The 56684-nt window shown below is 66.1% G+C and carries 53 protein-coding genes and 2 tRNA genes (1 of these 55 only partly in view); 4 read left to right on the top strand and 51 right to left on the bottom strand.

Annotation, left to right across the window (positions count from 1 at the left end; translation table 11 throughout):
* Positions 1-366: 366 nt before the first annotated feature.
* From RBB46_RS10355 to RBB46_RS10340, 4 genes are all read right to left on the bottom strand, one after another.
* The gene (locus tag RBB46_RS10355) at positions 367-1083 is read right to left on the bottom strand and encodes an ABC transporter ATP-binding protein (RefSeq protein WP_306028899.1); all 717 of its coding nucleotides are present in this window, start codon (positions 1081-1083) and stop codon (positions 367-369) included.
* Entirely contained in the window at positions 1080-2378 is a 1299-nt protein-coding gene (locus RBB46_RS10350; RefSeq protein WP_306028898.1) for a lipoprotein-releasing ABC transporter permease subunit, read from the bottom strand. The genes RBB46_RS10355 and RBB46_RS10350 overlap by 4 nt, the downstream gene beginning before the upstream one ends.
* A gap of 242 nt (positions 2379-2620) precedes the next feature.
* Positions 2621-3949, bottom strand: coding sequence for a proline--tRNA ligase (gene proS, locus RBB46_RS10345; protein ID WP_306028897.1), 1329 nt, complete (start codon positions 3947-3949; stop codon positions 2621-2623).
* 570 nt (positions 3950-4519) lie between these two features.
* Positions 4520-5179: a hypothetical protein gene (locus RBB46_RS10340; protein ID WP_306028896.1), complete on the bottom strand. Its 660-nt coding sequence runs from the start codon at positions 5177-5179 to the stop codon at positions 4520-4522.
* A gap of 136 nt (positions 5180-5315) precedes the next feature.
* On the opposite strand from RBB46_RS10340, the gene trmFO reads away from it, so the two are divergent.
* The gene (trmFO, locus tag RBB46_RS10335) at positions 5316-6728 is read left to right on the top strand and encodes a methylenetetrahydrofolate--tRNA-(uracil(54)-C(5))-methyltransferase (FADH(2)-oxidizing) TrmFO (RefSeq protein ID WP_306028895.1); all 1413 of its coding nucleotides are present in this window, start codon (positions 5316-5318) and stop codon (positions 6726-6728) included.
* Positions 6729-6749: 21 nt separating this feature from the next.
* Here the strand turns inward: trmFO and RBB46_RS10330 are convergent, their stop codons facing one another.
* The 5 genes from RBB46_RS10330 to yajC form a co-directional block, all read right to left on the bottom strand.
* Positions 6750-7628 (bottom strand): phytoene/squalene synthase family protein, encoded by an 879-nt coding sequence (locus RBB46_RS10330; protein ID WP_306028894.1) that lies wholly within the window; start codon positions 7626-7628, stop codon positions 6750-6752.
* Between the two features lie 60 nt (positions 7629-7688).
* The gene (locus RBB46_RS10325; RefSeq protein WP_306028893.1) at positions 7689-8087 is read right to left on the bottom strand and encodes an Mth938-like domain-containing protein; all 399 of its coding nucleotides are present in this window, start codon (positions 8085-8087) and stop codon (positions 7689-7691) included.
* A 13-nt stretch (positions 8088-8100) separates the two neighbouring features.
* A complete protein-coding gene (secF, locus tag RBB46_RS10320; protein WP_306028892.1) occupies positions 8101-9069 on the bottom strand; it encodes a protein translocase subunit SecF in 969 nt (322 codons plus the stop codon).
* 19 nt (positions 9070-9088) lie between these two features.
* Positions 9089-10699 (bottom strand): protein translocase subunit SecD, encoded by a 1611-nt coding sequence (gene secD / locus RBB46_RS10315; RefSeq protein ID WP_306028891.1) that lies wholly within the window; start codon positions 10697-10699, stop codon positions 9089-9091.
* A 75-nt stretch (positions 10700-10774) separates the two neighbouring features.
* Positions 10775-11107 (bottom strand): preprotein translocase subunit YajC, encoded by a 333-nt coding sequence (gene yajC, locus RBB46_RS10310; protein WP_306028890.1) that lies wholly within the window; start codon positions 11105-11107, stop codon positions 10775-10777.
* A 287-nt stretch (positions 11108-11394) separates the two neighbouring features.
* Here yajC and RBB46_RS10305 point away from each other — a divergent pair, with 287 nt between their 5' ends.
* Entirely contained in the window at positions 11395-12264 is an 870-nt protein-coding gene (locus RBB46_RS10305; protein ID WP_336623155.1) for an ATP-binding protein, read from the top strand.
* Positions 12265-12354: 90 nt separating this feature from the next.
* On the top strand, positions 12355-13413 hold the full coding sequence (locus RBB46_RS10300) for a S9 family peptidase (RefSeq protein ID WP_306028888.1): 1059 nt from the start codon (positions 12355-12357) through the stop codon (positions 13411-13413).
* Positions 13414-13431: 18 nt separating this feature from the next.
* Here the strand turns inward: RBB46_RS10300 and RBB46_RS10295 are convergent, their stop codons facing one another.
* From RBB46_RS10295 to RBB46_RS10275, 5 genes are all read right to left on the bottom strand, one after another.
* The gene (locus RBB46_RS10295; RefSeq protein ID WP_306028887.1) at positions 13432-13995 is read right to left on the bottom strand and encodes a DUF2155 domain-containing protein; all 564 of its coding nucleotides are present in this window, start codon (positions 13993-13995) and stop codon (positions 13432-13434) included.
* A 28-nt stretch (positions 13996-14023) separates the two neighbouring features.
* Complete coding sequence (locus RBB46_RS10290; protein WP_306028886.1) at positions 14024-16870, bottom strand: valine--tRNA ligase; 2847 nt, start codon at positions 16868-16870, stop codon at positions 14024-14026.
* Positions 16871-17007: 137 nt separating this feature from the next.
* Positions 17008-17625, bottom strand: coding sequence for a PopZ family protein (locus RBB46_RS10285; RefSeq protein WP_306028885.1), 618 nt, complete (start codon positions 17623-17625; stop codon positions 17008-17010).
* A gap of 305 nt (positions 17626-17930) precedes the next feature.
* A complete protein-coding gene (locus tag RBB46_RS10280) occupies positions 17931-19313 on the bottom strand; it encodes a TolC family outer membrane protein (RefSeq protein WP_306028884.1) in 1383 nt (460 codons plus the stop codon).
* A gap of 470 nt (positions 19314-19783) precedes the next feature.
* Positions 19784-20446, bottom strand: coding sequence for a protein-L-isoaspartate O-methyltransferase (locus tag RBB46_RS10275; protein ID WP_306028883.1), 663 nt, complete (start codon positions 20444-20446; stop codon positions 19784-19786).
* Between the two features lie 376 nt (positions 20447-20822).
* Between RBB46_RS10275 and RBB46_RS10270 the strand changes: the two genes are divergently transcribed.
* Complete coding sequence (locus tag RBB46_RS10270) at positions 20823-21086, top strand: hypothetical protein (protein ID WP_306028882.1); 264 nt, start codon at positions 20823-20825, stop codon at positions 21084-21086.
* A 75-nt stretch (positions 21087-21161) separates the two neighbouring features.
* Here the strand turns inward: RBB46_RS10270 and RBB46_RS10265 are convergent, their stop codons facing one another.
* From RBB46_RS10265 to argS, 37 genes are all read right to left on the bottom strand, one after another.
* Positions 21162-21431, bottom strand: coding sequence for a DUF1467 family protein (locus RBB46_RS10265; protein ID WP_306028881.1), 270 nt, complete (start codon positions 21429-21431; stop codon positions 21162-21164).
* 34 nt (positions 21432-21465) lie between these two features.
* Positions 21466-21870 (bottom strand): methylmalonyl-CoA epimerase, encoded by a 405-nt coding sequence (mce, locus tag RBB46_RS10260; protein ID WP_306028880.1) that lies wholly within the window; start codon positions 21868-21870, stop codon positions 21466-21468.
* 123 nt (positions 21871-21993) lie between these two features.
* On the bottom strand, positions 21994-23661 hold the full coding sequence (locus RBB46_RS10255; protein WP_306028879.1) for a ribonuclease J: 1668 nt from the start codon (positions 23659-23661) through the stop codon (positions 21994-21996).
* Between the two features lie 174 nt (positions 23662-23835).
* Entirely contained in the window at positions 23836-24591 is a 756-nt protein-coding gene (locus RBB46_RS10250; protein WP_306028878.1) for a biotin--[acetyl-CoA-carboxylase] ligase, read from the bottom strand.
* A 62-nt stretch (positions 24592-24653) separates the two neighbouring features.
* Positions 24654-26114 (bottom strand): NADH-quinone oxidoreductase subunit NuoN, encoded by a 1461-nt coding sequence (gene nuoN / locus RBB46_RS10245; RefSeq protein WP_306028877.1) that lies wholly within the window; start codon positions 26112-26114, stop codon positions 24654-24656.
* Between the two features lie 21 nt (positions 26115-26135).
* Positions 26136-27650, bottom strand: coding sequence for an NADH-quinone oxidoreductase subunit M (locus tag RBB46_RS10240; RefSeq protein ID WP_306028876.1), 1515 nt, complete (start codon positions 27648-27650; stop codon positions 26136-26138).
* Entirely contained in the window at positions 27650-29611 is a 1962-nt protein-coding gene (gene nuoL, locus RBB46_RS10235; RefSeq protein WP_306028875.1) for an NADH-quinone oxidoreductase subunit L, read from the bottom strand. The genes RBB46_RS10240 and nuoL overlap by 1 nt, the downstream gene beginning before the upstream one ends.
* Before the next feature lie 7 nt (positions 29612-29618).
* On the bottom strand, positions 29619-29927 hold the full coding sequence (gene nuoK / locus RBB46_RS10230) for an NADH-quinone oxidoreductase subunit NuoK (RefSeq protein ID WP_029057158.1): 309 nt from the start codon (positions 29925-29927) through the stop codon (positions 29619-29621).
* Positions 29928-30008: 81 nt separating this feature from the next.
* Positions 30009-30623, bottom strand: coding sequence for an NADH-quinone oxidoreductase subunit J (locus RBB46_RS10225; RefSeq protein ID WP_306028874.1), 615 nt, complete (start codon positions 30621-30623; stop codon positions 30009-30011).
* Between the two features lie 129 nt (positions 30624-30752).
* The gene (nuoI, locus tag RBB46_RS10220; RefSeq protein WP_306028873.1) at positions 30753-31241 is read right to left on the bottom strand and encodes an NADH-quinone oxidoreductase subunit NuoI; all 489 of its coding nucleotides are present in this window, start codon (positions 31239-31241) and stop codon (positions 30753-30755) included.
* 161 nt (positions 31242-31402) lie between these two features.
* Positions 31403-31639 carry a hypothetical protein gene (locus RBB46_RS10215; protein WP_306028872.1) on the bottom strand — a complete coding sequence of 79 codons (237 nt, stop codon included), beginning with the start codon at positions 31637-31639 and terminating at the stop codon, positions 31403-31405.
* A 24-nt stretch (positions 31640-31663) separates the two neighbouring features.
* Positions 31664-32722, bottom strand: a complete 1059-nt coding sequence (gene nuoH / locus RBB46_RS10210; RefSeq protein ID WP_306028871.1) for an NADH-quinone oxidoreductase subunit NuoH — start codon at positions 32720-32722, stop codon at positions 31664-31666.
* Between the two features lie 12 nt (positions 32723-32734).
* A complete protein-coding gene (gene nuoG / locus RBB46_RS10205) occupies positions 32735-34834 on the bottom strand; it encodes an NADH-quinone oxidoreductase subunit NuoG (protein ID WP_306028870.1) in 2100 nt (699 codons plus the stop codon).
* A complete protein-coding gene (locus RBB46_RS10200; RefSeq protein ID WP_336623154.1) occupies positions 34831-35184 on the bottom strand; it encodes a pentapeptide repeat-containing protein in 354 nt (117 codons plus the stop codon). Before RBB46_RS10200 ends, nuoG begins: the two co-directional genes overlap by 4 nt.
* A gap of 7 nt (positions 35185-35191) precedes the next feature.
* Positions 35192-36496 carry an NADH-quinone oxidoreductase subunit NuoF gene (gene nuoF, locus RBB46_RS10195; protein WP_306028869.1) on the bottom strand — a complete coding sequence of 435 codons (1305 nt, stop codon included), beginning with the start codon at positions 36494-36496 and terminating at the stop codon, positions 35192-35194.
* A 15-nt stretch (positions 36497-36511) separates the two neighbouring features.
* The gene (locus RBB46_RS10190; protein WP_306028868.1) at positions 36512-37744 is read right to left on the bottom strand and encodes an NADH-quinone oxidoreductase subunit E; all 1233 of its coding nucleotides are present in this window, start codon (positions 37742-37744) and stop codon (positions 36512-36514) included.
* Positions 37744-38928, bottom strand: coding sequence for an NADH-quinone oxidoreductase subunit D (locus tag RBB46_RS10185; protein WP_306028867.1), 1185 nt, complete (start codon positions 38926-38928; stop codon positions 37744-37746). The genes RBB46_RS10190 and RBB46_RS10185 overlap by 1 nt, the downstream gene beginning before the upstream one ends.
* The gene (locus RBB46_RS10180) at positions 38921-39355 is read right to left on the bottom strand and encodes a GFA family protein (protein ID WP_306028866.1); all 435 of its coding nucleotides are present in this window, start codon (positions 39353-39355) and stop codon (positions 38921-38923) included. The genes RBB46_RS10185 and RBB46_RS10180 overlap by 8 nt, the downstream gene beginning before the upstream one ends.
* Positions 39356-39366: 11 nt before the next feature.
* Positions 39367-39969: an NADH-quinone oxidoreductase subunit C gene (locus tag RBB46_RS10175; RefSeq protein ID WP_306028936.1), complete on the bottom strand. Its 603-nt coding sequence runs from the start codon at positions 39967-39969 to the stop codon at positions 39367-39369.
* 61 nt (positions 39970-40030) lie between these two features.
* Positions 40031-40609, bottom strand: coding sequence for an NADH-quinone oxidoreductase subunit B family protein (locus RBB46_RS10170; RefSeq protein ID WP_306028865.1), 579 nt, complete (start codon positions 40607-40609; stop codon positions 40031-40033).
* On the bottom strand, positions 40600-40965 hold the full coding sequence (locus tag RBB46_RS10165) for an NADH-quinone oxidoreductase subunit A (RefSeq protein WP_306028864.1): 366 nt from the start codon (positions 40963-40965) through the stop codon (positions 40600-40602). Before RBB46_RS10165 ends, RBB46_RS10170 begins: the two co-directional genes overlap by 10 nt.
* 245 nt (positions 40966-41210) lie before the next feature.
* Positions 41211-42029 carry a class D beta-lactamase gene (gene blaOXA / locus RBB46_RS10160; protein ID WP_306028863.1) on the bottom strand — a complete coding sequence of 273 codons (819 nt, stop codon included), beginning with the start codon at positions 42027-42029 and terminating at the stop codon, positions 41211-41213.
* 152 nt (positions 42030-42181) lie between these two features.
* Positions 42182-42258, bottom strand: a tRNA-Asp gene (locus RBB46_RS10155).
* Between the two features lie 41 nt (positions 42259-42299).
* A tRNA-Asp gene (locus tag RBB46_RS10150) sits at positions 42300-42376 on the bottom strand.
* Between the two features lie 218 nt (positions 42377-42594).
* Positions 42595-43959 carry a murein hydrolase activator EnvC gene (locus tag RBB46_RS10145; protein WP_306028862.1) on the bottom strand — a complete coding sequence of 455 codons (1365 nt, stop codon included), beginning with the start codon at positions 43957-43959 and terminating at the stop codon, positions 42595-42597.
* A 114-nt stretch (positions 43960-44073) separates the two neighbouring features.
* Positions 44074-44772: a protein-L-isoaspartate(D-aspartate) O-methyltransferase gene (locus RBB46_RS10140; protein WP_306028861.1), complete on the bottom strand. Its 699-nt coding sequence runs from the start codon at positions 44770-44772 to the stop codon at positions 44074-44076.
* Positions 44773-44801: 29 nt separating this feature from the next.
* On the bottom strand, positions 44802-45560 hold the full coding sequence (surE, locus tag RBB46_RS10135; protein ID WP_306028860.1) for a 5'/3'-nucleotidase SurE: 759 nt from the start codon (positions 45558-45560) through the stop codon (positions 44802-44804).
* Positions 45560-46840 (bottom strand): serine--tRNA ligase, encoded by a 1281-nt coding sequence (gene serS / locus RBB46_RS10130; RefSeq protein ID WP_306028859.1) that lies wholly within the window; start codon positions 46838-46840, stop codon positions 45560-45562. Before serS ends, surE begins: the two co-directional genes overlap by 1 nt.
* A 68-nt stretch (positions 46841-46908) precedes the next feature.
* A complete protein-coding gene (gene tatC / locus RBB46_RS10125) occupies positions 46909-47691 on the bottom strand; it encodes a twin-arginine translocase subunit TatC (RefSeq protein ID WP_306028858.1) in 783 nt (260 codons plus the stop codon).
* Positions 47688-48197, bottom strand: coding sequence for a Sec-independent protein translocase protein TatB (tatB, locus tag RBB46_RS10120; RefSeq protein ID WP_306028857.1), 510 nt, complete (start codon positions 48195-48197; stop codon positions 47688-47690). The genes tatC and tatB overlap by 4 nt, the downstream gene beginning before the upstream one ends.
* Positions 48198-48325: 128 nt before the next feature.
* Positions 48326-48559, bottom strand: coding sequence for a twin-arginine translocase TatA/TatE family subunit (locus RBB46_RS10115; protein WP_306028856.1), 234 nt, complete (start codon positions 48557-48559; stop codon positions 48326-48328).
* Positions 48560-48656: 97 nt separating this feature from the next.
* Positions 48657-49781 (bottom strand): ABC transporter ATP-binding protein, encoded by a 1125-nt coding sequence (locus RBB46_RS10110; protein ID WP_306028855.1) that lies wholly within the window; start codon positions 49779-49781, stop codon positions 48657-48659.
* Positions 49765-50400: an SMC-Scp complex subunit ScpB gene (scpB, locus tag RBB46_RS10105; protein ID WP_306028935.1), complete on the bottom strand. Its 636-nt coding sequence runs from the start codon at positions 50398-50400 to the stop codon at positions 49765-49767. Before scpB ends, RBB46_RS10110 begins: the two co-directional genes overlap by 17 nt.
* Positions 50401-50536: 136 nt before the next feature.
* Positions 50537-51379, bottom strand: a complete 843-nt coding sequence (locus RBB46_RS10100; RefSeq protein WP_306028854.1) for a ScpA family protein — start codon at positions 51377-51379, stop codon at positions 50537-50539.
* 30 nt (positions 51380-51409) lie between these two features.
* Positions 51410-52432 (bottom strand): beta-N-acetylhexosaminidase, encoded by a 1023-nt coding sequence (gene nagZ / locus RBB46_RS10095; RefSeq protein ID WP_336623153.1) that lies wholly within the window; start codon positions 52430-52432, stop codon positions 51410-51412.
* Positions 52433-52569: 137 nt separating this feature from the next.
* Positions 52570-55041, bottom strand: a complete 2472-nt coding sequence (locus RBB46_RS10090; RefSeq protein ID WP_306028853.1) for an SPOR domain-containing protein — start codon at positions 55039-55041, stop codon at positions 52570-52572.
* A 59-nt stretch (positions 55042-55100) separates the two neighbouring features.
* Positions 55101-56684, bottom strand: the 3' portion of a protein-coding gene (gene argS, locus RBB46_RS10085; RefSeq protein ID WP_306028852.1) for an arginine--tRNA ligase. The gene runs 183 nt beyond the window's last position; only the last 1584 of its 1767 coding nucleotides appear in the window; its start codon lies off the right edge, out of view; its stop codon occupies positions 55101-55103.

Here is a 56684-nt window from a genome sequence, read left to right as displayed (position 1 = left end):
GATCGGTCGCAGCACGCTCGGAAGCCGCGCAAGCGGGCGCAGGCAGACGCCGGACACGCAGCCGCCATGCCCGCGACCAGTGCCGGAGCGCATGTCGATGATCGCAGAGGAAGAAGGATGCGCGGGACGCACGCAAGCCGCACCCTGCGCCACAGGCCTTGCCCGGGTGGCATGATCGGGTCCGCTGGTCAGGCCCGCTCATCAGGCCCGTCTGGTCAGGCCCCTATGATCAGGCCGGTTCCCCCGCACCCGACCACACGCGCCCGGCGCATGTGGTGGCCGGAACAAGGGCGCGGTCCGGGGCTGATTGTGCAAGCACCGCAAGCACGAAGACCGGAGCGGGCGCGGGGTTGGCGCGCGCCCTCGTCAGAGTTCGACGATCTGCTGGTCCTTGAGCGTGATCCGCCGGTCCATCTTGCCCGCCAGCTCCATGTTGTGCGTGGCGATCAGCGCCGCCAGTCCCGAGGCCCGAACCAGCGCGACGAGCGCATCGAACACATAGGCGGAGGTCACGGGGTCGAGATTGCCGGTCGGCTCGTCGGCGAGCAGAACGCGCGGCGCATTGGCCACGGCCCGGGCGATGGCGACGCGCTGCTGCTCGCCGCCGGACAGTTCCGAGGGCCGGTGATCCGCGCGCTGGCCGAGCCGCATGTAGTCGAGCAGCTGGCTTGCCCGTTCGCGCGCCTCGCGCTTGTCGAGCCCGCGGATCAGCTGCGGCATCATCAGATTCTCCAGCGCCGTGAATTCCGGCAGGAGATGATGGAACTGGTAGACGAAACCGACCTCGTTGCGGCGAATGCGGGTGCGGTCGGCATCTTCCATGGTGCCGCAGGCGCGCCCGCCGATATAGATCTCGCCGCTGTCCGGCCGCTCCAGCAGCCCGGCAATGTGAAGAAGCGTCGACTTGCCCGCGCCCGACGGCGCCACCAGCGCCACCAGCTCGCCCGGATGGAGGGCCAGATTGGCGTCGCGCAGGATGTCGAGCCTGCCCTCGCCTTCGCGGAAGCCCCGGTTGATCCCGGCAAGCACCAGCGGCAGTCCGCCCGCGCCCTCGATGTCGTCCTGGTCCATCGTCATCGTCATTCGTACCTGAGCGCCTCGACGGGATCGAGCCGTGCCGCGCGCCAGGCCGGATAGAGCGTCGCCAGCAGCGACAGCACCATTGCCATGACGACGACCGTGATGGTTTCGCCCGTGTCCATGTCCGCCGGCAGCCGGCTGAGGAAATACAGTTCGGGCGAGAACAGCTCGGTGCTGGTCATCCAGGAAATGCCCTGGCGAATGCTTTCCACATTGAGGCAGACGACGAGACCGAGCGCGAAACCCGCCAGCGTGCCGACAATGCCGATGCTGGCGCCGGTGATGACGAAGATGCGCATCACCGCGCCGCGCGTCGCACCCATCGTGCGCAGGATGGCGATGTCCCGCCCCTTGTCCTTCACCAGCATGGTCATGCCGGAAATGATGTTGAGCGCCGCCACCAGCACGATCAGCGTCAGGATCAGGAACATCACGTTGCGCTCCACTTCCAGCGCGGAGAAGAACGTCATGTTGCGCGAGCGCCAGTCGCTGACGAAGGCCGGACGCCCGGCCCCCTCCTCGACGAGTTCGCGCATGCGCCCGACGCTGTCCGGATCGTCGGTGAACACCTCGATGCCGGTGACGATGCCTTCCTGGTTGAAATAAAGCTGCGCCTCGGAAAGCGGCATGAAGGCGATGGTGCCGTCATATTCCGACATTCCGATCTCGAAGATCGCCTTGATCGGGTAGCCCTTGACGCGGGGCGTCACGCCGAGCGCCGTGACATTGCCGCGCGGGCTGACCAGCGTGATGGTGTCGCCAACGGAAACGCCGAGCTGGCGGGCCATGCGCGTGCCGATGGCAAGCCCCGTGCTGCTGTCGAAATTCTCGAACGTGCCGGAAGTGACGGTGTCGGAGACAAGCGGCAGTCGCCGCAGGTCGGTCTCGCGCACGCCGCGCACCAGCGCGCCGAAGGCGCCGGAAGGCCCGGAGACCAATGCCTGCCCCTCGACGAACGGCAGGGTGAAGGTGACACCCTCGAGATTCTCGATCCGCGCCGCAACGGCGTCATAATCGTCCAGCTCGCTGCCGATCGGCTGGATCAGCAGATGGCCGTTGATGCCCAGGATCTTGGAAAGCAGCTCGCCGCGAAACCCGTTCATGACGGCCATTACGATGATCAGCGTCGCGACGCCGAGCATGATGCCGACAAACGAAAAGCCGGCGATGACCGAGATGAACGCCTCCCGGCGGCGAGACCTCAGATAACGTCCGGCCAGCATCCACTCGAAGCCGGCAAACATCGGTGTCTCGCCCGATTTCGCCGATTTGGCCGTCGCCTTTGCGGCTGCCTTCATTCCCGTTCCCCGTTCCCGGTGCCCCGTGCCACCTGCCTCGCATCTCCGGTCTCGGGCCCTGCCGGCCCCGATGGAGCGAATTCAACCCGCGGACACCTCGTTCGGCCCCGCATCCTCAAACGTCGAATTCAGCCGCTCCCCGAAAACAGGGATCTGATGGTGCCTCTCGGCTTCCGGCATCTGCCCGGGCGCGATCCGCACGATCCGGCAAGCGCCGAAACCGGGCCGACAACGCTCCGGGATCAGCCGACGAGTTCGTCGACCAGTCGATTGACCGCCTCTTGCGGCGAAATGGTGACCCGCTCGCCGCTGGCGCGATTCTTCAGTTCCACCACGCCGTCCTTCAGACCGCGCGGACCGACGATAAGCTGCCACGGCAGGCCGATGAGGTCCATGGTGGCGAACTTCGCACCGGCCCGGGTGTCGACGTCATCCACAAGCACCTCGATCCCGGCCGCCGACAGTTGCCGCTCCAGGTCGTCGCAAGCCGCGTCCGCCGCCTCGTCGCCCGGTTTCAGATTGACCAGCCCGACATGGAACGGCGCGACCGATGCCGGCCAGATAATGCCGTCATCGTCGTGATGCGCCTCGATGATCGCACCGAGCAGGCGCGACACGCCGACCCCGTAGGAGCCCATGTGCACCGGCACATCGACGCCGTCGGGACCGGTGACCTTCGCACCCATCGGCTCGGAATACTTGGTGCCGAAATAGAAGATGTGACCGACCTCGATGCCGCGCGCCGACATGCGGTCATCCTCGGCAACCGCGGCATAGGCGGCCTCGTCATGCATTTCATCGGTCGCGGCGTAGGGCGTGGTCCAGGCTTCGATGACCGGCGTCAGGTCGGAGCTGAAATCCGTCTCCTGGCCCGGGATCGGCAGTTCCAGGATCGCCTTGTCGCAGAACACCTCGCTCTCGCCCGTGGAGGCGAGAATGATGAACTCGTGGCTCATGTCGCCGCCGATCGGTCCGGTGTCGGCGCGCATCGGGATGGCCTGCAGCCCCATCCTGTCGAAGGTCCGCAGATAGGCGACGAACATGCGGTTGTAGGCATGGCGCGCGCCTTCCTTGTCCAGGTCGAAGGAATAGGCGTCCTTCATCAGGAACTCGCGGCCACGCATGATGCCGAATCGGGGACGTACCTCGTCACGGAACTTCCACTGGATGTGGTACATGTTCAGCGGCAGATCGCGGTAGCTCCTGACCGAGGCGCGGAAGATGTCGGTGATCATCTCCTCGTTGGTCGGGCCGAACAGCATGTCGCGCTCGTGGCGGTCCTGGATGCGCAGCATCTCCTTGCCGTAGGCGTCGTAGCGTCCGCTCTCGCGCCACAGGTCGGCCGGCTGGATGGTCGGCATCAGCAACTCGTGCGCACCTGCCCGGTTCTGCTCCTCGCGCACGATCTGCTCGATCTTGCGCAGCACCCGCAGACCCATCGGCAGCCAGGCATAGATGCCGGCGGCCTCCTGGCGGATCAGTCCGGCCCGCAGCATCAGGCGATGCGAGACGATCTCCGCCTCCTTGGGCGTTTCCTTTAGGATCGGAAGAAAGTAACGGGAAAGGCGCATCGACGGGATCTCGGGCTCTGGTATGCGGGGGAACGGCGCCGGAAGCGACGCCTGAAGTTTCGGCAGTGAAACCGCATGCGCCGCAAAAACACAAGCCCCGCCTTGCCGATACGCGCCCCCGCGGGGCGAAAACAGTCTCACCGTCCGGCAGCCGGAGACTTCAAGACCCGCCCAGCAAAAAAAATGGGCTTCTCCTGCACAAAATGGTGACAAGACGATAACGATGCGCTATTGTCCGTCCTCATAACAAGGCAAGAAGTCGCAAGGCTTACGAAGCCGAATAAACAGACATCGCGGTCTGAGTCTTGGGAGGAAGAGCCTTCTGGCGCGTCTTGATAGACCGCTGCCCGCCGAACAGATTTATATTTGCCTTTGGCGCATGAAGGTGCGATACGCGAAACCTAAAAAGCAAGGCCTTGTGCCTTGCTTTTTCTTTTTCCGGCCTTCGCTTTATTTGAACGATTACCTCTGACAGGCATTCAAGTACGTGTCTTCGGTTCCGAAAAACCGAAAGCGCGTTCCGCAGAGTTCCTCCCCGGCCCCCGGGCTTTCATTCCGGAAGCCGGCGGCCTAGCCGCGCTCCTCGAACCAGCGGTCCAGCGTCTGCACGAGCGGCGGCTTGCCATTGTCGTCCGGCCAGGAATCGACTGCATAGGATGTTCCGTTCGCCGTATCGCGGATGACGGCGGTGGCGTGCGGATACCGTCCGTCCAGGAAGAAGCCGCGTGCAACCGGCCCGGACACACGGTGATGCTGCAGATAACCCTTGTCCGCCATGACCAGCAGCAGGCTCGTCGTGTTGGTGGCCTCGTCGATACAGTCCATCTGGCCCGGTACGCCGGAATTGTGCAGGTCGTAGCCGCCGACATCGCCCTGCGAGCCGACAATCGGACCGATGGCGCGTTCGTGCCAGGCAACCGCGTCCGCGATCGCGCGCCGCTCGGCCTCGGGCGAGGCCCGGCCCTTGGCGAGGATCGACTTCAACCGTGCAAGATGGCGCCCCGACAGGTCGACGGCCGTCTTCCGGGCGCATCCGAATGCGTGGCAGACATAGATCCGCGTGCCCTTCGGCGCGACGCCGTCATGCGCGCCGTACCAGGCCCTTGCAGGACCCGCCGACTGCCCGGCGCAGCCCGCCAGCAGAGCCGCGCATGCGAACATGCCGGCCAGCCTGACCGCCTGCCTGGCCCCGAGCCTGGCAGCAAGCCCGGCGACCTCGTATCGAATCATGAATGTTCCCCCCGCATGTCCGCTCTTCTTATCGCCCCTCCGATTGCCTGATGGAAGGGGACGCGCTAAGTCACCGCGCAGGTATATCGGCTCCGGCTCGCCTTGCCGGACGCCACGAATGCGAAGGACAACGTTCATGCAGCCAGTTCATGTTGTCGGTGGCGGGTTGGCCGGATCCGAAGCAGCCTGGCAACTCGCCCGGCGCGGCGTCCCCGTGATCCTGCACGAAATGCGCCCGACCCGCGCAACCGATGCGCACAAGACCCAGGACCTTGCCGAGCTGGTCTGCTCGAACTCCTTCCGCTCGGACGATGCGGACCAAAATGCCGTCGGCCTGCTGCATGCGGAGTTGCGCGCGGCCGGTTCGCTGATCATGGCCAGCGCCGATGCGCATCAGGTGCCCGCCGGCGGCGCGCTTGCCGTTGATCGCGACGGTTTCGCCGCCGCCGTGACCCGGGCACTGGAGGCCCACCCCCTCGTCACGATCGAGCGCGGCGAACTGACCGCCTTGCCGCCGGAGGACTGGGACAGCGTCATCGTGGCGACCGGTCCGCTGACCTCCCCCGCCCTGTCGCAGGCGATCCTGGACGCCACCGGCGAGGACGCTCTGGCCTTCTTCGACGCGATCGCGCCGATCCTGCATTTCGACAGCGTCGATCTCGACATCTGCTGGTTCCAGTCGCGCTACGACAAGGTCGGTCCCGGCGGTACCGGCAAGGACTATATCAACTGTCCGATGGACCGGGCCCAGTACGACGCCTTCATCGACGCGCTGATCGCCGCGCCCAAGGCCGAGTTCAAGGAATGGGAGGAGAACACCCCCTATTTCGACGGTTGCCTGCCGATCGAGGTGATGGCCGAGCGCGGCCGCGAGACCCTGCGCCACGGCCCGATGAAGCCGATGGGCCTGACCAACGCGCACAAGCCGACGGAGAAGCCCTATGCGGTGGTCCAGCTGCGCCAGGACAACGCGCTTGGCACGCTCTACAACATGGTCGGTTTCCAGACCAAGCTGAAGCATGGCGGCCAGCTTGAGGTGTTCCGGATGATCCCGGGACTGGAGGACGCCGTCTTCGCCCGCCTTGGCGGGCTGCACCGCAACACCTTCCTCAATTCGCCGAAGCTGCTCGACGGCACGCTGCGCCTGAAGGCGCGCCCGGGGCTGCGCTTCGCCGGCCAGATCACCGGTTGCGAGGGCTATGTGGAATCGGCGAGCGTCGGCTGCATGGCCGGCCTCTTCGCCGCGGCCGAGCGCCTGGGGACGCAGTGCCCGCCGCCGCCGCCAACGACCGCCATGGGCGCATTGCTCGGCCACATCACGGGCGGCCACATCCTGCGGGACGAACCTGGCCCGCGCTCGTTCCAGCCGATGAACGTGAATTTCGGACTGTTCCCACCAGTCGAGGCGCCGAAGGTCGACGACGAGGGCAAGCGGCTCAAGGGCAAGGACAAGACCAGGGCGAAGAAGCTCGCGATGACCGGCCGGGCGCGGGCCGATTTCGCCGAGTGGATTGCAGCCTCCGCGCCCCTGCCGCTGGCGGCGGAATAGCCCCCAAGCGGAGGCCGGGCTTCAGCCGGCCCCTGGAGGGACCCTGCGCCCTGCCTTCCGCGACGCCCGCCAAAGCATCCAGTTGCGCCGCAGTGCCGACAGTTCCGCCCGATCGCTCAAGGGATCGAAACCCGGCCGCTCGATCCGGGCAAGCAGCGGCTCGACCAGGCACACGGGCAGGAAGGCGGGCACGATCTCGCGGGAGACGCAGCCGATCCCGGCGCGCGTGCGCGCCAGATGCTCACGCGCGATGCCGGCAAGCGTCGCGACAGCCTCCTTGAGCTCGGGAGTACACTTTGCCGCGAACATGTCTTCCGGATCGACCCCGTGCGCGTCGAGCAGGTCGGCGGGCAGATAGAGCTGCCGCCGCCGCGCATGCCACGGCAGGGCCCGCAACAGGCCGGTGATCGCATAGGCTACGCCGGCATGACCGGCGACCTCCGCGGTTCCCGGATCCTTGCCGCCGGCCAGGATGATCGCCGCGAGCTGGATCAGCGCCGACGAGGTCTCCCCGGCATAGCCTTCCAGATCCCGAACGCTCGGCATCGGGTCGTCGTAAAGATCGAAGACCCGGGCGTCTATCAGGTCGTGAAAGGCGGAGAGCGGCAAGGCATAGGCCGCGATCACGGCCCTGATCCGGCCCGCGACCGGATGCTGGTCGACATCGGAACCGGGCGGGGCGTCCAGCGCATCGCGCCACCACTGGAAGCGGATCTCCCCGGGCATGGGATCGGAGACGATCTCCCGGGCGCGCGCGATCTCCATGTTGAACGCATAAAGCGCGGCAAGGGCCGAGCGCGCCGGCTCCCCCGCATAGAGCAGGGAGAGATAGCGGTCGAAATCGTGCTGGCGGACGAGCGCGAGGCAGTGATCGCCCCCCGCCGTGTCATCGGCTGTCATGAAACGACACCTAGCGCGGCGGCGGAAAAAGTGGAGAGCGGTCTTGTCCCGTGATCCGCATCATCCGACCGCCAGCAAAACGGCCGCGACGGCCCGGTCCTCGGAAAGAAGCACGTTGTAGGTGCGCACCGCCGCGCCGGTCGACATCGGGTCGGCCATGATGGCGGCGGCGCGGACGGCCTCGCGAAGCTCCCGCTTCAGCGGCACGAGGCCCTCGCCGGTTCCCACCAGGAGCACCTCGATATCGGCTGCTTCCTCGAACACCTTCTCAAGCGCTGCGGTATCCAGCTCCGATGCAGATGTCGCCTGGAACCCGTAGATGCCGCTCGGCACGCACAGGATCGAGCCGCGATGCGACATTCCCGCGAACCGGAAGCCGCCATCGCCATACGCCTCGATCGGCGCGCGCCCGGGAAAATGTGCATCCCGGATGACGATGCCTTGTCCGCGCCCGGCCATCACCCGCTCCCGCTCAGGCGGAAGCGGCGGAGCCGGAAGACCCCTCGTCCGCCTTGTCGGCATCCGCGCCCCCGTCACCACCGGTGACGCTGGAGGGACGCAGCTTGAGAAGGATCAGGAACGGAGCGGCAAGGAAGATCGAGGAATAGGTGCCGATCACCACGCCGAAAATCATCGCCAGGGTGAAGGAGCGGATCACCTCGCCGCCGAAGGAGTAAAGGGCGATCAGCGCCAGCAGGGTCGTGACCGACGTCATCACGGTGCGCGACAGCATCTCGTTGATCGAGCGGTCAAGCAGTTCCGGCAGCGCCATCTTCTTGTAGCGCCGCAGGTTCTCGCGGATGCGGTCGTAGACGACAACGGTGTCGTTCAGCGAATAACCGATGATTGTCAGGATGGCGGCGATGCTCGACAGCGAGAACTCCAGTTGCAGCACGACGAAAAGGCCGACGGTGACGACGATGTCGTTGATCGTCGTCAGGATCGCGCCGACGGCGAAGTGCCATTCGAACCGGAACCAGATGTAGAACAGGATCACCACCAGCGAGGCGATAACGGCGATCATGCCGGCTTGGGCAAGTTCACCGGAAACGCGCGGGCCGACCACCTCGACACGGCGGAACTCGACGCTCTCGCCGAAGATCTCGCGCACCTGCGAGACCACCGCCTGCTGAGCAAGCTCGCCGCCTTCGGGCTGCTGCACGCGCACCAGCACCTCGTCTTCGGCGCCGAACTGCTGCACCTGCACATCGCCCAGATTGAGCGTGCCCAGCTGCGTGCGGATCGCGGAAATGTCGGCCGGCGATTCCATCGTCTTCATCTCGAAGACCGTGCCGCCCTTGAAGTCGATGCCGAAATTCAGCCCGACGGAAAAGAACAGCGCGATCGACGCGAGAAACATCACGGCCGAGAGCGGGAAGGAAACGCTGCGCAGCCACATGAAGCGGATGCGCGTGTTGTCCGGGATCATTCTCAATAGCATGGCTTGGGTCCCCGGATGGTCAGATCGGCAGGTGGCTCGGGCGCTTCCAGCGTACCCAGAGAGCCACCAGAAGGCGCGAAACGGTGAAGGCCGAGAACACCGTGGTGAAGATGCCGATCGCCAGCGTTACGGCGAAGCCCCGGATCGGACCGGAGCCCAGCTGGAACAGGATCAGCGCGGCGATCAGCGTCGTGATGTTGGCATCGAGGATGGTGCCGAGCGCGCGCGAGTAACCGGCATCGATGGCGCTGATGGCGGAGCGCCCCGCCCTCGCCTCCTCGCGAATGCGTTCGAAGATCAGCACGTTGGCGTCGACCGCCATGCCGATGGTCAGCACGATGCCGGCAATGCCCGGCAAGGTGAGCGTCGCCTGCAGGAAGGTCAGCGCGCCGAAGATGAGGATGATGTTGGTGGCAAGCGCCAGATCGGCGATCACGCCGAAGCGCCCGTAGGCCAGCACCATGAAGCCGATCACCAGCGCGGCGCCGATGATCGATGCGATGCGGCCGGCATCGACCGAATCCTGTCCCAGGCCCGGACCGATGGAACGCTCCTCCACGACCGTCAGCTTGGCCGGCAGCGCGCCGGCACGCAGCAGCACCGCAAGATCGTTGGCGCTCTCGACGGTGAAGCTGCCGGAAATCTGCCCCGAACCGCCGGTGATCGGCTCGCGGATGACCGGCGCCGAGATCACTTCCTGGTCGAGGACGATGGCAAAGGGACGCCCGACATTGCGCTGGGTGACGACCGAGAAGGTGCGTGCGCCGGAGGTGTTGAAGCGGAAATTGACCACCGGCTCGTTGGACTGCTGGTCGAAGGCGACCTGCGCGTCGATCAGGTCCTCGCCCGACAGGAGCGGGGCTTCCTCGAGCAGATAGGGGAACGGCGGGTCCTCGGCCGAGTACATCACGACCGTCCCGACCGGCGGGCGGGACTGCATCGCCTGTTCCGCCGACATGGACTGGTCGACCATGTGGAAGGTGAGCTGCGCGGTCTGGCCGACAAGCTCCTTCAGCCGCTGCGGGTCGCCCTCGCCCGGCGCCTCGACAAGGATGCGGTCCTCGCCCTGTCGCTGGATGCTGGGCTCGGTGGTGCCGAACTCGTCGAGACGCAGTCGAATCACCTCGATCGACTGCTGCACGATGGAGCTGATGCGCTGCGACAGTCCCTGCTCGGTATAGGAGAACCGCACGAGGCCGTCATCGGCCACGGTCATCTCGAACTCGTCGACGGCCTGACCGCCGAACACGTTGGTGACGAGCGGGTTGGTAAGCGCGGACAGGCGCGTGCGCGCTTCGTCGAGACGCGTCAGGTCGCGAATGCGCACCTGCGTGCCGTTGCCCTGCACGCCAAGGCCCGTGTAACCGATGCGCGGTTCGTCGCGCAGGGTCTGGCGAATGTCGCCTTCCAGCGTCTTCAGCCGCTTCTGGATGTAGTCGGCCCGGTCGACTTCATAAAGCAGATAGGCACCGCCCTGCAGGTCGAGACCCAGCACGATCCGGCTCTTGGGGAGCCAGTCGGGCATGGCCCTCAAGGTCGCGGGAGACAGGAAGTTCGGCAGGGTCGTGATCGCCCCGACGAGAATGACGAGGACGATCAGGGTGATCTTCCAGCGCGCGAAATAAAGCATGGCGTTGCCGTTTCTGCTGTGCCGTCGGCGCGACCCGTCAGGCCGCGCCGGGAAAAAATGGCATCAAGGCCGGTGTCAGCCGTTGTCCTTGACCGGTTCGGACTTGGACCGCACTTCCGTGATCATGCTGCGCACGGCGCGAACCTTGAGACCCTCGGCGAGCTCAAGCTGGACTTCGCTTTCGTCGACGACCTTCGAGACCTTGCCGATGAGGCCTCCGGCGGTCACCACCGTATCGCCACGACGCAGGTTCGCGACCAGTTCCTGGTGCTGCTTCATACGCTGACGCTGCGGGCGGATGATGAGGAAGTACATGATCACGAAGATCAGGACGAACGGAAGGATCGACATCAAAAGGTCGGGGGTCGAGCCCCCGGCACCCTGTGCGTAGGCGGGCGAAATCAGCATTAGCGTCTCCCTGGCCGGCCCTGCCCCTGCGTCCTAGCGCAAGCACGGCAAGTCACCGGCAACTGAACCAAAAGTCGCGCGGACTATACAAGTCGCGCCCGGCTTTGCAAGGCGAACCGGTGGATGGGCGGAAAGCTCCACGCGGCCTTTCCCGGTCTTGGGACACGGGCGCCGGCATGCTAGGTAACCGGCATCCTCCCTGCGGTCCTCCCCCCGGCCGCCAACAGACAACCAGAACAAAGACCCACGGCACAGATATGGATCCCCAGCAACACGACAAGTCCGAAATGACCGCCATCGCATCGCGGCTGGACACACTCATCGGTCTCATCGCACGCGCGGTGCCGCCGGAGCACGCCGCGCCGGACTTTTCGGCAGCCGACGCCTTTGTCTGGCACGCGGGCGAAGCCACGCTCGAACCGGTCGAGCGTGTCAACAGGATCGACATCTCGCTGCTCCAGGGCGTCGACCGGGCCCGCGACCAGCTGGTCGACAACACGATGCGTTTCGCCAGCGGCTTTGCCGCCAACAACGTGCTGCTGTGGGGCGCGCGCGGCATGGGCAAGTCCTCGCTGGTCAAGGCGACCCACGCCCATGTCAACGCCCTGCTCGCACGGGACGGCAAGGATGACCGCCTGAAGCTGATCGAGATCCACCGCGAGGACATCGAGAGCCTGCCGGCCCTGATGAAACTGGTGAAGGCCGGCGGCCACCGCACCATCGTCTATTGCGACGATCTCAGCTTCGACAGCGGCGATGCCTCCTACAAGTCCCTGAAGGCCGCGCTCGACGGCGGCATCGAAGGACGGCCGGAGACGGTGCTGTTCTACGCCACCTCCAACCGCCGCCACCTGCTGCCCCGCGACATGATCGAAAACGAGCGCTCCACCGCGATCAATCCCGGCGAAGCGGTCGAGGAAAAGGTCTCGCTCTCCGACCGATTCGGCCTCTGGCTCGGCTTTCACAAGTGCAGCCAGGACGAGTTCCTGGCGATGATCGAGGCCTATGTGGCCCATTACGGCCTTGACCAAGACGCAGAGACGCTGCGGGCCGAGGCGCTGGAATGGGCGACGACCCGCGGCAGCCGTTCGGGCCGCGTCGCCTTCCAGTTCATCCAGGACCTGGCCGGACGCATGGGCAGGAGTCTGCAGGGCTGATCCGGGCAAGCACGGAACCGCAGGTTGAACAGGCCGCCCGCCGTCCCCACCTGACCTGAAACGGCGGCGGGCAGTCAGCAAGGAGACGGGATGCGCAAGCAGGGACGCACGATCCGCTGGCTGATTGCGGGCGCTGTCCTGGCGCTCGCGATCGTGGGGCTTGCGCTGCCCGGACTGTCGGACTTCGACCTTGCCGGGCGCACGCAGCGCGAACTCACCTTCGACAGCGGCGGGGCCGGCTTGTCGGGGACGCTGCTTCTGCCCGGGAACGCCGGCGAACGGCCGCGGGCGGTGGTGCTGCTCGTCCATGGCGACGGTCCCCAGGACCGCTTTTCCGCCGGCGGCTACCTTCCCCTCGTCAACGCCCTGCTCGACGACGGAATCGCGGTCTTCACCTGGGACAAGCCCGGCATCGGCGCAAGCACCGGCGACTGGCTCTCCCAGTCGATGCAGGACCGTGCCGACGAGGCGCGGGCGGCCCTGTCGGCCGTTGCAGACAGCCTGCCGCAGGCCGGTGGCAGGATCGGCTTCCTCGGCTTCTCCCAAGCCGGCTGGGTGTTGCCGCGCCTTGCCGCTACGGAAACGGACGCGGGTTTTTTCGTGCTTGTCGGGGGCGCCGTGAACTGGCAGCGCCAGGGCGACTATTTCACCGCGCGGCGGCTTGAGGCGGAAGGCTGGACGCCGGAGCGGATAGCCGGGCACCTGATCGATGCGGATCGCCGGGAGACGGAACTGTTCTCGGGTCTTGCCACGGGCACCCTCGCGCCCGGCGAAGCAGCCCGGCGGATCGACGTGACGCCGGAACGCCTCGCCTTCATCGCCCGCAACCGGCATGAGGATGCAAGCACCGACATCGCGCGGATCGACAGGCCGTTCATGGCGATCTGGGGCGAGCGGGACCTTAACGTCAATCCGCGGGCAAACGCCGCCGACTACCGGCGCCTGCATCTTCCTGCAAGGCCAAGCATCGTGACAATGCTGCCGGGGGCGACGCACGGCCTGCTGCGGGCGAGCCTGTTCAACTATCAGCTGCCCGACCAGATGCCCTGGCATGCCAGGGCCGCCTTCGTGGTGCTCGGCCGCAACGCCTATGCGCCAGGCGCGATTGCGTCCATGAGCGAGTGGATCCGCAAGGTCACGGAAGAATGATGCCGTGCCGGCGGCGCCTTACTGCGGCGGCTTGATGCGCGGAACGACCTGTTCCGGCCCGAGCTTGGGCGCGGTTCCTGCCAGCGGATCGTTGCCGGCCGCGGCCTGTTCGGAGATCGGCGGGCCGCTGTAGTTCGCCGGCGGGGCGACGCTCGAGGACTGCTTGCAGTCGGTCAGCCACACGTCGTAGACGGCATGCTCCACCGCGTGCAGGCCGGGACTGGCGGCAAACATCCAGCCGGTGAAGATCCGCCGCACCTCGTTGTTCAGCGTGATCTCGTCGACCTCGACGAAGGCGGTCGTCTGCGGAGCTTCCGTCTGCGGCCGGGTGTTGCACTCGCGCGGGGTCACCTGCAGCGCCCCGAACTGCACCGTCTCGCCGACATAGACGTCGAACGCGATGATGCGGCCGGTGATCTTGTCGAGCCCGGAGAAGACGGCGACAGGATTGACGATCTTCTCGGCCAGGGCCGGCGAGGCAAGGCCCGCCGACGCACCAAGTGCGATCAGGCCGGCGGCAAGCACGCCCCGCCCCCGCGCGACACCGGCGCGCCCATTCCGCAATCCCGCAAAACGCATCATCCGCTACTTCCCCGTACAGATCGCCCGGTCACGCATGCGACAGGTCGGCAAGCCGCTTGCGCGCCTCGACAACCCGGTCGCGTCGCTCGACCAGCTCGACCCGCTTCTCCTGCTCGGCCGCCACGATCTCTTCCGGCGCCTTGGCGACGAAAGCGGCATTTCCAAGCTTCTTGTCGATGCGTGCGATCTCGTCGTCGAGCTTGCCTTCTTCCTTGGCAAGGCGCGCCGCTTCCGCACCAAGATCGATGAAGTCGGCAAGAGGAAGGCAGACCACCGCTTCTCCACTGACAATCTGCACGGAGCCGCGCGGCGGCGCGTCGCCATGCGAGATCGCCTCGGCCCTGGCAAGACGCAGGATCGCCGCCTCATGCGCCTTGAGACGCTGGCGTGTCACCTCGTTGGCGCCGGTCACCACCAGGGGCACCTTCGCTCCGGCGGGAACGTTCATCTCGGCGCGCACGGAGCGGATCGAGGAAATCAGGTCGACCACCCAGTTGATCTCGGCCGCCGCGCCCTGGTCGCCGCCGGCCGAACCTGGCCAGCGGGTGTGGACGAGCAGGTTGTCCCGGCTCGCCGCCGCATCCTCCTCGACCGCGCGGGCCCACAGCTCCTCGGTCATGAACGGCATGAACGGGTGCAGCATCTTGAGTATCTCGTCGAGAACCCAGGCCGCGGTCGCGCGGGTTTCCGCCTGCGCCTCTTCCGTGCCTTCGTTGAAGATCGGCTTGGCGAACTCCAGGTACCAGTCGCAATAGGTGTTCCACACGAAGCGGTAGGCCGCGCCCGCCGCCTCGTTGAAGCGGAAGCCTTCCAGCGCTTCGGTGACCTCGGTGACGCAGCGCCCCGTCTCCGTGACAATCCAGCGATTGACGGTCTCCCGGACGGCCGCCGGATCGAACCCTTGCGGCCGGGCGCCGCCGTTCATCTCGACGAAGCGGGCCGCGTTCCACAGCTTGGTGACGAAGTTGCGATAGCCCGCGACCCGGCTGGTCGCCAGCTTGATATCGCGTCCCTGCGCGGCCATCGCCGCCAGCGTGAAGCGAAGCGCGTCGGCGCCGTACTCCTCGATCAGGGCCAGCGGATCGATGACGTTGCCCTTCGACTTCGACATCTTCTGGCCCTTCTCGTCGCGGACCAGGGCATGGATGTAGACCGTGTGGAAGGGCTCGGTCTTCATGTAGTGATCGCCGAACATCATCATCCGGGCAACCCAGAAGAAGATGATGTCGAAGCCGGTGATCAGCACGCTTGTCGGGTAGTAGTTGGCAAGCTCGGGTGTCTTGTCCGGCCAGCCGAGCGTCGAGAACGGCCACAGCGCCGAGGAAAACCACGTGTCGAGCACGTCCTCGTCGCGGTAGAGCGCGATGCCGGCACCGTCCTCGCCGCTCTCCCAGCGGGCAAGAGCGGCCTCCATGTCGATGACCTCGACGGGCTTGCCGTAATGCTCCGCCGCAGCCGCGCAGGCCTCCTCCTCGCCGCGTTCGACGAAGATCCGGCCGTCCGGGCCGTACCAGGCCGGGATCCGGTGTCCCCACCACAGCTGCCGCGAGATGCACCAGGGCTGGATGTTCTCCATCCACTCGTAATAGGTCTTGTCCCAGTTGCGCGGCACGAAGTTCGTCCGCCCCTCGCGCACGCTGGCGATCGCCGGCTGGGCCAGCGTCTTGGCGTCGACATACCACTGGTCGGTCAACAGCGGCTCGATCGGCACGCCGCCACGGTCGCCATGCGGCACCATGTGGGTGTGCGGCTCGATCCGGTCGAGAAGACCGAGTTCCTCCATCCGCTCGACCAGCCGCTTGCGCACGTCGAAACGGTCGCAACCCTCATAGGCCGAGATCGTTTCGGACAGCTCCGCGCTCTCGGCAACGCCCTCTAGGAATTCCGGGTTCTCGGCAAGGCGGACCTTCGCCTCGCGGTCGAGCACCGAAATCATCGGCAGGTTGTGACGCTTGCCGACCTCGAAATCGTTGAAGTCATGCGCCGGGGTGATCTTCACCGCGCCCGATCCCGCATCCGGGTCGGCGTAGTCGTCGGCGACGATGGGGATGCGGCGGCCGACCAGCGGCAGCACCACATGCTTGCCGATCAGCCCCTTGTAGCGCGGATCTTCCGGGTTCACCGCGACGGCGGTGTCGCCGAGCATCGTTTCGGGACGCGTCGTGGCGACGGTGATGTAGTCGCGCGTCTCGAACTCCACCGGCTTGCCGTCCTCGTCGAAGGCGACGGGCGCCTCGAAGGTCTCGCCGTTTTCCAGCGGATAGCGGAAATGCCAGAGATTGCCCTTCACCTCGACCTGCTCGACCTCGAGGTCCGAGATCGCGGTCAGAAGCTTCGGGTCCCAGTTGACCAGCCGCTTGTCCTTGTAGATCAGGTTCTCGCGATAGAGCCCGACAAAGACCTCCAGCACGGCCCTCGACAGGCCCTCGTCCATGGTGAAGCGTTCGCGCGACCAGTCGCAGGACGCGCCCAGCCGCTTCAGCTGGTTGAAGATCATGCCGCCGGACTCGGCCTTCCACTCCCAGATGCGGTTGACGAAGGCCTCGCGCCCCATGTCGCGCCGCCCCGGCTCCTGGCGCTCGGCCAGCTGCCGCTCGACCACCATCTGCGTGGCGATGCCCGCATGGTCCATTCCCGGCTGCCAGAGCACGTCGCGCCCGCGCATGCGCTCGAACCGCACCAGCACGTCCTGCAACGTGTTGTTGAGCGCATGACCCATGTGCAGGGAGCCGGTGACATTGGGCGGCGGGATCACGATCGAGAAGGACGCCGCCCCCGGCTCGGCGCCGGCGCCGGCCCTGAAGGCATCTGCGTCTTCCCAGGCCTTGGCGATCCTGGGTTCGACTGTGGCGGCATCGTAGGTCTTGTCGAGCATCGGTTTTCCCGGGGAACTGTGAACTGAACGCGTGGTTACTCGCAGGCATGTCGCCAAGTCAACCACCGCGCACATGCGGGCTGGAAACGAAAACGCCGCCCGGAGGGCGGCGTGACGAGCGGATATGGCGGCGCGGATCAGCGTCCGCGCGATACCCGCTCGATCTCCTGGCGTACGAGCCGCTCGACGAGCGGGGGAAGATTTTCGTCGAGCCAGCCCTTCAGCATCGGCCGCAGCATCTCCTTGACGAGATCCTCCAGCGTGCGGGCGTTGTTGGAAAGGATCGTGCCGGCCAGATTGTGGAACGCGGCCTGCACGGCCTGGTCCGCCGAGGGCGACAGCAGCTCTTCCGCCGTGCTGTCGCGCGCCGGGCGTGTCCAGGGATCGGATTTCGGGGTTTCCGCCTCGGCACGCTCGTCGACGAAAGCGACGTCGCCGGTATCGTCTTCCTCGGTCGCAAGGCCCTCGACAAGATCGAACTCGTCCTCGTCGACGGCCTGGTCCTCGGTCAGTTCCAGGACATCGTCGACCTCGGCCACGTCTTCGATCTCGGGCTCGGGATCCGGCTCGACTTCCACATCGGCATCGCCGGCGGAATCAAACAGCTTGTCGAGGTCGTCCTGCGACATCTCCTCGCCGGCATCGGCAAGCGCGTCATCCGTCGTATCGGCTTCGGCTGCAGCCTCGGCCTTGTCATCAGACGGTGTATCCTCATCGGAAATAATCCGGCGAATGGACGCCAGGATTTCTTCCATAGAAGGTTCTTGAGCCTGATTGGCGTTAGCCATACCGATCCCCGCACTCGACAACTCTGCGCCCGACCGTCCTGCTAGAGGGCCCTGGCATCCGGTCGGATGCACCGATGGGCATGCCGACTCGATCCTGCAGAATATAACGCGTTAATCCGCCGGGGGAAAAGCATGACAACGTCACGAACCGGCCCGGCGGCCTTGTCAAGTGCAACAATTCCCCGATTCGGCCGCTTTTGCACGTGAAACCCGATGGCAGGAACCATCGGGACCCGTGCAGGCTGCCGGCGGCTGCCGCAACCAGCTCCGCGTCAACGGCCGTCGGGCGTGCGAATGCCGTACCAGCTGTTGCGGACCTTCTTGTAGTGCGCCTTCTCGTCGTGGAGGGCGACGCCCAGACCGATGCGGTCCGCCGTGAGTCCCCCCACCGCCGACATCAACGAGTAGGCCGCCACCGTGCGATTGCGCTGCGCGCTGATCAGGCTGACCCGGCTGTTGACCAGTTCGAACTGGGCGTTCAGCACGTCCAGCGTCGTGCGCTGGCCGACACGCTGCTCCTCGATCACGCCCTCAAGCGCCAGCTGGTTGGCCGACACGGCATCCTGGGCCGCCTGGATCGAGGCTTCCGCGGCCTGGTACTGCCCCCAGGCGGAGACGACCGACGCGCGGATCTGGTCGCGTGCGACATCGAGCTGGATACGGGTCTGGCCGAGGTCTTCCTTGGCCTGGCGCACGCGGGACGAGACCGCTCCGCCCTGATAGAGGGGAATCGAGACCCGGCCGAAAATGCTGGCGCTGTCGACCGTGTCCGCACCCGGTGAGCTCGGCGGGCTCCACTGGCGCTGCATGTCGGCTTCCAGCGTCACGGTCGGCAGCAACTCGCCCTCGACCGTCTTCACGCCGAACGTGCCCGCATCGACAAGATGCTGGGCGGAAAGGATCGAGGGATGGTTGCTGGCACCGGCCTTGAGCGCCAAGTCCAGGTTCCTGGGCAACTGGCGGTAGACGGTCGTGCGCGCGGACAGCGACTTCGGGTCGGAGCCGATGATCTGGCGGTAGATGGCGCGGCTGCTGTTGACGTTGGCCAGCGCCAGGTTGAGTTCCGACTGTGCCTCGGAGAAGCGGGCACGGGCCTGCGACACGTCCGTGCGGGTGCCCTCGCCCACTTCGAAACGGTCATCGGCGGCGCGAACCTGCTCGGCCAGGAAGGTCAGGCTGCTGCGCCGCAGCGAAACGATCGCCGTGTTGCTGATCACGTCCATATAGGCCGTTGCCGCCTGAAGCAGCACCGACTGTTCCGTAGCGCGGAGGCTTTCGCGCTCGGCGCGCACCACGGCCTCGGCCTGGCGCACGGAGTTCACCGTGCGGAAGCCGCGAAACAGGGCCTGCGACAGAGACAGGCCGACCGAGGCCGTGTTGCCGTAGCGGGCACGGCCCGGGTCGGATTTCGAGTATTGGGAGCCGACGTCGAAACGGCCGAAGATCTGGGGCCGCCAGCCGGAAAGCGCCTGCGGCACCGATTCGTTGACGGAACGCAGCGCCGCACGCGCCGCGTTCAACGTCGGGTTTGCCGAATAGGCCTGGCCAAGTGCCTCGCCGATCGATTGAGAACGCGCCGTCGCGGGCACGCCCGCCGCCGCCACGGAAATGGCGGCTGCAATGAGCCAAGAACCCGTCCGATTCACCTTGAACACCCCTGTACAACTCCGGAATTCAGCGGCGCGCGCGATCACGCGCACTCGCCGTCATCACTTTGACGCGGGTCCCTGCGACCCGATTTCCTGTCCGTACCGGATCCACGGCTTGTCGGTCCGCCCTCTGGCGTCCACCGCTTTTCGATCCTTCCGCCCGACCAGCCGCACTGGCAACCTGCCGGGTTCCCTCCCCGCCCGCGCCGATCTTTCGGCCTCTTGCGCCGGTCGGCTCCTTGCGGGAGTGGCAAATTTGCGCGGCAACCCTCCAGCCCGTCATGCAGGCAGGGCGACGCGCCGATACTGTTATCTCGGTCCGGTCGGGTGACAACCTTTGAAAGCGGTGCGGCGATGCATTCGCGCACCGCTGCGACCTCTCGGCAACACCCCTGTGCATCCCGGGCGAGACATGAAAAAAGCCGCCAGCGCTGACCCGCGCGGCGGCTTCCTTGAAATCCTCGGTTGTCACCTCGTCAGAAGACGAATTCCCTGGGCTGCTCGAAGCCCGGCAGCACCTGCGCCGCCGCGTTGAACGCGAACCGCCCCGAGACGGCGTCGCCGGAGCGGACATGCAGCTCGGCGGTTCCCGAGCCGCCGCGACCGCGAATGACCACCAGACGTCCCCCGTCCTTGAGCTGCGCCGTCAGCGCATCGGGCAGGCGCTCGACCGCCCCGTCGATCAGGATCACGTCATAAGGCCCTTCGGAGGCCCCGCCGGTGACCAGATCGCCATCGATCACCGCGGCGTTCTCGATCCCAAGGTCGACGAGCAGCTCCGACGCCGCGGCAACCGTTTCCGGGTCATTGTCGATCCCCACGACCGAGCCGGCGAGCTGCGCCAGCACGGCGACGCCATACCCGGTGCCGCAGCCGACGCAAAGAGCGACTTCGCCGGGGCGAACCGCCGCGAGCTGCACCAGCTTGGCAAAGATATGCGGCTTCATCAGATAGCGCGGGCTCGAGCCGGAGGTCAGCGCGATGTCCTGGTCGCTATAGGCGACGCAGCGCCTGGAGGCCGGCACGAAGCGCTCGCGCGGAACCGCCTCCATCGCGTCGAGAACCCGCAGGTCGGTAACGTCGTTGGTTCGCAGCTGGTTGTCCACCATGTGGGTGCGAACCTGCTCGTAATCGCCCATCGCGCGCCTCTTCCCTTTGCCGTATCCCGGCACGCCTGCCGTTTCCTCAGGCGTGCGGATCCCGTCGAATGTCGCCGGCGCCACCCGTCCGGGCCGGACGCGCCGCTGTGATCGTCATCCCGGTTCCTTAGCGGTGTCCGGCGCGCCTGACAAGCCGGACAAGCACCGCAGGCATCCGTTGCCGCGCAAGCGGCAGCATAACGGAATAATCACGCCGTCGTCGGCACACTTGTCGACACGATACGGTGCAAGGCGTTCCGTCCTCAACCCGTCGCGCGCCCGAGCCTGCGGACATTCCCCGCACAGTCTCCGGCTATCGCTCAAGGTTCAACCTGTCGCAAGGGACGATGACGGCCGAAGGCCGGAGGACTTATCGATGTTGCTTGGTGATCCCCATGACAAGGGCCCGTCGGACAGCGGCTGGTCCGTCGACTGGCGTTTCGACCAGTTGCTGATGAAACTGAAGCGCCACGACCTGATGCCGCTGGCCGTGCGGCTTGCCCGCTACCGCTTCGGCACGGGCGACCTGTCGCTGCTCACGCGGCAGCAGAAGGCGATGCTCGTCACCGACTGCGAGAAGGAACTTGCAGCGACCACGTCGGGCAAAGACCAAAGGCTGCCGGCACCGAACCCGCTTTGACGCTCGCCGTCGACGGATGCCCGAACCGCCCTTCGACGCGCCCCATTTTTACACGCACCTTGGACGGCGGCCCGTTCAACGGCTGCTCGGAGGCTTGAACGGCAAATCGTCGAGCGTCAGGCCGGAATGCACCCGCAGCCAGTAGATGCCCGCGAACAGCACGCCGGCGACGAGCGTCGTCAGCAGGGCCTTCTTCAGCAGCTGCGGACGGCCCGGCGCGCTCGACTCGGTGCCCGGCGTCACCTCGCCGGCCTCTTCCTGCGTCACGACCCCGATCGGCAGGATGGCGAAGAGCACGATCCACCAGATGATGAAATAGATTGCCAGCGCGGATACGAACGACACCGGGTTCACTCTCTTCTCTTGGAACGGTGCCCAGTCAGACCTGCTCGAGCTCGACCAGCGTTCCGTTGAAATCCTTGGGGTGCAGGAAGAGCACCGGCTTGCCATGCGCGCCGATCTTCGGCTCGCCGCTGCCCAGCACCCGCGCGCCCTTGTCCGTCAGCCTGTCCCTGGCCGCCAGGATATCCTCCACCTCGTAGCAGACATGATGAATGCCGCCGGAGGGGTTGCGTTCCAGGAAGGCGTTGATCGGCGAGTTCTCGCCAAGCGCCTCGAGCAGTTCGATCTTCGTGTTGGGCAGTTCGATGAACACCACCGTCACGCCGTGATCGGGCTCGGGCTGGGGCTGCGACACCTTCGCTCCAAGCGTATCCCGGTACATCGCCGTCGCCGCCTCGAGATCCGGCACGGCGATGGCGACATGGTTCAGGCGTCCGATCATCTCACTTCCTCCTCAACAGGCCTTGCGGCGCGGCTCCGGGCAGCGGGGCCGGTCGATCGCCGATTTTGACCGCCGGGTCGCACGATTGCCCGTTCGCGGACAATCGCACCACCCGGCAAATGGTCACACGCGCACGACAAGCGCTTCGGTCAGGGGCTTCTTGCCCCAGCAGTCGCGAATGGCGGCGCGGGCCGCGCGGCGCGCGGCCTCCGCCACCAGATCGGCATCCTTGCGCCGGTTCTTCGGGATGCTGTCCAGCGCCGCCACGACTTCGTCGATGACGATATCTTCCAGATCGTCGCCGTTCTCGTCCACATCCGGAAGCCCGAACAGAGCCGCCAGGGGCTCGCCGATCACGGTGCCCTTGGCGTCGATGACCACGGAAACGACGATCGCCCCGGCGAAGGAGAGCTTGCGGCGCTCATGAACGCCCGTCTCTTCCGGGTCGCCGAAGATCAGCCCGTCCTTGACGGCGATGCCGGTCGGCAGGTCGTCGATGACCGCAAGCTTGCCCGGCGCCAGCCGGACGACGTCGCCATTGCGGGCGATCAGCGTGTTCTTGATGCCGTATTGCAGGGCCAGGTCACGGTGCGCCTTCAGGTGCACCGCCTCGCCATGCGCGGGGATCAGCCCCTGCGGCTTCAGAAGGTCGTAGAGCTGCGTCAGCTCGCCCCGGCGCGGGTGGCCGGAGACATGCACCAGCGCATCCCGGTCCGTGACGATCTCGACCTCGGCCTCGGCCAGCTTGTTGAGGATGGCACCCACGGCCTTCTCGTTGCCGGGAATGGTGCGGGACGAGAAGATGACCAGGTCGCCCTTCGACAGGGCCACGTTGCGATGGTCGCCCGACGCGATGCGCGCCAGCGCCGCGCGCTCCTCGCCCTGGCTGCCGGTCAGCAGCAGCACCACGCGCTCGGGCGGCAGGTAGCCGTAGGCATCCTCGGACAGGAAAGCCGGCAGATCGTCGAGATAGCCCAGTTCCCGGGACACCTCGATGGCCCTGTGCATGGAGCGGCCCATCACGACCACATCGCGATCCGCCGCCTTCGCGGCAAGCGCGATGGAGCGGATCCGCGCCACGTTCGAGGCGAAGGTCGTCACCGCGACGCGGCGCTTGGCCTTTCGGATCACCTTGGTGAGGTCGGCCGCCACGTCCATCTCGCTCGGGCTGACGCCGTCGCGCACCGCGTTGGTGCTGTCGCAGATCAGCGCCTGCACGCCTTCCCGGCCGATCTCGGCCAGGCGCTCGGTATCAATCGGCTTGCCGACGCCGGGCGTCGGGTCGATCTTCCAGTCGCCCGAATGGACGACGGTGCCCGCCGGCGTGCGGATCGCCAGGGCACAGGGTTCGGGGATCGAGTGCGACATCGCCACGAATTCGACCTCGAAGGGACCGGCGTTGATGCGGCCGCCCTGCTCCACCACCGTGACCGGGATCTTGCCGACCCCCGGCTCGCTCGAGGCCTTGGCTTCCAGCAGGCCGGCGGTGAACGCCGTCATGTAGAGCGGCGCCTTCAACTTCGGCCACAGATGCACGATCGCGCCGTAGTGGTCCTCGTGCGCATGGGTGATGACGATGCCGTCGAGCCGGTCGAGATTCTCCTCGATGAAGCGCGTATCGGGAACGACAATGTCGACGCCCGGAAGTTCCGGCCCGGCGAATGTCACGCCGCAATCGACCATCAGCCAGCGCCGGTCACGCGCCGGCCCGTAGCCGTAAAGCGCCATGTTCATGCCGATCTCGCCAAGGCCGCCAAGCGCGACGAATACGAGCTCTTCTTTGCCCGCCATTATGAAACTCCTGTCTGGACCGCACGGCGGCACGCCCTTGCTGGGTCGGCTGCGGCAACGATCTCCCATGTGCCATCAGGCAGCCATGCGTCCAGGGGACGGGCCACCGCTTTGCTTTACAAATGCCTGTGCGGGGACATTCAGGACCGGTGTCTTGCCCGGCCCTGCCCCGCCTCACATTCCCTGACCGGCGCTCCCGGCCGCGCCGCCGGATATCGCCGACGGTTCGAAAAAGACATCTCCGGCCGACACCGTCATGTGTCGGCCTTCTCCCTGGTCCAGAACAAGGCGCCCCTCGCTGTCGAGCCCGGCGAACACGCCGGTCAGCTCGCGGTCTTCCAGCCGCACGCGGATCGGCGCGCCGATCCCCACGGCGCGCGTGCGCCAGTCCGTCAGAATTTCCGCGAACGGCTCGCTCGACCAACGCGCCAGCTGTTTCGCAGCGCTTTCGGCAAGCGCCCGGAACGCGCGTTCCGGCGCAACGGAAAAGCCCAGCCCCGCAAGATCGGCGGCCGCGTATCCCGGCAGGTCCGGATGATGCGCAAGGTTCAGTCCGAACCCGCACACGACGGCACGCCGCCCGTCGGCCAGAACCGTTGCCTCAAGCAGGATGCCGGAAATCTTGGCTCCGTCGACCAGAAGGTCGTTCGGCCATTTCAGCCGCGCCAGCCCGTAGCTGCCGGTCATGGCATCGACCGCCTCGGCAAGCGCCAGCGCCGCCACCAGCGGCAGTTGGCCGACCCGCTCGCCCTTGCCCGGATCGATCAGCAGAAGCGAGGTGTAGAGATTGCCGGGCTCCGACACCCAGGCCCGCGCCCTGCGGCCCCGGCCGGCGACCTGACGCCCGGCGACGATCCACAGATTGCCCGGATCGCCCTCGCCCGCCGCGGCCAGCGCATGGCTGTTGGTCGAGCCCAGTTCCGCATGCACGGCGACGCGGTATCCCGCGACGCCCGCGACCTCGCGAATACGTCCGTCGAAAACAAACGTGCTCAGAACAACGTCCCCGCCGCCGCGCTCGCCATCTCCACGACGGAACCGGCAAACACGACGAACAGAACCACGAAGGCCACCGACAGGCCAAGGGTGAACTTCAGCTCGACCGGCATCGGCAGGAAGCCGCGGACCGGCTCGTCGAAGAACATCACCTTGACGATCCGCAGGTAATAGTAGGCACCGACCACCGAGGCCAGCACGCCGATCACCGCCAGCGGATAAAGTCCCGCCTCGACCGCCGCCAGGAACACGTAGAACTTGGCGAAGAAGCCGACGAAGGGCGGGATGCCGGCCAGCGAGAACAGGATCACGCCGAGCAGCACCGCCATCGGCAGGTTGGTGCGCGACAGGCCGGAGAGATCGGAAATCTCCTCCACCATGCCGTCCTTGCGGCGCATCGACAGGATGCAGGCGAAAGCCCCCAGCGTCATCGCCAGATAGGCGGTCATGTAGATCATCACGCCCTCGACGCCGGTCTTCGAACCCGCGGCCAGGCCGACCAGGGCAAAGCCCATGTGACCGATCGAGGAATAGGCCATCAGCCGCTTGATGTTCTTCTGGCCGATCGCGGCGAAGGCGCCGAGCGCCATCGAGGCGATGGAGACGAAGACGATGATCTGCTGCCAGTCGTGGGTCACCGGCTCGAACGCCTCGATCACGACGCGGGTCAAAAGGCCCATGGCGGCGATCTTGGGGGCGGCGGCGAAGAAGGCCGTCACCGGCGTCGGCGCGCCCTCATAGACATCCGGCGTCCACATGTGGAACGGCACCGCCGAAATCTTGAAGGCAAGACCGGCCAGAATGAACACCAGACCGAAGACGAGGCCGAGCGAGGAGCCGCCCTCATGCGCGATCGCGGCCGCGATCGGGGCAAAGCCCGTCTGGCCAGTGAAGCCGTAGACCAGCGACATGCCGTAAAGCAGCATGCCGGAGGAAACGGAACCAAGGACGAAATATTTCAGGCCGGCTTCCGTCGAGCGCACGCTGTCGCGGTTGAAGGCGGCGATGACATAGAGCGCCAGCGACTGCAGCTCGAGCCCGAGATAGAGCGTGATCAGGTCGTTCGCAGACAGCATCAGCATCATGCCGAGCGTGGCGAGCACGATCAGCACCGGGTACTCGAACCGCTCGAAATTCTCGTTGCGCGCATAGGCCACCGACATGGCGATGGCGAAACCGGATCCCAGCAGCGTCAGGAGCTTCAGGTAACGGGCGAAGCCGTCGAGGATGAAGGCGCCGTGGAAACTGGTGCTGCTGGCTTCAGTGATGCCGAACTGCGCGGGCAGCAGCAGCGGCAATGCCGCCACCGCCAGAAGGGCCACGGACAGCGCCGTCACATAGGGCGTGATCTTGCGCCCGCCGAAGACGCCGAGCATCAGCAGCGCCAGCGCACCGCCGGCCAGAAACAGTTCCGGCAGCGCGGGCGAGAGATCCGGGAGTTGGGAATAGGCGTTCATGGCGTCTCTCGTCCTCGGACCTTAATGCGTCGCCAGCAAGGCTGTCGACGGCGCCGCCTCGATCGCGGCCTGGTAATTGGTGACAAGCGCTCCGACCGACGCAGCCGTGGCGTCGAGGATCGGCGCCGGATAGAAGCCGAACAGGATCGTCAGCACGATCAGCGGCACGATGATGACGCGCTCGCGCAGGCTGAGATCCATGATCGACTTCAGGCTCTCCTTGTCGAGCGCTCCGAACACGACCCGCTTGTAGAGGAAGAGCGCATAGGCCGCCGACAGGATGACGCCGGACGTTGCGATCAGCGCCACCCAGGTGTTGACCTGGAAAGCCCCCATCAGCGTCAGGAACTCGCCCACGAACCCGCTCGTGCCCGGCAGGCCGACATTCGCCATGGTGAAAATCAGGAAGGCGACCGCGTAGAACGGCATGCGATTCACAAGCCCGCCATAGGCGGCGATGTCACGCGTGTGGATCCGGTCGTAGATCACGCCGACGCACAGGAACAGCGCGCCCGAGACGATGCCGTGCGAGAGCATCTGGAACAGCGCGCCCTGGACGCCCTGCTCGGTCATGGTGAAAATGCCCATGGTCACGTAGCCCATATGGGCGACGGAGGAATAGGCGATCAGCTTCTTGATGTCCTCCTGGGCGAGCGCCACCAGCGAGGTGTAGACGATGGCGATCACCGAGAGCGTGAAGACGAAGGGCGCGAACATCTCGCTCGCCAGCGGGAACATCGGCAGCGAGAACCGCAGGAAGCCGTAGCCGCCCATCTTCAGAAGGATCGCCGCCAGGATGACCGAGCCGGCGGTCGGCGCCTCCACGTGGGCATCCGGCAACCAGGTGTGTACCGGCCACATCGGCATCTTGACGGCAAAGCTGGCGAAGAAGGCAAGCCACAGCCAGGTCTGCATGCCGGCCGGGAAGCCGTGCGCCATCAGCGTCGGGATGTCGGAGGTGCCGGCATCCCAGTACATCGCCATTAGCGCGATCAGCATCAGCACCGAGCCGAGCAGCGTGTAGAGGAAGAACTTGTAGCTCGCATAGACGCGGCGCTTGCCGCCCCACACGCCGATGATCAGGAACATCGGGATCAGGCCGGCCTCGAAGAAGACATAGAACATCACCAGATCGAGCGCGCAGAACACGCCGATCATCAGCGTCTCCAGCACGAGGAAGGCGATCATGTACTCCTTCACCCGGACCTGGACGCTCTTCCAGCTCGCCAGGATGCAGAACGGCATCAGGAAGGTCGTGAGGATGACGAACAGCATCGAGATGCCGTCGACGCCCATCCGGTAGCCGATGCTGCCGCCGAGCCACTCTTCGCTTTCCTGGAACTGGAAGCCCGGGTTGTTCGGATCGAACCCGCCCCAGATAAACAGCGAGATGACGAAGGTGAACACCGTGGTGATCAGGGCCACCCGACGCATGTTCTCCTTGGCCCCGTCGTCCTCGCCGCGAACGAGCAGGATGAAGAAGACACCGACCAGCGGAAGGAAGGTGGTGATGGAAAGAAGCGGCCAGTTGCTCATCAGTGAGCGCCCCCGACGGAGAACATGGACCAGGTGATCAGCGCCGCGACACCGATCAGCATGGCGAATGCGTAGTGGTAGAGATAGCCGGTCTGCAGCCGCACGGCCCAGGTGCTGACATTCTGCACCCGCGCCGCGACGCCGTCGGGACCGAGCCCGTCGATCATCATCCCGTCGCCCTTCTTCCAGAGCTGGCGGCCGATCCACATGGCGGGGCGCACGAAGATCACGTCATAGAGCTCGTCGAAATACCACTTGTTGAGCAGGAAGCGGTACAGGCCGTCATGCCGCTCGGCGAGCCGGCGCGGAATGTCGGGCGACTTGATGTAGAACAGCCATGCGACGGCGAAACCGCCGAGCATCATCACGAACGGCGAGGCCTTCACCCACAGCGGCACCTCGTGGATGTCGTGCAGGATGTGGTTCTCCTCGGAGGTGAACAGCGCCCCCTTCCAGAAGGCGTCGTAGCCGTGACCCATGAACACGCCGGAGAAGACGAGACCGGCAAAGAGCGCACCAACCGCCAGGATCATCAGCGGCACGGTCATCACCAGCGGGCTCTCATGCACGTGCTTCATCACGTCGACCGAGGCCCTCGGCTTGCCGTGGAAGGTCATGAACGCCAGGCGCCAGGAATAGAACGAGGTCAGCGCGGCGGCGACCACCGTCATCCAGAAGCCGTACATGGCAAAGGTGTTGTGGCCGACATAGGCCGCCTCGATGATGCCGTCCTTGGAGAAGAAGCCGGCCGTCAGCGGGAAGCCCGTCAGCGCCAGCGTGCCGATCACCATCATCCAGTAGGTGATCGGGATGTGCTTGCGCAGCCCGCCCATCTTGCGCATGTCCTGCTCGTTCGACACGGCATGGATCACCGAGCCGGCGCCGAGGAACAGCAGTGCCTTGAAGAAGGCATGCGTGAACAGGTGGAAGATCGCGATCGAGTAGCCGCCCACGCCAAGCGCGACGAACATGTAGCCGAGCTGCGAGCAGGTCGAATAGGCGATCACGCGCTTGATGTCGTTCTGCACCAGCCCGACCGTGGCGGCGAAGAAGGCCGTCGTCGCACCGAACAGCGTCACCACGGTGAGCGCGGTGTGCGACAGCTCGAAGATCGGCGAGAGGCGCGCCACCATGAAGACGCCCGCCGTGACCATGGTCGCGGCATGGATCAGCGCGGAAACCGGCGTCGGGCCCTCCATCGCGTCCGGCAGCCAGGTGTGCAGCAGGAACTGCGCCGACTTGCCCATGGCGCCCATGAACAGCAGCAGGCACACGACGGTGAGCGCGGCATGCTGGTCGAGCTGGTAGCCCAGGAAATTCATCACCGTGGCCGGCTCGGCCGAGGCAAAGGACTGCGCATTGGCGAAGATCGTGTCGTAGTCGGTGGAATTGAACAGGTAGAAGATGCCGAAGATGCCCAGGATGAAGCCGAAATCGCCGACGCGGTTGACGACGAAGGCCTTCATCGCGGCGGCGTTCGCCGAGGGCTTCTTGAACCAGAAACCGATGAGCAGGTAGGAGGCGAGACCAACGCCTTCCCAGCCGAAGAACATCTGCAGCAGGTTGTCCGAGGTCACCAGCATCAGCATGGCGAAGGTGAACAGCGACAGGTAGGCAAAGAAGCGCGGCCGGTGCGGGTCGTGATGCATGTAGCCGATCGAATAGACATGCACGAGCGCCGACACGGTGTTGACCACCACCAGCATGACCGCCGTCAGCGTGTCGACGCGGATCATCCAGTCGACATTGAACGCGCCGGACGACATCCAGCGCATCACGGTCTCGCGCACCACCGGCGTCTCGCCGTAGCCGACCGAGAAGAACGCAACCCAGGACAAGAGGGCCGCGACGATCAGCAGGCCGGAAGTGACATACTCGCTGGCCTTGGCGCCGATGAACCGGCCGAAGAGACCCGCGATCAGGAAGCCGACAAGGGGCAGAAAGACGATTAGCTGGTACATCCTGCCCTCACCCCTTCATCATGTTGACGTCTTCGACCGCGATCGAGCCGCGGTTGCGATAGAAGACGACGAGGATCGCAAGGCCGATGGCCGCCTCGGCGGCCGCCACGGTCAGCACCAAGAGCGCGAAGACCTGTCCGACCAGGTCGCCCAGGAACGAGGAAAAGGCGACCAGGTTGAGATTGACCGAGAGCAGCAGCAGCTCGACCGACATCAGGATGACGATCACGTTCTTTCTGTTCAGGAAGATCCCGAAGATCCCGATCGTGAACAGGATCGCTGCAACCGCCAGATAGTGGGACAGACCGATTTCCATGGGCGCCTCGTGATGCTCCCCGATTAAGACGGACCCGGGCGCCAGGGTGACGGCGCTGCCGGAAAGATTAGGCGGAGATCCTCAGATCCCCTTGCCGGTTTCGACCTTGCGCACCTCGATCGACGCTTCGCGCGTACGCCCGACCTGTGCGGAAATATCCTGGCGCTTGACCCCTTCCTTGTGGCGCAGGGTCAGCACGATGGCGCCGATCATCGCCACCAGCAGCACAAGCCCGGCCGTCTGGAAATAGAGGATGTAGCGGGTGTAGATCAGCTCGCCGAGCGCGCGAATGTTGGACATGTCCGACGGCAGCGGCGCGGGCGCCGCCGTGTGTCCGGCAATCTCCGGCGATATCACCCAGACGCCGAGCACCAGCAGCAGTTCGACAAGGAGGACGATGCCGACAAGCGCGCCGACCGGCAGGTATTGCAGGAAGCCCTGTCGCATCTCGACGAAGTCGACATCGAGCATCATCACCACGAACAGGAACAGCACCATCACCGCGCCGACATAGACGACGACCAGCAGCATCGCCAGGAACTCCGCGCCGAGCAGGATGAACAGGCCTGCCGCGTTGAAGAAGGCGAGAATCAGGAACAGCACCGAGTGCACGGGATTGCGCGAGGCGATGACCATGAAGGCCGACGCCACGGCGGTCGCGGCGAAGAGATAGAAGAAGATGGCTTGCAGGACCATTTCGCGATGTGCCCCCGTCCCCGATTGGTGCGAAGCGGCCCGTGGCGGCTTCAAGTTGGTTGGGCGTGTCCCGGTGCGGAACGGCCTCGTCTTAGACCAGCCGCCGCGCGGCGTCCACTCCCCGCGCGCTCAGCGATAGGGCGCGTCGATGGCGATGTTGCTGGCGATTTCCCGTTCCCAGCGGTCTCCGTTCGCAAGGAGCTTCTCCTTGTCGTAATAGAGTTCCTCGCGGGTCTCGGTGGCGAACTCGAAATTCGGCCCCTCGACGATGGCATCGACCGGGCAGGCCTCCTGGCAGAAACCGCAATAGATGCATTTCACCATGTCGATGTCGTAGCGGGTCGTGCGGCGCGTGCCGTCGTTCCGGCGCGGCCCGGCCTCGATGGTGATGGCCTGTGCCGGGCAGATCGCCTCGCACAGCTTGCAGGCGATGCAGCGTTCCTCGCCGTTGGGATAACGGCGCAGCGCGTGCTCGCCGCGGAAGCGCGGGCTCACCGGCCCCTTCTCGAAGGGGTAGTTGATCGTCGGCTTCGGCTTGAAGAAGTAGCGCATCGCCAGGAAGAAGGCGGATACGAACTCCTTCAGCAAGAGCGATTTGGCAGCCTGTTGCAGTGCCATGGCGTTCAGCCTCGTTCTCTCGTTTCCCTTCGGACCGCCCCCGCGCCGCCGCCTGTCGCGTGCAGCACCGGACCCGGCGGTCCTTCAGTCTGGTTTGCGGTCCCTTGCTGGAACCGTCGAAATGTTCCGGGCAGCCCGTCCAGCCACCTTGCCTGGCCGCCCTATCCGGCAAGCGCGCTGCCGGCCAAATAGCCGACGGCGGGAAAGCCGACCAGGGCAAAGCCCAGGACCACAATCCTGATCGCCCCCATGTAGCGGCCAAGCAGGCTCTCGCGCCCGGTTCTCTGCCGCTGCCGTTCCGCCGCGCCCTTCAGCACGCCGACGACGATCTTGTAGTCGATCCACCCCACATAGAGGCCGATGGCCGCGCCGATCAGACCGGCAATCGAGATCGACATGTCAGCGCCCTCCCCGGCCTGGCATCAGGTCCCGGTCGGGGCCCAGCCCATGGCCATCAGCACCGCAGCGACGATGAACACCATCGCCAGCGACAGCGGCAGGAACACCTTCCAGCCGAGCCGCATCAGCTGGTCGTAGCGGTAGCGCGGGACCATCGCCTTGACCATCGCGAACATGAAGAACACGAAAAGCGACTTCAGCAGGAACCAGATGATGCCCGGCACCCAGGTGAAGGGCGCAAAGTCGAACGGCGGCAGCCATCCGCCCATGAACAGGATGGTCGTCAGCGAGCACATCAAGGCGATGGCAACATACTCGCCCAGCATGAACATCATGTAGGGCGTGGAGCCGTATTCGACCATGAAGCCCGCGACGAGCTCGGACTCGGCCTCGGCCAGGTCGAAAGGCGGCCGGTTGGTTTCCGCCAGCGCCGAGATGAAGAAGATCACGAACATCGGGAACAGCGGCAGCCAGTACCAGTTCAGGAAGGCAAGCCACGGCACGCCAAGCGCCGTCGCAAGGCCCGTTTCCTGCGCCCGCACGATGTCCGACAGGTTCAGCGAGCCCGCGCACAGGAGCACGGTGACGATGACGAAGCCGATGGACACCTCGTAGGACACCATCTGCGCCGCCGAGCGCAGCGCCGACAGGAACGGGTATTTCGAGTTCGAGGCCCAGCCGCCGATGATGATGCCGTAAACGCCGAGCGAGGAAATCGCGAAGATGAACAGGATGCCGACATTGATGTCGGCGATCACCCAGCCCTCGGCCACCGGCACCACCGACCAGGCCGCCAGCGACAGCGTCACGGTGACGAGCGGCGCCAGCAGGAACAGGCCCTTGTTGGCGCCGGCCGGGATCACCGGCTCCTTCAGCACGAACTTCAGCAGGTCGGCGAAGGATTGCAGCAATCCCCAGGGACCGACGACGTTCGGGCCACGCCGGATCTGCACCGCCGCCCATATCTTGCGGTCGGCGTAAAGGATATAGGCCACGATCACCAGCAGCACGACGAGCATCAGGACGCTCTGTGCCAGCATGATGATCAAGGGGAAGAGGTAATCCGCCCAGAAGTCCGCCATCATTGCCCCCGTTTACTCCGCGGCCTCTGCCGCGCGTGCCTTGGCGAGGGCCGAACACTCGGCCATCGTCGCGGAGGCCCGCGCGATCGGATTGGTCAGATAGAAATCGGCGATTGCCGGCTGGAACGCCTCGCCGCCGGTCTTGCCGCCGCGTGCGGCCGCATTGGCAACGCCCGCGCCGTCATCGCCGGCGATCGCGTCGATCGCCGCCATGTGCGGATGCGCCGCGTAAAGTGCCGCGCGCAGTTCGTCGAGGGAATCGAAGGCAAGCGCCTTGCCCAGCCGCGCGGACAGCGCCCGCAGGATCGCCCAGTCCTCGCGGGCCTCGCCCGGCGGGAAGCCGGCGCGCTCGCCAAGCTGGACACGGCCTTCCGTGTTGACCCAGGTGCCGGACTTCTCGGTATAGGCCGCACCCGCCAGGATCACGTCGGCCCGGTGGGCGCCGCGATCGCCATGGGTACCCAGATAAACGACGAAGGCATCGCCGAAGGCGCCCATGTCGACCTCGTCGGCGCCAAGTAGGAAGACCACGTCGATCTCGCCGGCGGAGGCCGCCTGCTGGATCTCGGCGACGCCCTTGCCGCCCTCGCCCGGCACGAAGCCGATGTCGAGGCCGCCAACCCGGGCCGCAGCCGTGTGCAGCACGCAAAAGCCGTTCCAGTCCGCGCTGATCGCACCGACCGATTGCGCCAGTTCCGCCGCGGCCGACAGGACCGCCGCGCCGTCGGCGCGCGACAGCGCGCCCTGGCCGAGGATGACAAGCGGACGCTCCGCCTTCTTCAGGATCTTGGCGAAGGCATGCTTGCCGGCCGCCAGTTCGGACAGCGTGTCGGGACCCGCGCCGAGATACGTGGTGGGATAGGTCAGGTCGGCCGGCTGGCCGATGACGCCGACCGGCAGCTCGCCCATGCGCATGCGCTTGCGGATGCGCGCGTTCAGCACCGGTGCCTCAATGCGCGGATTGGAGCCGATGATGAGGACGGCATCCGCGTCCTCGATGCCCTCGATGGTGGCATTGAAGAGATAGGAGGACCGGCCGAGCGCGGGATCGAGCGCCGCCCCGTCCTGCCTGCAGTCGAGATTGGCAGAACCGAGCCCGTCCATCAGCGACTTCAGCGCAAACATCTCCTCGACGCTGGCAAGGTCGCCGGCAATCGCCGCGATCCGCTCCGGCTTCGAGGCGGCAATCTTGTCGGCGATGGCGGTAAACGCTTCGCCCCAGCTGGCAGCGGCGAGCCGGCCGCCGGTCTTGACGTAGGGCCGGTCAAGCCGCTGCGTCTTGAGCCCGTCCCAGATGTAGCGGGTCTTGTCCGAGATCCACTCCTCGTTGACCGCCTCGTTGAGACGCGGAAGCACACGCATGACCTCGCGGCCGCGCGTGTCGACGCGGATCGCCGAACCGACCGCATCCATCACGTCGATGGATTCGGTCTTCTTCAGTTCCCAGGGCCGCGCCTGGAAGGCATAGGGCTTGTGCGTCAGCGCACCGACCGGGCACAGGTCGACGACATTGCCCTGCATCTCCGAGGACAGCGCGTTCTCGAGATAGGAGGTGATCTCCGCATCCTCGCCGCGCCCGATCAGGCCGAGGTCGGCGACGCCGCACACTTCCGTGGTGAAACGGACGCAGCGCGTGCAGTGGATGCAACGGGTCATGATCGTCTTGACCAGCGGGCCGATATACTTGTCCTCGACGGCGCGCTTGTTCTCGGCATAGCGCGAAGCGTCGACGCCATAGGCCATCGCCTGGTCCTGCAGGTCGCACTCGCCGCCCTGGTCGCAGATCGGGCAGTCGAGCGGATGGTTGATCAGCAGGAACTCCATCACGCCCTCGCGGGCCTTCTTCACCATCGGCGTCTTGGTGAACACCTCCGGCGCCTCGCCATTCGGGCCCGGGCGCAGGTCGCGCACGTTCATCGCGCAGGAGGCCACCGGCTTCGGCGGTCCGCCCTTCACCTCGACAAGGCACATGCGGCAGTTGCCGGCGATCGACAGCCGGTCATGGAAACAGAACCGAGGCACCTCGGCACCCGCCGCCTCGCAAGCCTGCAGCAGCGTGTAGTCCTGCGGAACCTCGATCTCCTTGCCGTCGACAAAGATCGTCTTGTTCATGCTGTGCTGCCCTCGCGGCTTTTCTGCGTCTCGAACCACAGTTCGAGGAGATCCGAAACGTCTATGCCGTCGATTGTCATGCCCTGCAATCGACTGTTGGTAATGGTTGCCCCGGCGAGATTGACATCGTCGATCCGCAGGCCGGCCAGATTGGCGTCGGACACCGTCCAGCCCGACATGTTCAGGTCGCGAAACTCGCAGCCCGACAGGTTCACATTCGTATACCGCCCACCCGACAGATTGACGTCGTCGAACACCCCGCCGGACATGTTGACATCATGGAAGCGAGATCCCGAGAGATCGCTCTTTTCCACGTCCAGCCTGTGTTTCTCGCCGTCGATTCGCATCATCCACCGCCTACTGTGCCGCCGCCAGCGCGTGCGCCGGCTTGCGGCTCTTGGCCGTGTACTGGTCGATGCGCTCCTCGATCAAGGGGCGGAAGTTGCGGATCAAACCCTGGATCGGCCAGGCCGCCGCATCGCCAAGCGCGCAGATCGTGTGGCCTTCCACCTGCTTGGTGACGTCGAAGAGCATGTCGATCTCTTCCTTGGCCGCGTTGCCGGCGACCATGCGCTCCATCACGCGCCACATCCAGCCGGTGCCTTCGCGGCAAGGCGTGCACTGTCCGCAGCTCTCGTGCTTGTAGAAATAGGAGAGCCGCGCGATCGCCTTGATGATGTCGGTGGAGCGGTCCATGACGATCACCGCCGCCGTGCCGAGGCCCGAGCCCAGGCCCCGCAGGCTGTCGAAATCCATCGAGCAGTCGGTGATGTTTTCCGCCGTCACGCAAGGCACCGAGGATCCGCCCGGGATCACGGCGAGCAGGTTGTCCCAGCCGCCGCGAATGCCGCCGCAATGGCGGTCGATCAGCTCGCGGAAGGGAATGCCCATCTCCTCCTCGACCGTGCACGGCTTGTTCACGTGCCCGGAGATGCAGAAGAGCTTGGTGCCGGTGTTGTTCGGCTTGCCCAGACCCGCGAACCACGCACCGGTGCGGCGCAGGATGGTCGGGGCAACGGCGATGGACTCCACGTTGTTGACCGTCGTCGGGCAACCGTAGAGGCCGACATTGGCCGGGAACGGCGGCTTCAGGCGCGGCTGGCCCTTCTTGCCCTCGAGGCTCTCGAGCAGCGCGGTTTCCTCGCCGCAGATATAGGCGCCGGCACCGTGGTGAACGTAGATGTCGAAGTCGTAGCCGTTCTTGTTGTTCTTGCCGATCAGGCCGGCGTCATAGGCCTGATCGATGGCGGCCTGCAGGCGCTCGCGTTCGCGAATGAACTCGCCGCGCACATAGATGTAGGCGGCGATCGCCCCCATCGCGAAACCGGCGATCAGGCAGCCCTCGACCAGCGTGTGCGGATCGTGACGCAGGATCTCGCGGTCCTTGCAGGTGCCGGGCTCGGACTCGTCCGCATTGACGACCAGATAGGCCGGCCGGCCGTCGCTCTCCTTGGGCATGAACGACCATTTCAGCCCGGTCGGAAAGCCCGCGCCGCCACGGCCGCGCAGGCCCGAGGTCTTCATCTCGTTGACGATCCAGTCGCGGCCGTTGTCGAGCAGCGCCTTGGTGCCGTCCCAATGGCCGCGCTGGCGCGCGCCCTCGAGGCCCCAATCGTGCAGGCCGTAGATATTGGTGAAGATCCGGTCCTGATCCTTGAGCATCTAGACCCCCTTCCCTTACGCCTTGCTCGAAGGAACGTCGCCACCGCCGACGCGCTTCGAGAATTCGGTTTCATCGCCCGCGGCAAGCACCTTGGCCTGCGCGATCCAGTCCTCGCGGTCGATCCGGCCCTTGAACTTCAACCGGGTATCGACCCAGGCCTTGTTCTCCTCGGTCCAGTTCGCGACCTGGTCGAAATGATAGACGCCAAGTTCGTTGAGGATGCCCTCGATCTTCGGGCCGACACCCTTGATCCGCTTGAGATCGTCGGCCTTGCCGCCGCGCGCGCCCTTGAGCAGCTCGGGCTCCTTCTCGGTACCCGGCGCAAGGTCGAGGCTCGTCTGGTCGGCGAGCACGGTCTTGACGTCCGGCTTCTTCGGAGCCGCGGCCTTGGGAGCTTCTGCCTTGGGTGCTGCGGCCTTGGGAGCTTCTGCCTTAGGAGCTTCTGCCTTGGCGGCAGGTGCCTTGGCTTTCGCCGCCGGCGTTGCAGTTGGAGCCTTCTTCGCGGACGTCTTTCCGGCAGAAGCACCCGGAACGCCGTTGAAGTCGTTGCCGCCGCCGTTGATCGAGGCGCCGGCAAAGGCGTGCGAGGCAACCTCCGCGCCGTTGACCAGATGCGGCAGGGGATCCGCACCTTTCGTCTTGTCCGGAAGGCCGGTCAGCGTCGTCGCGCCGCCTTCCGGCGCGCCGAAGCGGCGGCCGTTCTGCGGGCCCGGCGTGATCTCGCGACCCGCCGCGATGTCATCGATCAGCGCCTCGAGGCTTTCCGCCGTCAGGTCCTCGTAGGTGTCCTTGAAGATCTGGACCATCGGCGCGTTGACGCAGGCGCCGAGGCACTCGACCTCTTCCCAGGAGAAATCGCCGTCGCCGGACAATTCGTGCGCATGGGCCGCGATCTTCGACTTGCAGACCCGGATCAGGTCCTCCGAACCGCGCAGCTGGCACGGTGTCGTTCCGCAGACCTGGATATGTGCCTTCTTGCCGACCGGCGCGAGCTGGAACATCGTGTAGAAGGTCGCGACCTCCAGCACGCGGATGTCCGGCATCGACAGCATCTCCGCCACATAGCGGATCGCCGGTTCCGGCAACCAGCCTTCGTGCTGCTCCTGCGCCCGCCACAGCAGCGGGATCACGGCAGAGGCCTGACGCCCCTCCGGATAGCGCGAGATGACTTTCTTGGCCCAGTCCAGATTGGCCGCCGTGAAGGCGAAGCTCTCGGGCTGCTCAGGGTGAAGGCGACGAACGGCCATTACCGGTCAACCTCTCCGAACACGATATCGAGGGAACCAAGGATCGCCGACACGTCCGCCAGCATGTGCCCCTGGCACAGGAAATCCATCGCCTGCAGATGCGCGAAACCCGGCGCCTTGATCTTGCAGCGATAGGGCTTGTTGGTGCCGTCGGAGACCAGGAAGACGCCGAACTCGCCCTTCGGCGCCTCGACGGCCGCGTAGACCTCGCCTTCCGGCACCCGGTAACCTTCGGTGTACAGCTTGAAGTGATGGATAAGCGCTTCCATCGACTTCTTCATCTCGCCGCGCTTGGGCGGCACGACCTTGCCGTCGATGGACGAGACCGGACCTTTTTCGACCGTCAGCTTTTCCAGGCACTGCTTCATCAGCCGCACCGACTGGCGCATCTCTTCCATGCGGATCAGGTAGCGGTCGTAGCAGTCGCCGTTCTTGCCGACCGGAATGTCGAACTCGAGCTCGGAATAGCACTCGTAGGGCTGCGACTTGCGCAGGTCCCAGGCCGCGCCCGACCCGCGTACCATCACGCCCGAGAAGCCGCGCGCCCAGGCGTCTTCCAGCGAAACCACCGCAATGTCGACATTGCGCTGCTTGAAGATGCGGTTGTCGGTCAGGAGGCCCTCGATGTCATCGAGCGTCTGCAGGAACGGATCGCAAAAATCCCAGATGTCGTCGAGCAGGTCCGGCGGCAGGTCCTGGTGCACGCCGCCCGGCCGCACGAAGGCGGCATGCATGCGCGATCCCGAGGCCCGCTCGTAGAACACCATCAGCTCCTCGCGCGGCTCGAAGCCCCACAGCGGCGGCGTCAGCGCGCCGACATCCAGGGCCTGCGTCGTCACGTTGAGCAGATGCGACAGGATGCGGCCGATCTCCGAATAGAGCACCCGGATGAGCTGGCCGCGCTTGGGCACCTCGACGCCGACGAGCTTTTCCACCGCCAGCGCGAAGGCGTGCTCCTGGTTCATCGGCGCGACATAGTCGAGCCGGTCGAAATAGGGCACCGCCTGAAGATAGGTCTTGTGCTCGATCAGCTTCTCGGTGCCGCGATGCAGCAGGCCGATATGCGGGTCGACGCGCGTCACCACCTCGCCGTCCAGCTCCAGCACGAGACGCAGCACGCCGTGCGCGGCCGGGTGCTGCGGACCGAAATTGATGTTGAAGTTACGGACCTGGGCCTCAGCCATCTTGAGGATCCTGGTTGGGCGCGAAGAGAGCGAACACCTCGGCGCCTGTCATTTTCTGGGTCGAATTGGCAAACGTGTAGTTGTCGGGCTTCTCGTCAATGAAGATTTCCGAACTGAACGCGAAGACCGACGGGTCGTCGAACGCCTGGACCGAAACGCTGTGGTGCGAACCGTCCTGCATCCGCCACATCAGCGACGTGCCGCAGGTCTTGCAGAACACCCGCTCGCCATAGCCGGACGACCGGTAGACGCCAACGGCCGTCTCGTCCTCGATGGCGACATCGCCCGCGCACTGCACGGCCATGTAGACGCCGCCGCTCCAGCGGCGGCACATGGAGCAGTGGCAGACGCCCATGTTGCCGTCCTTCGGCTCAGCCGAAAAACGCACCGCGCCGCAAAGACATCCACCGTTCAGCCGGTCGCCCATCCCGTGATCCCTCAGCTTGCCTTCTCGTCGCCCGGAAGCACGTAGTCGACGCCCTCCCAGGGAGACATGAAGTCGAAGTCGCGGAACTCCTGGTTGAGCCGGACCGGCTCGTAGACCACCCGCTTCTTCTCGTCGTCGTAGCGAACCTCGACATAACCGGTCAGCGGGAAATCCTTGCGCAGCGGATAGCCGTCGAAGCCGTAGTCGGTGAGGATGCGGCGCAGGTCCGGATGGCCTGAAAACAGCACGCCGTACATGTCGTAGGTTTCGCGCTCGAACCATTCCGCGCCGGCGAACACGTCGATGATCGAGGGAACCGGCGTCTCCTCGTCGGTCGTCACCTTGACCCGCACCCGCAGGTTCTGCACCGGCGAGAGGAAGTGGTAGACAACCTCGAAGCGCCGGTCGCGCTTGGGCCAGTCGACACCGCAGATATCGACAAGGTTGACGAACAGGCAACTGGAATCGTCGCGCAGGAAGCGCACCACCTGGACGATATCCGAAGCCCGCGCGGCGAGCGTCAGCTCGCCATGGGCGACGGCGAAGCCGTCGAGGGCATCGCCCAGATGCGCCTGAATGTGTTCGCCAAGTTCGGCGAGCGTCTCGTCCATGATCCTGACCCGTCTTGTCGCGCCGGGGAGTTCGGACCCGCCCGGGGTCCGCGTTGGCGCAGGTTCAGCGTTCGATCGTACCGGTGCGGCGGATCTTCTTCTGCAGAAGAAGCACGCCGTAAAGCAGCGCCTCGGCGGTCGGGGGACAGCCGGGGACATAGATGTCGACCGGAACCACCCGGTCGCAGCCGCGCACCACCGAATAGGAATAGTGGTAGTAGCCGCCGCCATTGGCGCACGAGCCCATCGAGATGACGTAGCGCGGCTCGGGCATCTGGTCGTAGACCTTGCGCAGCGCCGGCGCCATCTTGTTGGTCAGCGTGCCGGCGACGATCATCACGTCCGACTGGCGCGGCGAGGCGCGCGGCGCGAAACCGAAGCGCTCGACGTCGTAGCGCGGCATCGACATCTGCATCATCTCGACCGCGCAGCACGCCAGGCCGAAGGTCATCCACATGAGCGAGCCGGTGCGCGCCCACTGGATCAGGTTGTCGGTTGCGGTGACGACGAAGCCCTTGTCGGCCAGTTCGTCGTTGATCTCGAGGAAGAACGGATCGCTGGCCCCGACAGGCTTGCCGGTGGCTGGATCGAGAATGCCCTTCGGAGCCTGGGCAACGAGCGGCTCGCGCGACGTCAGTCCCATTCCAGTGCTCCCTTTTTCCATTCGTAGATGAAGCCGACGGTCAGCACGCCGAGAAAGGTCATCATCGATCCGAACCCGTACCAGCCGAGGTCGCCGAACGCGACCGCCCACGGAAACAGGAACGCCACTTCCAGGTCGAAGATGATGAACAGCAGCGCCACCAGGTAGAACCGGATGTCGAACTTCATCCGCGCGTCGTCGAATGCGTTGAAGCCGCACTCATAGGCCGACAGCTTCTCCGAATCGGGGTTCTGGTAAGCGAGAATGAACGGCGAAATCAGAAGCGCGAGACCAATGACGAGCGATACCCCGATGAAGACGAGGATCGGAACATAGTCTCTCAGGAGCTCTTCCATGTTCAAACGTGTCCTTGCGCCAGGCCCTCAGCACCGAAGTGCGCTTACAGGCCGCGCGGACGCGGCCGAGCCTAATCCCGGCGATTGTGGCAGTGCGCGTGGAGAGGCGCGACCGCCAGTGCCCATAGGGGCACGCTTAGCCCACGCTCCACCGCAACGCAAGCCCGACGACGGTGTAATCGAAGCGGCATTTTCGCAAGCGCGAAATGACGTTGACGTCAATTTGAAGGCAAAGCCCGCATGCCTCAACGCGCGAAGCGCGCCGCCAGTTCGGGCCACTGCGCAAGGAGCGCCTTGCGGGCGCGGATACCCGGCGAGCCGCGCTCGCGGCTCTCGTCCTGGGCAAGCCTTGCAAAGACCACCCGGCGTGTCCCCTTTTGCGCCCAGCCGACGAACCAGCCATGGCCGCGCGAGCGGTCGAAGCTGCCATCGGCCCGGCGCGGATAGGCGCCGCCCGTCTTGCCCGCCATGCGCCACCCCGCGCCCGGCTCGACGCTTTCCACGATCCCCTCGGCCTGCGCCATCGCCGCCTCGGACAGCGGCAGGGAGCGGTTCAAGAGGCCGCGGAGAAAGCGCGTCTGCTCGCGGGGCGAGATCTTCAGCGAGGACGCGATCCAGGCGCGCTCCAGCCCGTTGCCCTTGCCCGGGTCGCCGGAAAAATCCGCATTGCCGTAGCCGATCGAGCGGGCGCGGTCTTCCAGCCTCGCCGCCCCCAGCTTCCGCGCCATGCGCTGCGAGTACCAGACCACCGAATATTTCATCCACCAGGCGGGATCGACATCCCCGCGCCACGGTTCCCCGCCCCAGTCGACCTCGCCCTTGGCGTAGGTCCAGACCGGCGCGTGCGGCCCGGCAAGGATGCCGTCCTCGAAACCGATGGCGGCAAGCGCCACCTTGAACGTCGAGGCTGGCGTCACCCGGCTGTCGCAGTCCCCCGATTCCAGCAGCGACGCACCGTCCTGCGAATCAATGACAAGGGTGCAGACGACGCCCGCCTGCGCCGCGCCGATGCCGGCCAGAAGGATCAGGGTCGTCGCGGCACTCAGAACCGGTTTGATGATCACGATCAGTCCTTTCGCAAGAAACACCGTCAATGAACGCCATTGGAACCGGAAGGATGTTGCGAAAGTGTGATCCCGGCCGCGATGCCGCAGGGCCGCCGAAGGAACCCCGGAGGGGGGGATTTTCAGGATCTCGTGGGGAAACATGGGGCGAGTGGCGCGAGTGACGGGGCTCGAACCCGCGACCTCCGGCGTGACAGGCCGGCACTCTAACCAACTGAGCTACACCCGCTCGCCCGCTTCGCATATGCGAAGGGCTCCGTAAGAGGCAAGTGGCGCGAGTGACGGGGCTCGAACCCGCGACCTCCGGCGTGACAGGCCGGCACTCTAACCAACTGAGCTACACCCGCTTGGCCTCTTGGCGACACAAGGCCGCCGGGAGTGGCGGTGATGTACGGCGAGCCGCGCTTCAAGTCAAGCGCAAGCGGTCTCCCATTGTGACGTTTCTGCAAAGCGCCATGCCCGCCCTGCCCTGCCGTCTGTGGAAAACGAGGGGACAGGGGCCGGCACAACGCGAAACGGGCGCCCGTTTCGAAATTCGTCATTGCCGCAAGGGGTCGGGCCCGTTTCAGAGCCGCGCCAGATACAGCATCGGATCGACGGGCTTGTTGCCGCGGCGCAGTTCGAAGTGCAGCTGCGGCTGCGTCACCGAGCCGGTGGAACCGGCCTTGGCGACAGTCTGGCCGCGCTGCACGGTGTCGCCGCGCTTGACCAGCAACTCGCTGTTGTGGGCATAGGCCGAGACCCAGCCATCGTCGTGGCGGACCAGCACGAGGCTGCCATAGCCCTTCAGCTCGTTGCCCGAGTAGATCACCGTGCCGTCCTCGACGGACTTGATCTCGGTGCCTTCCGGAAGAGCCAGGTTGATGCCGTCATTGCGCGCCCCGCCGGGCTTGGAGCCAAAGTCGGAGATGATCCGCCCCTTGGCGGGCCAGCGGAACCGGCGCTCGCCGTCGTTGGAGGCAGCCCCCGTGTCGCGGTTGACGGAGATCGGAGCCGTGGGCGCCGCCTCGACCCGCGCAACGCGCGGGGGAACGGGCTCGCTCGCCGAGGAAGTGGCGCCCGTACGGCTGGACAGGGTTGCCGGCTTACGCTTCGGCTGAGCCCCGACAGACGGGGCATCGCTGCGCGTCGGCGTGGAGAGCGACGCGACGCGCACCGGCGCGCCGGGCTTTGCATGCGGCTTGGGCGCGTTTGCGGCGAATGCCGCCCCGGCCGGGATCGATCCGGTCACGCTCGGTGTCCCGCCGGCCGACGGCAGGCGCACGGGCTGCGAGGGGGCCGCCGCCGCGATGTTCGGGGCGCCATGGACATAGGTCGGAATGGTGACGCGCTGACCGGCGGGGAACGAACCGTTCGGCTCGACGCCGTTGATCTCGGCCAGCACGTGCTGGGGAATGCCGTAGCGGCGCGACATGCTGGCGACGGTATCGCCGGACCTGGCGCTGACCTGCGTCGCGCCCGCCGTCGTCCAGCCGCGCACGGTGCGCTGAGCAGCCCCGGTGGAGGCATTCGACGACATGATCGAGCGGGCCTCGCCCGCATTCGTGACCGGCGTGGTCGACACGGTGCTTGCACGGGGCGTCGGCACGGATGCGAATGTTGCCGGACGCGTCGGGGTGGTCGGCGCGCGTGCCGGGATCGAGCCCGTGGCGATGCGAGAATTGGCCGAGGTTGGCGGCGGCAGGGTCGATCTTTCGACCTTCGCGCTGACCTGGGGACGGACATCGCTCCGCGGGCCTGCCGCGACATCGTCGAAGCTTGGCTGCGACGTGCCGAGCATGGCGCGCTGGTTCGCGGTGTTTCCGGTGAAGATGGGATCTTCGAAGCGCTCGACACCTCCGCTGCACGCCCCGGCAAGTGCGGCAAGCACAAGCACGATGGCGGTCTGCGAAAGCAGTCGGGATGAAGGACGGAAAGTCTGCATGGACATGGCGCTACTCGGACTGAAGACACCTGAGTTCGTTATGTCCGATTAAATGCCGGTAACGTTTATAAAGACTTAAAGCGCGCTGTTTTTACGTAAACCATCTGCAAACGATACAAGCTAGAGACGGGTCGCCACGCCTTCGACCAGCGGCACGAAGCGCACATCCGCAAGCACCCGGCGTTCCAGCACCGCACCCCGTCTTTCCACCATTACAAGTTGCTGGACGGTGCCCTTCGGGCCAAGCGGCAGGATCAGCTTGCCGCCGTCGGCGAGTTGATCGGCCAGCGGCCGGGGGATGTCCGGGCCGGCCGCGGTGACCACGATCCGGTCGAACGGCGCCTTCTCCGCAAGGCCTTCCAGCCCGTCGCAATGATGCACTTCGACGCTGCCGATCTTCAACGTCGCCAGCCGTTCGCGCGCAAGATCGACAAGCGTGCGGTAGCGCTCCAGCGAATGCACCTCGCCGGACAGATGACCCAGGATCGCGGCCTGATAGCCCGATCCCGTTCCGACCTCCAGAACACGATGTGCGGACTGGACGTCGAGCGCCTCCGTCATCATCGCCACGAGGCTTGGCTGGGAGATGGTCTGGCCGCACTCGATCGGCAGGGCGCTGTCCATCGCGGCATGGCGCTGCAGCGCCGCCGAGAGGAACAGCCGCCGGGGCACCCGCTCGATGGCCGAGAGCACCTTGTGGCTGCGGATGCCTTGCGAGCGCAGGCTCAGGATCAGCGCGGCATTGGCCTCGCGGTCGGCTTCCGCCTGTCGCGCGCCCGCATTCATCCGTTCGCCGATGTCGTCGCCGTCCTCGCTCAACGTTCCCTCCCCGCGCCCGCGCTGCAGGCTCAGGCCAAAAGGTCCTTCAGTTCGCCGATAACGTCGAAGGACGTCAAGTCGAGCTTCAGCGGCGTGACGGAGATGTAGCGGTTGGCGAGCGCCGACAGGTCGGTATCGCGCGGCGGGTTTTCCTCCGCATTGCGGAAGCCGAGCCAGTAATAGGGAACGCCGCGCCCGTCCGTACGGGCATCGACGGCGAGTTCGCTGACCTTGCGCTTGCCCTGGCGCGTCACCTCGATGCCGGCGACTGCGTCGGGCGCGCAGGCCGGGAAATTCAGATTGAGCAGCGTGTCGGCGGGAAACGTGAAGCCCAGCAGCTTGCTGATCAGCGCCGGCGCATGCGCGACCGCGCAGGCATAGTCGGCGCGCGCGCCTTCCGACCAGGCGACGGCCTGCGACAAGGCGATCGAGCGGATGCCGGTGAGCGTGCCTTCCATCGCACCGGCGATGGTGCCCGAATAGGTCACGTCGTCGGCGGCATTCTGGCCGCGATTGACGCCGGACAGGATCAGGTCGGGCCGCTCGGGAAGAATCTCGCGCACGCCCATGATGACGCAATCGGTCGGCGTGCCGCGCACCGAGTAGCGCTGGTCGCCCAGCTTGCGCACCCGAAGCGGGTCGTGCAGCGTCAGGGAATGCGCGACACCGCTCTGGTCGCTTTCCGGCGCCACAATCCACACGTCGTCCGAGAGTTCGCGCGCGATCTTTTCAAGCGCGGCAAAGCCCTCGGCATGAATGCCGTCGTCATTGGTCAGCAGAATTCGCATCAAAGTCCCTCGATGGTCTCGAGCCCGCCCATATAGGGCCGCAAGGCGTCGGGCACCGTGATGCTGCCGTCCGCGTTCTGATAGTTCTCAAGCACCGCGATCAGCGCGCGGCCGACGGCGATGCCCGATCCGTTGAGTGTGTGAACGAACTTCAATCCCTTCTCGCCCGCCGGGCGATAGCGGGCATTCATCCGCCGGGCCTGGAAGTCGTCGCAGACCGAACAGCTCGAAATCTCCCGATAGGCGTTCTGCCCCGGCAGCCAGACCTCGATGTCATAGGTCTTGCGCGCGCCAAACCCCATGTCGCCGGCGGAAAGCGCCATCACCCGGTAGGCAAGGCCGAGGCGCTTCAGCACCTCTTCGGCGCAAGCCGTCATGCGTTCCAGTTCCTCAAGCGAGTCCTCCGGCCGCGTCACCGACACCAGCTCGCATTTCCAGAACTGGTGCTGGCGCAGCATGCCGCGCACGTCGCGCCCGGCCGATCCGGCTTCCGAGCGGAAGCACGGGGTCAACGCCGTGACGCGCAGGGGCAGCTCGGCCTCATCGACGATCTCGCCGGCGACCATGTTGGTCAGCGGCACCTCGGCGGTCGGGATCAGCCAGCGGCCGTCGGTCGTCTTGAAGAGATCCTCGGCGAACTTCGGCAGCTGCGACGTGCCGAAAAGCGCCTCGTCGCGCACCAGCAGCGGCGGCGACACTTCCATGTAACCGTGCTCGCCGGTCTGCAGGTCCATCATGAACTGGCCGAGCGCACGCTCCAGACGCGCAAGCTTGCCCTGCAGCATGACGAAACGCGACCCGGACATGCGCCCGGCGCGCTCGAAGGCAAGCCCGGCCTGGATGCCCGAAATCTCGAAATGCTCCTTCGGTGCGAAATCGAGGACGGGCGGCGTGCCGACGGCGCGCAGCTCCACGTTGTCGTTCTCGTCGGCGCCGTCGGGAACATCGTCATGCGGCATGTTGGGCAGCACCGACAGGGCGTCCTGGAGCTCGGCCGTGATCTGGCGCTCGCGCTCCTCGCCGTCCTGGATCGCGGTCTTGAGCTTGGCCACCTCGTCGATGACCGCCTGCGCGGCCGCATCGTCGCCCGACGCCTTCGCCTTGCCGATTTCCCTGGAGGCGGCGTTGCGGCGCTCCTGAGCCTGCTGGAGTTCGGCGATCAGCGCGCGGCGCCGGTCGTCGATGGCGACCAGAGCCCCGGCCTGGGGGCCGAGACCGCGCCGCTTCATGGCATGATCGAAAGCCGCGGCATTGTCGCGGATCCACTTGATGTCGAACATGAAAGAACCCCGGGATAGGTACGCGCGCGCCGTTGCGGCGGCAGGAGAACCCGGCCCGGAAATGCTGCTCAGGCGTCCGCCTCGGCAGCCTCCCGCTCGGCCCGCTTCTTCTCGACCAGCCGGACGCAAATGATCGACACTTCGTAGAGAAGCAGGGTGGGAAGTGCAAGGCCGATCTGGCTGATCGGATCGGGCGGCGTCAGCACCGCGGCCAGCACGAAGCCGATGACGATCGCGTATTTGCGCTTCGCCCGCAGGCCCTCCGCCGTGACCATGCCGACCCGGCCGAGCAGCGTCAGCAGGACAGGCAGCTGGAACACCAGGCCGAAGGCGAAGATCAGCGTCATGATCAGCCCGAGATACTCGCTCACCCGCGCCATCAGCTGGATCTTGGCCTGCCCGTCCGTGCCGTCCTGCTCCATCGACAGGAAGAAGCCCATGGCAAGCGGCATGATCAGGAAGAAGACCAGCGAGGCGCCGATGCTGAACAGGATCGGGGTCGCCACCAGGAACGGCAGGAAGGCCCCGCGCTCGTGCTTGTAGAGGCCGGGCGCCACGAACATGTAGAGCTGCGAGGCGATCACCGGGAAGGCGATGAAAAGCGCGCCGAAGAAGGCGAGCTTCAGTTGAGTGAAGAACAGCTCCTGCGGCGCGGTGAAGATCATCTCCACCTGGCGGCCCGCCGCGTTCTCGTAGGGGATGATCAGGATGTTGTAGATGGTCTGCGAAAAGTAGAAGCAGACGATGAAGGCGATGAGCACCGCCACCACCGTCTTCAGCAGCCGGCTGCGCAGTTCGATCAAGTGTTCGATCAGCGGCGCCTTGGAGGCGTCGATATCATCCTGGCTCATGCCTTGCCGTCACCCGCCGTCTTGGGCGCCTGTTCGTCGTTGCCGCCCGATGCATCCGCGGGCGCACCGGCAGATGTTCCCGGACCTTGCGTGTCCGCCGCGCCCTGCGGGCCGGCGGCAGCGGGAGCATTCCCGGCATCCGCCGCCACATCCGTCTTGTCGGAGGGCGCCTCCGCCGCGGCCGACTGGGCCCCTGCCGACTGGGCCCCTGCGGCCTTCGCCTTGGGCTTGCTCGGCTTGTCGACATTGATGGATTTCTTGAGATCGCCGAGCGGATCGAAGTTCGCGGCCTTCTCGACCTGCGATTTCATGTCCGCGATGTCGGCCTGCTGCTCGGCCTCGCGCAGCGCCTCGTTGAATGTCGACTGGAAGTCGCTCGCCATGCGGCGCACCTTCCCCAGCGTCTGGCCGAAGGTCCGCAGCATCCGCGGCAGGTCCTTCGGGCCGACGACGAGGATCATGACGACGGCGACAACCAGCAGTTCCGTCCAGCCGATATCGAACATCTGGGTCCGTTTTCCGCGCTCGCGAGGTCACAACGCCGCGGCTCCGGGCACCACCTGAGTAGACCGGATGCCGGGCAGGCCTTGCCCGCCGGCGACCGAGTGCGCCGACCGGCCGGGCGTGATGGCGCTCAGCCCGCCTGGGACTTGTCTTCGGACTTGTTGGTGACGACCGTCTCGTCCGCCTTGTGGTCGATGGTCTTGGCACCGTCTGCCGTCGTGGCGTCGTCGTCCTCGTTGAGCCCCTTCTTGAAGCTCTTGATGCCCTTTGCGACGTCTCCCATCAGCTCGGAGATCTTGCCGCGACCGAACAGCAGAACAACGATCACCGCGATGATCAGGATCTGCCAAATGCTGATACCCATACGCCAACTCCCTGGTCTTTCCGGTGCACGCGCTCCGGCGCGGCACTATTGCAACAAAGCGGTCGCGACCGCAACCAACCGTTTCCGCCGATCCCGGTCAATCGACCGGACGTGCAAAGGCAAGCACGTCGCGCGCGTCGATCCGCACGCCGACATCCATGCCCACGGCAAAGCGTCCCCCGTCGCGTATGCGCGCCTGCAGCGGCAGTTCGAGCCCGTCGACAGCCACCTCGACAAGGTCGACCTCGCCGATGAAACGGCGACGCATGACGCGCCCCGAGCGCCCCTCGCCCGGTTCGCCCAGCACGATGCCCTGCGGCCGGACGCACACATCCACCACCGTGCCGGCGGCGATGCCGGGCGCCGGATGCCGACCGAAGATCGTCTCGACCTCGCCGTCTCCTGCCACGGCATCGAGCTCGTTGAGTTCGGAGAAGAAACGGGCGACGAACATGTCGACCGGATGATTGTAGAGGTCGTTGGCGCTGCCCAACTGCACCAGGCGGCCCTTGCGCATGAGGGCGATCCGGTCGCCCATGCGCATCGCCTCCTCCGGATCGTGGGTCACCAGCATGCAGGTGGCGCGCGTCTCGCGCAGCACCGACAGCGTCTCGTCGCGCACCGTGTCGCGCAACCGCCGGTCGAGGCCGGAGAACGGCTCGTCCATGAGCAGCACGCCGGGACGCGGCGCGATGGCGCGGGCCAGCGCGACCCGCTGCTGCTCGCCGCCTGACAGCGCGTGCGGATAGTCCTGTGCATGATCGTAAAGGCCGACCCGCGTCAACGCGTTGAGCGCCGTGCGCTGCGCCTCCGCCTTGCCCAGATGGGTCAGGCCGAAGGCGACATTGTCGGCGATCGTCAGATGCGGAAACAGCGCGTAGTCCTGGAACATCAGCCCGACGCCGCGCTTTTCCGGCGGCTGGAAGACGCTCGGGCCGGCGACCTCGCGCTCGTTGATCAACACCCGGCCCGCGCTTTGCCGCTCGACGCCGGCGGCGATCCTGAGCAGGGTCGTCTTGCCACAGCCCGAATGGCCGAGCAGGCAGAGAACTTCGCCCGGCTCGACCGTCAGGTCGACCGAGCGCACGGCCGCGAGCCCCGCATAGGCATGGCTGACACTCTCGAAAGCCAGTCGCGCCGCGATGGTCGCGCCCGCCGTGCCGCGCACGCCCCAGCGCTTCTGCGCCACGTCGGTGGCGGCCGGCTCAGCCATGGTCGTCATGTTCGGCCTCGCCGCTCGTATCGTCCAGGTCGAACAGTTCGTCGTCCTCGATCGGGTCTTCCTCCGCGCCCAGCTCCGCCGAATCGTTCGGCACCGGAACCGTGAAGCCGGCCGGCACGGCGCTGTCGAGCAGCCCCGTTCCCTTCAACTCCTCAAGTCCCGGCAGGTCGCCGACGGAGGCCAGCATGAAATGCTCCAGGAACGCGTCTGTGGTGCCATAGGTAACGGGGCGCCCGGGCGTCCGTCGCCGGCCGCGCATGCGTATCCAGCCCGTTTCCAGCAACACGTCGACCGTGCCCTTCGACGTCGAGACGCCGCGAATTTCCTCGATCTCGGCCCGTGTCACCGGCTGGTGATAGGCGATGATCGCCAGCGTCTCCAGCGCCGCGCGCGACAACTTGCGTTCCTCGACCTGTTCGCGGGCGAGCAGGTAGGACAGGTCCTCGGCGGTGCGGAACCCGTATTTGCCGCCGATTTCCACGACATTGACCCCGCGCGTGGCGTAGATCCGCCGAAGCTCGGCGACCAGCGCGGGGATATCCGCGCCGCCCGGCAGGCGAATGGCCAGTTCCTCGGCGCTGAGCAGGTCGCGAGAGGCAAAAAGCAGCGCCTCGACCATGCGCACGCCGCTGGCAAGCGCCAGCGCCCTCTCGCTGTCGGACAGTACCTCGCCGCCGCCCGTCTCCGGTGCGCCTTGAAGGGTCTCTTCATCCATGTCGTCGCCCTGCGCGGTCTGCTCTCGGCCGCCTGTCACGTCACGCCTCGTTGTCTTCCGGCCCGCTTGCCGACGCGATGTCGCGATTCGGATCGGGCACCTTGCGCCTCAGGTAGAGCGGGGCGAAGGGCTCCGCCTGACGCAGTTCCAGTTCTCCCTCGCGCACCAGTTCCAGGCTCGCGGAAAAGCTGCTGGCCAGAACGGTGCTCGCCTGGCCCGCCTCGCCGATATATCTCGACAGATAGGTGTCCAGCGGCGCCCAGTCCATATGCAATCCCACCAGCCGTGTCAGCAGGTCGCGGGCTTCCTGCAGCGACCAGACGGTTCTCCTGCGCACGTGAACCGAGGTCACCGAGGTTCGCTGGCGCTGCGCGGCATAGGCGATCAAGAGGTCGTAGAGCGACGCCGTCCAGGCGCTGCGCCGGGCGATGGAGATGGCTTCCGGCTTGCCCCGTGCGAAGACGTCGCGCCCCGAGCGGTTGCGGTTCATCAGCTTCTCCGAGGCCTCGCGCATCGCCTCAAGGCGGCGCAGGCGGAATGCGAGCGCGGCGGCCATTTCCTCGCCGCTGAGCTCGTCCTCGTCCTTTTGCTCGGGGATGAGCAGGCGGGATTTCAGGTAGGCGAGCCAGGCCGCCATGACCAGATAGTCGGCGGCCAGTTCGAGCCGCAGCCGGCGCGCCTCCGCGACGAAGCCCAGATACTGCTCCACAAGTGCCAGGATCGATATGCGGGCAAGGTCGACCTTCTGCTTGCGGGCGAGCGTCAGCAGCAGGTCGAGCGGCCCTTCGAAGCCGTCGACATCCACCACCAGTGCCGGATCGGTCGTCGCGCGGTCGGCTGCGCCTGCGACCGGATCCGGATCCTCGAAAAAGGTGTCCTGCACCCCTGCCCCCAAACTCGGTTTCCTCCGTTTTTAGGACAGTGCGGCCGCCTCCGCCAGCAAAGCCTCGTACTCGGCCCGCGCCTCGGCACGATCGAACGGCAGCCCCGGCCGCCACGCGGCAAGCGCGGCCTGCGCCCGGCGCTCCCCCTCGCCGGCCAGCACGGGACTCGCCCGCGCCACCTCGATCATCTCGTCCATGTCGCCATTGCAGTGGAGGGCCATGTCGCAGCCGGCATCGAAAAGCCTGGCGACGCGGTCATGGACAGCACCGCCAAGGGCCCTCATCGACAGATCGTCGCTCATCAGCAGCCCGTCGAAGCCGATCTGCCCGCGGACGATCCCGTCGATCACCCGGCGCGACTGGGTCGCGCAGCAGTCCGGATCCAGCCCGGTGAAGACCACATGCGCCGTCATCGCCATCGGCAGGTCGGCAAGCGCGCGAAACGGTGCGAAGTCGACCGCCTCCAGCGCCGCCGGGTCGGCGTCCACCACCGGCAGCTCGTAATGACTGTCGACGCGTGCCCGCCCGTGTCCGGGCATGTGCTTGACCACTGGCAGGACCCCGGAGGTCATCAGTCCCTCCGCGAAGGCGCGGCCGATCTCCGTCACGGTGTCGGCATCCGGCCCGTATGCCCTGTCGCCGATCGCCTCGCTGGTGAGCGGGGTGGGTACGTCGAGGATCGGCGCGCAGTCGACAGTGATGCCGAGCCCGGCAAGGTCGGCGCCGATCAGCCGGCCGCCCAGATGCGCCGCCCGTCGCCCTGTCTCGCGCGAGGCCGCGAACAGGCGCCCGTAAACGGCACCGGCCGGGTAGTCCTCGACAAGCGGCGGACGCAGCCGGCGGACCCGCCCGCCTTCCTGATCGATCAGGACGGGTGCGTTGGAGACCCCGACGACGGAGCGGAAATCGTCCACCAGGGCGCGAATCCGTTCGCTCGAGGTGCAATTGCGGGAAAACAGGATCAGGCCCCAGGGTCGCTCCCGTGCGAAGAACGCGCGTTCATCCGCGCTCAGGGTTTCACCCGCGCAACCCGCGATGAAGGCCTTCGTCATGATCGCTCCGCACTTTCCCGCTTCCCGCCGGCCCGGCGCGGAAGCCCTTACAGAAAACGGGCGGAACGCACCGCGTCCGCCCGCTTGAAATGTCTTTTGCACGCAGCATGGCCAGAGGCAACCCCAAGGGGCCTGCTCTAGTTGCGACGCACGAAACAGTCGCCACCGGCCGATTTCAGCCGCTCGCAGAGCGAGATCGCGTCCTCGCGCGATCCGGCCGGAATGCGCACCCGGTAGAAAGTGCCCCGGTCACCCAGATCGGCGCGCTGGATCACAGGCGACACACTGCCCAAGACCGAACCGTAGCGCCGCTGGAGATCGTTGAATGCCGTCTGCGCCTGTTCCTGCGTGCGCTGCGAGGAAACCTGTACGATATAGGCACCGGACGGGATCGAGGCGCTGCTCGCCGCCGGAGCGGAGGCGGTTTGCACCGGTGCAGCGGGCGCGCTCTGCGTGTTTTGGGCGCGGCCAGCCTGGGCCGTCAGGTCGAGCGGCGCCGGGGAGCTGCTTGCCGGGGTTGCCTGGCGATTGATGGCGGGCGGTGGCGCCGCGCTCGAAGCGAGCGTGTCGATGTCACCCGGCTTGATGCGCGGCACGTTGGCCGGCGCATCGGAGCCGGTCGTGCTCAGGGTCGCGGTCGCGGCCGAAACGTCGCCCGGGGCCTGCGCGGCCGGTCCGCCGTCCGGCACAATCGCCGTGGTGCGCACCTGACGCGCGGCATCGGCGACCTGCTGTGCGGTCTGTCCCGCGTTCTGCCCTGCGGCCGGCACGACGGGTTGCTGACCGGCATCCGTGCTCACCACGCGCGGCGCGGCATCCGTGCCCGGCGCCCGGAGATCGGCCGGGGCTGTCACCGCGCCCGGCTGGGCGGCGGCGTCGGGCTGGGTCTCCTGGCCGGAGGTCACCGGCTCGTCGCTGGAAATGATCGTGCCGTCCGGACGCACGACGACCGTGCGCACACGGCGCGGTCCCGCCGGAACATTGCTTTGCGAGGTGCCCGTGGTGTCCGGCGCCGGCGGCAGCGACGCCACCGGCGTCTCGTCCTGCAGGACCAGACGCTCGTCGCGCGGCGTTTCGACGCCGCCGACACGATCGTAGATCAGTTTGCTCTGCCCGTTCGCCGTCGGCTCCTGCCCTTCCGGGTAGACCTTCATCGGCTCGCCATCGGAGGTGATCACCGGCGGCGGACCGCTGGCCTCGTCGCTGAAATCCATGACCGCGAACGCGCCACCGCCAAGCACGACAAGTCCCAGAACCGCAGCGGCCGCATAAAGCCCGCGGCGTGATTTCTGCTCGGGCGCCGCCTCTTCCCCGCCCTGGGAATGCGGCGGCAGCACGCCATGACCGCCCAGCTGCGGATCGCCCTCGCGCATTGCCTGGGCAACCTCGTCGAGATCGTATCCGCCCGGCGGCGGCGGGGCCTCGGGATCGTTCTGGAAAATGTCGTCGACAGCCTCGTCAAATCCCTGGTCCGCATAGGCGGACGCATGAGAGCCATGCACGGGCGCCGCCAGCATGCGATCGTCTTCCAGCAGCAGATCGTCAAGCTGCTCGTCCTCGAACGCGGGTTCCTCGGCGTATCCGCTTGCCTGTGCCGGGTAGCGCGGATCGGCCGGATAGGGATCGGCCTGCGGCTGAACGGGCGCACTGGCCTGCGGCCGGCCGGCACCCATCGCGCCAAGCAGTTCGTCTTCGAGCGATGCGCTCAGGTCGTCGGCCAGCGCCCGCGGGCGGGACGGCGTCGCATCGAAGTCGCTGTCGAAATCGGCCGGCGCGCCAAATGCCGACTGCATCGGGATCTGGCCCTCATAGGGATCGCGGGTCGGAGCGCCGAGATCGGCCTCATCGAAGCGCGCCTCGTCCCTGTAGGGATCGGCGTAGGGTTCGGCGGCAAGCTCCTCGGCATAGCCGGCAGGTGCGCCCAGTTGTTCGCCATAGGCGTCGGCAGGCAGAGCCGGCTCGGCCTCTGCGGAACGCGGATCGAAGGCCGGATCAAGGGGCGTTTCTTCGCCCGCATAGGCTTCAGCGCCGTAGACCCCGCCATACTGGCGGGCATCGAAGTCGTCCGGCCCGGCACGGCCCTCGTCCGCATAGGCGACCGGCTCGTAGGGGTTATGCTGTGCATGGACAGGCTGCGGCGCGTAGGGTTCGTGGAGCGTCGGGGCCTGCGGATCCTGCACCTGCGGCTCATAGGTCTCGTCCACATAGGCTTGCGGCTCATGGCCGGCGCCCTGCGGATCGCCCCCGTAGGCGTCCTCGAAATAGCCCTCTTCGGAATACCCGGCATCCGCCGCCGGCTCCTCGCGATACGCGGGCTCCGGCGCATAGCCGCCGAAATCGTCCGAAAGGCCGGCCTCGAGATCACGCGCCCAGGCTTCGTGGTCGATCAGGTCCCGGCGCGCGTCATAGCTGCCGCGCGGTGCTTCGGGTTCGTCAACCTCGGCGGGATCCACCAGCGCGACAGGCCGGTATTTCGCGTTTCCTTCGCTGACAATGCGTGCGAGCTCGACAAGCGGATCCTCGTCGAACCCGGCATGCCCGTCATCGGCGCGATAGCGGTCGTCGCGCGGGTCGGGACCTCCGGCCGGGTAATTCGAACGATTGGACATGGTGCTGAGGACTTCCCCGCTGGCTGCGGCGCGCGTACGCGCCGACATGACACCCCGCCCTACCGCATCTCCTCAGGAGCCGCCACGCCAAGAATGCCAAGGCCGGAGGCTAGAACAAGGGAGACCGCACGTACGAGACCAAGGCGGGCCAGTGTTGTTTGTCGATCTTCAGCGTTAATAAAACGTAATTGCGGCGAATCCTTGCCTTTATTCCATTGAGAATGCAGGGCACTGGCCAGTTCGTGCAGGTAGAAAGACACCCGGTGCGGCTCGTGTGCTTCGGCGGCGCTTTCCACAAGCCGCGGCCACGCCGCAAGCTTCGCCGCGATGTCGCGCTCGCCCGAATCGGTGAGGCCGGAAAAGTCGATGTCCGACAAGGCCTTCGCGGAAAGGTCTAGATCGCCGAACTCCTCTCCCGCCTGGCGTAGCACCGAGCTGCAACGCGCATGGCCATACTGCACGTAGAAGACGGGATTGTCCTTCGACTGTTCCGTCACCTTCTTGAAATCGAAGTCCAGCGGCGCGTCGTTCTTGCGATACAGCATCATGAAGCGCACCGGATCGCAGCCAACCTCCTCGACCACCTCGCGTAGCGTGATGAACTCGCCCGAGCGCTTCGACATGGTCACCTGCTCGCCGGCGCGGAACAGCTTCACCAACTGGCAAAGCCGCACGATCACCTTGGCGTCGCCGCCCGAGATCGCCCGTCCGACCGCCTCCAGCCGCTTCACGTAGCCGCCGTGGTCGGCGCCCAGGATGAAGATCATTTCCTTGAAGCCGCGCTCGTATTTCGACAGGAAATAGGCAACGTCGGCGGCGAAATACGTGTAGGAGCCGTCCGACTTCTTCAACGGCCGGTCGATGTCGTCGCCAAAGGCGGTGGCGCGGAACAGCGTCTGTTCCCTGTCTTCCCAGTCTTCGGGCAACTGCCCCTTGGGCGGCGGCAGCGTGCCTTCATAGACGAAGTCGCGCGCGCGCAGTTCATCGAGCATCCGGTCGATCGGCGAGCTGTTGCCCTCGCCGCGCGCATGCAGGGTGCGTTCGGAAAAGAACTCTTCGTGATGGACGTTGAGCAGCGCCAGGTCCGCGCGGATCAGCTCCATCATCGCCGCGATCGTCGCTTCCTTGACCAGGGGCAGACGCTCGGCATCGCTCATGGCCAGCAGCGCATCGCCGTGCTCGTCTGCGAGCGCCTTGCCGACCGGCACCAGATAGTCGCCCGGATAGAGCCCTTCCGGGATCGCGCCAATATCCTCGCCCAGCGCCTCGCGGTAACGCAGGAAGGCGGAATTGGCGAGCACGTCGACCTGGGAGCCCGCATCGTTGATGTAATATTCGCGGGTGACGTCATAGCCGGCGAAATCGAGCAGGGAAGCGAGCGCATCGCCCACGACAGCGCCCCGACAATGGCCGACATGCATCGGCCCGGTCGGATTGGCCGAGACATATTCGACATTGACCTTCAGACCGCTGCCCATGACCGAGCGGCCGAAGTCGGTGCCGCTCTCCAGCACCGCCTTCAGCACCCGCGCCCAGACGCCGTCGGCAAGCCGCAGGTTGATGAAGCCCGGACCCGCGACCTCGGCGCTGACGATATCGTCGTTACGCGCCAGAACGGCGCCAAGGCTTTCGGCCAGCGCACG

The organism is Stappia sp. MMSF_3263 (assembly GCF_030733745.1).
In the GTDB taxonomy this organism is placed as follows: Bacteria; Pseudomonadota; Alphaproteobacteria; order Rhizobiales; family Stappiaceae; genus Stappia.
Note: the sequence above shows the minus strand (reverse complement) of the source record. Positions and strands in the feature narration are given on the sequence as shown.

Bases quoted from the DNA above. Each gene is read 5' to 3' on its own strand.
- RBB46_RS10170 (WP_306028865.1), bottom strand. From the start codon at position 40,609: ATGGGACTGACGTCGCGCGAGCCGCTCGTTGCCCAGGCTCCGAAGGGC.
- RBB46_RS10225 (WP_306028874.1), bottom strand. From the start codon at position 30,623: ATGGTCCTGCAAGCCATCTTCTTCTATCTCTTCGCCGCGACCGCCGTG.
- secD (WP_306028891.1), bottom strand. From the start codon at position 10,699: ATGCTTTATTTCGCGCGCTGGAAGATCACCCTGATCGTCCTCGTCATT.
- nuoL (WP_306028875.1), bottom strand. From the start codon at position 29,611: ATGTACCAGCTAATCGTCTTTCTGCCCCTTGTCGGCTTCCTGATCGCG.
- RBB46_RS10295 (WP_306028887.1), bottom strand. From the start codon at position 13,995: ATGATGCGTTTTGCGGGATTGCGGAATGGGCGCGCCGGTGTCGCGCGG.
- nagZ (WP_336623153.1), bottom strand. From the start codon at position 52,432: ATGACGAAGGCCTTCATCGCGGGTTGCGCGGGTGAAACCCTGAGCGCG.
- RBB46_RS10285 (WP_306028885.1), bottom strand. From the start codon at position 17,625: ATGGAAGAAATCCTGGCGTCCATTCGCCGGATTATTTCCGATGAGGAT.
- RBB46_RS10180 (WP_306028866.1), bottom strand. From the start codon at position 39,355: ATGGGCGACCGGCTGAACGGTGGATGTCTTTGCGGCGCGGTGCGTTTT.
- RBB46_RS10240 (WP_306028876.1), bottom strand. From the start codon at position 27,650: ATGAGCAACTGGCCGCTTCTTTCCATCACCACCTTCCTTCCGCTGGTC.
- RBB46_RS10270 (WP_306028882.1), top strand. From the start codon at position 20,823: ATGTTGCTTGGTGATCCCCATGACAAGGGCCCGTCGGACAGCGGCTGG.
- secF (WP_306028892.1), bottom strand. From the start codon at position 9,069: ATGCTATTGAGAATGATCCCGGACAACACGCGCATCCGCTTCATGTGG.
- RBB46_RS10215 (WP_306028872.1), bottom strand. From the start codon at position 31,639: ATGTCGATCTCGATTGCCGGTCTGATCGGCGCGGCCATCGGCCTCTAT.
- RBB46_RS10090 (WP_306028853.1), bottom strand. From the start codon at position 55,041: ATGTCCAATCGTTCGAATTACCCGGCCGGAGGTCCCGACCCGCGCGAC.
- nuoI (WP_306028873.1), bottom strand. From the start codon at position 31,241: ATGGCACTGCAACAGGCTGCCAAATCGCTCTTGCTGAAGGAGTTCGTA.
- scpB (WP_306028935.1), bottom strand. From the start codon at position 50,400: ATGGTCGAGGCGCTGCTTTTTGCCTCTCGCGACCTGCTCAGCGCCGAG.
- nuoN (WP_306028877.1), bottom strand. From the start codon at position 26,114: ATGAACGCCTATTCCCAACTCCCGGATCTCTCGCCCGCGCTGCCGGAA.
- RBB46_RS10300 (WP_306028888.1), top strand. From the start codon at position 12,355: ATGCGCAAGCAGGGACGCACGATCCGCTGGCTGATTGCGGGCGCTGTC.
- RBB46_RS10305 (WP_336623155.1), top strand. From the start codon at position 11,395: ATGACCGCCATCGCATCGCGGCTGGACACACTCATCGGTCTCATCGCA.
- RBB46_RS10115 (WP_306028856.1), bottom strand. From the start codon at position 48,559: ATGGGTATCAGCATTTGGCAGATCCTGATCATCGCGGTGATCGTTGTT.
- trmFO (WP_306028895.1), top strand. From the start codon at position 5,316: ATGCAGCCAGTTCATGTTGTCGGTGGCGGGTTGGCCGGATCCGAAGCA.
- RBB46_RS10110 (WP_306028855.1), bottom strand. From the start codon at position 49,781: ATGACGACCATGGCTGAGCCGGCCGCCACCGACGTGGCGCAGAAGCGC.
- nuoF (WP_306028869.1), bottom strand. From the start codon at position 36,496: ATGCTCAAGGATCAGGACCGGATCTTCACCAATATCTACGGCCTGCAC.
- nuoG (WP_306028870.1), bottom strand. From the start codon at position 34,834: ATGAACAAGACGATCTTTGTCGACGGCAAGGAGATCGAGGTTCCGCAG.
- RBB46_RS10165 (WP_306028864.1), bottom strand. From the start codon at position 40,965: ATGGAAGAGCTCCTGAGAGACTATGTTCCGATCCTCGTCTTCATCGGG.
- proS (WP_306028897.1), bottom strand. From the start codon at position 3,949: ATGCGCCTTTCCCGTTACTTTCTTCCGATCCTAAAGGAAACGCCCAAG.
- RBB46_RS10190 (WP_306028868.1), bottom strand. From the start codon at position 37,744: ATGGCCGTTCGTCGCCTTCACCCTGAGCAGCCCGAGAGCTTCGCCTTC.
- tatB (WP_306028857.1), bottom strand. From the start codon at position 48,197: ATGTTCGATATCGGCTGGACGGAACTGCTGGTTGTCGCCGTCGTCATG.
- RBB46_RS10330 (WP_306028894.1), bottom strand. From the start codon at position 7,628: ATGACAGCCGATGACACGGCGGGGGGCGATCACTGCCTCGCGCTCGTC.
- RBB46_RS10255 (WP_306028879.1), bottom strand. From the start codon at position 23,661: ATGGCGGGCAAAGAAGAGCTCGTATTCGTCGCGCTTGGCGGCCTTGGC.
- RBB46_RS10325 (WP_306028893.1), bottom strand. From the start codon at position 8,087: ATGGCCGGGCGCGGACAAGGCATCGTCATCCGGGATGCACATTTTCCC.
- serS (WP_306028859.1), bottom strand. From the start codon at position 46,840: ATGTTCGACATCAAGTGGATCCGCGACAATGCCGCGGCTTTCGATCAT.
- RBB46_RS10350 (WP_306028898.1), bottom strand. From the start codon at position 2,378: ATGAAGGCAGCCGCAAAGGCGACGGCCAAATCGGCGAAATCGGGCGAG.
- tatC (WP_306028858.1), bottom strand. From the start codon at position 47,691: ATGAGCCAGGATGATATCGACGCCTCCAAGGCGCCGCTGATCGAACAC.
- RBB46_RS10200 (WP_336623154.1), bottom strand. From the start codon at position 35,184: ATGATGCGAATCGACGGCGAGAAACACAGGCTGGACGTGGAAAAGAGC.
- nuoK (WP_029057158.1), bottom strand. From the start codon at position 29,927: ATGGAAATCGGTCTGTCCCACTATCTGGCGGTTGCAGCGATCCTGTTC.
- nuoH (WP_306028871.1), bottom strand. From the start codon at position 32,722: ATGGCGGACTTCTGGGCGGATTACCTCTTCCCCTTGATCATCATGCTG.
- surE (WP_306028860.1), bottom strand. From the start codon at position 45,560: ATGCGAATTCTGCTGACCAATGACGACGGCATTCATGCCGAGGGCTTT.
- RBB46_RS10340 (WP_306028896.1), bottom strand. From the start codon at position 5,179: ATGATTCGATACGAGGTCGCCGGGCTTGCTGCCAGGCTCGGGGCCAGG.
- mce (WP_306028880.1), bottom strand. From the start codon at position 21,870: ATGATCGGACGCCTGAACCATGTCGCCATCGCCGTGCCGGATCTCGAG.
- RBB46_RS10355 (WP_306028899.1), bottom strand. From the start codon at position 1,083: ATGACGATGACGATGGACCAGGACGACATCGAGGGCGCGGGCGGACTG.
- RBB46_RS10290 (WP_306028886.1), bottom strand. From the start codon at position 16,870: ATGCTCGACAAGACCTACGATGCCGCCACAGTCGAACCCAGGATCGCC.
- RBB46_RS10145 (WP_306028862.1), bottom strand. From the start codon at position 43,959: ATGTCCATGCAGACTTTCCGTCCTTCATCCCGACTGCTTTCGCAGACC.
- yajC (WP_306028890.1), bottom strand. From the start codon at position 11,107: ATGCTGATTTCGCCCGCCTACGCACAGGGTGCCGGGGGCTCGACCCCC.
- RBB46_RS10275 (WP_306028883.1), bottom strand. From the start codon at position 20,446: ATGGGCGATTACGAGCAGGTTCGCACCCACATGGTGGACAACCAGCTG.
- RBB46_RS10185 (WP_306028867.1), bottom strand. From the start codon at position 38,928: ATGGCTGAGGCCCAGGTCCGTAACTTCAACATCAATTTCGGTCCGCAG.